At 64.3% G+C, this 57,671-nt stretch carries 41 protein-coding genes and 1 pseudogene (1 of these 42 running past the window's edge); 22 read left to right on the top strand and 20 right to left on the bottom strand.

Features of this window, described 5'->3' with window-relative positions; all coding sequences use genetic code 11:
• Positions 1–446, bottom strand: partial view of a glycerol-3-phosphate dehydrogenase gene (glpD, locus tag DV027_RS10810; RefSeq protein WP_130731809.1) — the beginning only. The gene continues 1,117 nt to the left of window position 1, outside the view; only the first 446 of its 1,563 coding nucleotides appear in the window; its start codon is at positions 444–446; its stop codon lies beyond the left edge, outside the window.
• A gap of 455 nt (positions 447–901) precedes the next feature.
• Between glpD and DV027_RS10805 the strand changes: the two genes are divergently transcribed.
• From DV027_RS10805 to DV027_RS10795, 3 genes are all read left to right on the top strand, one after another.
• Positions 902–1,714 carry an MIP/aquaporin family protein gene (locus tag DV027_RS10805; protein WP_130731808.1) on the top strand — a complete coding sequence of 271 codons (813 nt, stop codon included), beginning with the start codon at positions 902–904 and terminating at the stop codon, positions 1,712–1,714.
• Positions 1,715–1,834: 120 nt separating this feature from the next.
• Entirely contained in the window at positions 1,835–2,281 is a 447-nt protein-coding gene (locus DV027_RS10800) for a hypothetical protein (protein ID WP_130731807.1), read from the top strand.
• A gap of 505 nt (positions 2,282–2,786) precedes the next feature.
• Positions 2,787–5,111: an AAA family ATPase gene (locus DV027_RS10795; RefSeq protein ID WP_165399173.1), complete on the top strand. Its 2,325-nt coding sequence runs from the start codon at positions 2,787–2,789 to the stop codon at positions 5,109–5,111.
• A 71-nt stretch (positions 5,112–5,182) separates the two neighbouring features.
• On the opposite strand, the gene DV027_RS10790 is transcribed toward DV027_RS10795, so the two are convergent.
• Positions 5,183–5,626 carry an Lrp/AsnC family transcriptional regulator gene (locus tag DV027_RS10790; RefSeq protein WP_130731805.1) on the bottom strand — a complete coding sequence of 148 codons (444 nt, stop codon included), beginning with the start codon at positions 5,624–5,626 and terminating at the stop codon, positions 5,183–5,185.
• 137 nt (positions 5,627–5,763) lie between these two features.
• On the opposite strand from DV027_RS10790, the gene alr reads away from it, so the two are divergent.
• Both alr and DV027_RS10780 read left to right on the top strand, forming a co-directional pair.
• On the top strand, positions 5,764–6,948 hold the full coding sequence (alr, locus tag DV027_RS10785; RefSeq protein ID WP_130731804.1) for an alanine racemase: 1,185 nt from the start codon (positions 5,764–5,766) through the stop codon (positions 6,946–6,948).
• A complete protein-coding gene (locus tag DV027_RS10780) occupies positions 6,948–8,204 on the top strand; it encodes a D-amino acid dehydrogenase (RefSeq protein ID WP_130731803.1) in 1,257 nt (418 codons plus the stop codon). The genes alr and DV027_RS10780 overlap by 1 nt, the downstream gene beginning before the upstream one ends.
• Before the next feature lie 4 nt (positions 8,205–8,208).
• Here the strand turns inward: DV027_RS10780 and DV027_RS10775 are convergent, their stop codons facing one another.
• The 3 genes from DV027_RS10775 to DV027_RS10765 form a co-directional block, all read right to left on the bottom strand.
• The gene (locus DV027_RS10775; RefSeq protein WP_130731802.1) at positions 8,209–9,159 is read right to left on the bottom strand and encodes a LysR family transcriptional regulator; all 951 of its coding nucleotides are present in this window, start codon (positions 9,157–9,159) and stop codon (positions 8,209–8,211) included.
• Positions 9,160–9,270: 111 nt separating this feature from the next.
• Positions 9,271–11,346, bottom strand: a complete 2,076-nt coding sequence (locus tag DV027_RS10770) for an FUSC family protein (protein ID WP_130731801.1) — start codon at positions 11,344–11,346, stop codon at positions 9,271–9,273.
• Between the two features lie 326 nt (positions 11,347–11,672).
• Positions 11,673–13,385 carry an oxaloacetate-decarboxylating malate dehydrogenase gene (locus DV027_RS10765; protein ID WP_130731800.1) on the bottom strand — a complete coding sequence of 571 codons (1,713 nt, stop codon included), beginning with the start codon at positions 13,383–13,385 and terminating at the stop codon, positions 11,673–11,675.
• 118 nt (positions 13,386–13,503) lie between these two features.
• On the opposite strand from DV027_RS10765, the gene DV027_RS10760 reads away from it, so the two are divergent.
• A complete protein-coding gene (locus tag DV027_RS10760; RefSeq protein ID WP_130731799.1) occupies positions 13,504–14,409 on the top strand; it encodes a LysR family transcriptional regulator in 906 nt (301 codons plus the stop codon).
• Positions 14,410–14,701: 292 nt separating this feature from the next.
• Here DV027_RS10760 and DV027_RS10755 read toward each other — a convergent pair whose 3' ends face one another.
• Entirely contained in the window at positions 14,702–15,853 is a 1,152-nt protein-coding gene (locus DV027_RS10755) for a sensor histidine kinase (protein ID WP_242621850.1), read from the bottom strand.
• A 500-nt stretch (positions 15,854–16,353) separates the two neighbouring features.
• Between DV027_RS10755 and DV027_RS10750 the strand changes: the two are divergent.
• The 5 genes and pseudogenes from DV027_RS10750 to DV027_RS10730 all read left to right on the top strand — a co-directional run bounded on the left by DV027_RS10750 (position 16,354) and on the right by DV027_RS10730 (position 22,203).
• A pseudogene (locus DV027_RS10750) lies at positions 16,354–18,084 on the top strand (carbohydrate porin).
• Between the two features lie 174 nt (positions 18,085–18,258).
• Positions 18,259–20,667, top strand: coding sequence for a TonB-dependent receptor (locus DV027_RS10745; RefSeq protein ID WP_130731798.1), 2,409 nt, complete (start codon positions 18,259–18,261; stop codon positions 20,665–20,667).
• A 28-nt stretch (positions 20,668–20,695) separates the two neighbouring features.
• The gene (locus DV027_RS10740) at positions 20,696–21,385 is read left to right on the top strand and encodes a Fe2+-dependent dioxygenase (protein ID WP_130731797.1); all 690 of its coding nucleotides are present in this window, start codon (positions 20,696–20,698) and stop codon (positions 21,383–21,385) included.
• 226 nt (positions 21,386–21,611) lie between these two features.
• Positions 21,612–21,818, top strand: a complete 207-nt coding sequence (locus DV027_RS10735; protein WP_061271879.1) for a cold-shock protein — start codon at positions 21,612–21,614, stop codon at positions 21,816–21,818.
• Between the two features lie 79 nt (positions 21,819–21,897).
• A complete protein-coding gene (locus DV027_RS10730) occupies positions 21,898–22,203 on the top strand; it encodes a hypothetical protein (protein ID WP_242621849.1) in 306 nt (101 codons plus the stop codon).
• Positions 22,204–22,328: 125 nt separating this feature from the next.
• Here DV027_RS10730 and DV027_RS10725 read toward each other — a convergent pair whose 3' ends face one another.
• Genes DV027_RS10725 through DV027_RS10715 form a run of 3 tightly spaced genes read right to left on the bottom strand, consistent with a single transcriptional unit; the run spans position 22,329 to position 28,596 of the window.
• Entirely contained in the window at positions 22,329–25,841 is a 3,513-nt protein-coding gene (locus DV027_RS10725) for a YhaN family protein (RefSeq protein ID WP_130731795.1), read from the bottom strand.
• On the bottom strand, positions 25,828–27,087 hold the full coding sequence (locus tag DV027_RS10720) for a metallophosphoesterase family protein (RefSeq protein WP_242621848.1): 1,260 nt from the start codon (positions 27,085–27,087) through the stop codon (positions 25,828–25,830). The genes DV027_RS10725 and DV027_RS10720 overlap by 14 nt, the downstream gene beginning before the upstream one ends.
• 39 nt (positions 27,088–27,126) lie before the next feature.
• Complete coding sequence (locus tag DV027_RS10715; RefSeq protein WP_130731793.1) at positions 27,127–28,596, bottom strand: NAD-dependent succinate-semialdehyde dehydrogenase; 1,470 nt, start codon at positions 28,594–28,596, stop codon at positions 27,127–27,129.
• A gap of 46 nt (positions 28,597–28,642) precedes the next feature.
• Between DV027_RS10715 and DV027_RS10710 the strand changes: the two genes are divergently transcribed.
• The gene (locus DV027_RS10710; RefSeq protein ID WP_130731792.1) at positions 28,643–28,909 is read left to right on the top strand and encodes a hypothetical protein; all 267 of its coding nucleotides are present in this window, start codon (positions 28,643–28,645) and stop codon (positions 28,907–28,909) included.
• A gap of 34 nt (positions 28,910–28,943) precedes the next feature.
• Positions 28,944–29,846 carry a LysR family transcriptional regulator gene (locus DV027_RS10705; protein WP_165399172.1) on the top strand — a complete coding sequence of 301 codons (903 nt, stop codon included), beginning with the start codon at positions 28,944–28,946 and terminating at the stop codon, positions 29,844–29,846.
• A 34-nt stretch (positions 29,847–29,880) separates the two neighbouring features.
• Here the strand turns inward: DV027_RS10705 and DV027_RS10700 are convergent, their stop codons facing one another.
• From DV027_RS10700 to DV027_RS10675, 6 genes are all read right to left on the bottom strand, one after another.
• Positions 29,881–30,384, bottom strand: coding sequence for a hypothetical protein (locus tag DV027_RS10700; RefSeq protein ID WP_130731791.1), 504 nt, complete (start codon positions 30,382–30,384; stop codon positions 29,881–29,883).
• 41 nt (positions 30,385–30,425) lie between these two features.
• On the bottom strand, positions 30,426–31,280 hold the full coding sequence (nadC, locus tag DV027_RS10695) for a carboxylating nicotinate-nucleotide diphosphorylase (RefSeq protein ID WP_130731790.1): 855 nt from the start codon (positions 31,278–31,280) through the stop codon (positions 30,426–30,428).
• Positions 31,281–31,297: 17 nt separating this feature from the next.
• Complete coding sequence (locus DV027_RS10690; protein ID WP_130731789.1) at positions 31,298–32,833, bottom strand: L-aspartate oxidase; 1,536 nt, start codon at positions 32,831–32,833, stop codon at positions 31,298–31,300.
• The gene (gene nadA / locus DV027_RS10685; RefSeq protein ID WP_130731788.1) at positions 32,830–33,810 is read right to left on the bottom strand and encodes a quinolinate synthase NadA; all 981 of its coding nucleotides are present in this window, start codon (positions 33,808–33,810) and stop codon (positions 32,830–32,832) included. The genes DV027_RS10690 and nadA overlap by 4 nt, the downstream gene beginning before the upstream one ends.
• A gap of 139 nt (positions 33,811–33,949) precedes the next feature.
• Positions 33,950–34,840 carry an NUDIX hydrolase gene (locus tag DV027_RS10680; protein ID WP_130731816.1) on the bottom strand — a complete coding sequence of 297 codons (891 nt, stop codon included), beginning with the start codon at positions 34,838–34,840 and terminating at the stop codon, positions 33,950–33,952.
• A 67-nt stretch (positions 34,841–34,907) separates the two neighbouring features.
• Positions 34,908–35,816 (bottom strand): diacylglycerol/lipid kinase family protein, encoded by a 909-nt coding sequence (locus tag DV027_RS10675; protein WP_130731787.1) that lies wholly within the window; start codon positions 35,814–35,816, stop codon positions 34,908–34,910.
• A 310-nt stretch (positions 35,817–36,126) separates the two neighbouring features.
• Here DV027_RS10675 and DV027_RS10670 point away from each other — a divergent pair, with 310 nt between their 5' ends.
• Positions 36,127–37,485 (top strand): amino acid permease, encoded by a 1,359-nt coding sequence (locus DV027_RS10670; protein WP_130731786.1) that lies wholly within the window; start codon positions 36,127–36,129, stop codon positions 37,483–37,485.
• 2 nt (positions 37,486–37,487) lie between these two features.
• Here the strand turns inward: DV027_RS10670 and arsC are convergent, their stop codons facing one another.
• Complete coding sequence (gene arsC, locus DV027_RS10665; protein ID WP_130731815.1) at positions 37,488–37,859, bottom strand: arsenate reductase (glutaredoxin); 372 nt, start codon at positions 37,857–37,859, stop codon at positions 37,488–37,490.
• A gap of 95 nt (positions 37,860–37,954) precedes the next feature.
• Complete coding sequence (locus DV027_RS10660; RefSeq protein WP_130731785.1) at positions 37,955–38,632, bottom strand: hypothetical protein; 678 nt, start codon at positions 38,630–38,632, stop codon at positions 37,955–37,957.
• Between the two features lie 114 nt (positions 38,633–38,746).
• Here DV027_RS10660 and trhO point away from each other — a divergent pair, with 114 nt between their 5' ends.
• From trhO to DV027_RS10645, 3 genes are all read left to right on the top strand, one after another.
• On the top strand, positions 38,747–39,796 hold the full coding sequence (gene trhO, locus DV027_RS10655) for an oxygen-dependent tRNA uridine(34) hydroxylase TrhO (RefSeq protein WP_130731784.1): 1,050 nt from the start codon (positions 38,747–38,749) through the stop codon (positions 39,794–39,796).
• A gap of 317 nt (positions 39,797–40,113) precedes the next feature.
• On the top strand, positions 40,114–40,425 hold the full coding sequence (locus DV027_RS10650; RefSeq protein WP_130731783.1) for a hypothetical protein: 312 nt from the start codon (positions 40,114–40,116) through the stop codon (positions 40,423–40,425).
• A gap of 363 nt (positions 40,426–40,788) precedes the next feature.
• The gene (locus DV027_RS10645) at positions 40,789–42,684 is read left to right on the top strand and encodes an ABC transporter ATP-binding protein (RefSeq protein ID WP_242621847.1); all 1,896 of its coding nucleotides are present in this window, start codon (positions 40,789–40,791) and stop codon (positions 42,682–42,684) included.
• Between the two features lie 18 nt (positions 42,685–42,702).
• Here the strand turns inward: DV027_RS10645 and DV027_RS10640 are convergent, their stop codons facing one another.
• Positions 42,703–43,476 (bottom strand): SDR family oxidoreductase, encoded by a 774-nt coding sequence (locus DV027_RS10640; RefSeq protein WP_130731782.1) that lies wholly within the window; start codon positions 43,474–43,476, stop codon positions 42,703–42,705.
• A 146-nt stretch (positions 43,477–43,622) separates the two neighbouring features.
• Between DV027_RS10640 and DV027_RS10635 the strand changes: the two genes are divergently transcribed.
• Positions 43,623–44,543, top strand: a complete 921-nt coding sequence (locus DV027_RS10635) for a LysR family transcriptional regulator (protein WP_130731781.1) — start codon at positions 43,623–43,625, stop codon at positions 44,541–44,543.
• Between the two features lie 85 nt (positions 44,544–44,628).
• On the opposite strand, the gene nhaA is transcribed toward DV027_RS10635, so the two are convergent.
• Together nhaA and DV027_RS10625 are read right to left on the bottom strand one after the other, a co-directional pair.
• Entirely contained in the window at positions 44,629–45,777 is a 1,149-nt protein-coding gene (nhaA, locus tag DV027_RS10630) for a Na+/H+ antiporter NhaA (protein WP_130731780.1), read from the bottom strand.
• Between the two features lie 161 nt (positions 45,778–45,938).
• Positions 45,939–47,528, bottom strand: a complete 1,590-nt coding sequence (locus DV027_RS10625) for a cation:proton antiporter (protein ID WP_130731779.1) — start codon at positions 47,526–47,528, stop codon at positions 45,939–45,941.
• Positions 47,529–47,813: 285 nt separating this feature from the next.
• On the opposite strand from DV027_RS10625, the gene DV027_RS17565 reads away from it, so the two are divergent.
• The 4 genes from DV027_RS17565 (at position 47,814) to DV027_RS10610 (ending at position 57,529) form a co-directional block, all read left to right on the top strand.
• Complete coding sequence (locus DV027_RS17565) at positions 47,814–47,990, top strand: hypothetical protein (RefSeq protein WP_165399170.1); 177 nt, start codon at positions 47,814–47,816, stop codon at positions 47,988–47,990.
• A 54-nt stretch (positions 47,991–48,044) separates the two neighbouring features.
• Complete coding sequence (locus DV027_RS10620) at positions 48,045–56,603, top strand: glycoside hydrolase family 94 protein (protein WP_130731778.1); 8,559 nt, start codon at positions 48,045–48,047, stop codon at positions 56,601–56,603.
• 154 nt (positions 56,604–56,757) lie between these two features.
• The gene (locus DV027_RS10615) at positions 56,758–57,012 is read left to right on the top strand and encodes a hypothetical protein (protein WP_130731777.1); all 255 of its coding nucleotides are present in this window, start codon (positions 56,758–56,760) and stop codon (positions 57,010–57,012) included.
• 148 nt (positions 57,013–57,160) lie between these two features.
• Positions 57,161–57,529: a hypothetical protein gene (locus tag DV027_RS10610; protein WP_207303476.1), complete on the top strand. Its 369-nt coding sequence runs from the start codon at positions 57,161–57,163 to the stop codon at positions 57,527–57,529.
• Positions 57,530–57,671: the final 142 nt, after the last annotated feature.

The following is a 57,671-nucleotide window of genomic DNA, read 5'->3' as shown; positions in this document are numbered from 1 at the left end:
TTGAGCGGCTGGCCCGCCGATGACGTGCGGAAGTCGAGCGACTTGCACTTGGGCAGCGTCATGTTGGGTGCGAGGTGATCGTACAGGAACAGGCCAAGGCGCAGCATCCATGCCGGGCGCGCCTGCGGCGTGTAGGGCAGCACGAAGCGCATGGGCCAGATGATGTGGGGCGCGATGCGCAGCAGCTTCTCGCGCTCGATCAGCGCCTCGCGCACCAGACGGAATTCATAATATTCCAGATAGCGCAGGCCGCCATGGATCAGCTTGGTGCTGGCCGATGAGGTGTGGCTGGCCAGATCATCCTGCTCGACAAGCAGGACCGATGCGCCGCGCCCGGCGGCATCGCGCGCGATGCCCGTGCCGTTCACACCCCCGCCCACGACCAGCAGGTCGAGCAGGCCACCCGGTGCCGCGGTGGTGCGGAATGTTTCGTCCATGGACGCCATAGTCAATGTTCCTCCTGATACACATGTTCGTAACCGAACATTCTGATCGATTCAAGAGGGCACGCGCACATTTTTGCAGGGGGCATGTTTAAATAATTCCTTCTTTTCCAATGCATGATAGTGCCCGGCATTAGCCATAAATTCGCCATTCCGAGTAATTTATATGCCCTGGCGGTTTTTGTGCATGTGCGAAATCGCGCATCTCGTTCCGCAACCCCATCCCTCACCTTCCATCACCACCACAACATCACCTGCCCCCGAATCCGGAATGTTGGAGAAATTTCATGAAATATAATGAAATATATGGAAAAAGGAGACACGCTTACCCCACCGATCGTGCAGGCCCCTTCCCCGGCGGAGAATGTTCGTTTAAGAACATTCCAGCGCTGCAAACAGGCCACAAGGCCAACAGCCGTTTCCCATCGAATGATAATAAAAGAATAAAGTGGGTTAAAATGCTGAAAAACAGACAATTCCTGGGTGAACTCATATCAGAGTGCATTGCGGTCATGATCATCGTGCTGATCGGTGATTCGGTGGCTGCGATGTACGCGCTGTATGATCCCAGCCCGTACAAGCAGGCCTACTGGGGGGTGGCCATTGTGTGGGGGCTTGGGGTTACAATCGCCATCTACATTACCGGCAGCGTGTCGGGCACGCATGCCAACCCGGCCGTGTCGCTCGCACTGGCGCTGTACCGGGGTTTTTCGTGGCGCAAGGTGCCCGGCTACTGCGCGGCACAGGTGCTGGGCGGGGTGATCGGGGCAACACTGGTCTATACGCTGTACCAGCCCGTGATCGACCATTACAACGCGGCACATGGCCTTACCCGCGCCGCTGGCGGGGCGGCGGGCGTGTTCTTCACCCATCCGGGCGAGGGCATTACGCCGCTGCATGCTTTTGTTGATGAAATCATCCTGACCGGGCTGCTGGTCTTCGGCATCTTCGCCATAACGTGTGAATACAATACGGTGGCGCCCCAGGCCAATTCCGGCGCGCTGATCATCGGGCTGCTTGTGGCCAGCATTGGCGCCTCCTCGGGCTACCTCGAGGCATGGGCCATCAACCCCGCGCGTGACTTCGGGCCGCGACTGTTCTGCTTTGTGACGGGCTGGGGAGAGTCCGCCCTGCCCGGACCGGACCATTTCTGGTGGGTGCCCATTGCCGGGCCGCTGGTTGGCGGCGTGGTGGGCGCCGGGTGCTACCAGTTCCTCATCCGCCCGTTCATTCCGCGCAGCGCCACGCCATCCATCCCGCCCGCACCATAACCGCCTGTTCAACATTCCGGCCATGATCTGGTAAAATGTCCGGGCGCCGCCTTTATGTGATGGAGGCGGCGCCACCGGGGCTTTCCTGGAAAAGCCTGCGGCATCCTTTCAGGCGGGATCATGGACTGGGCGGCACAACAGCATCATTTCAGGTGGGATGGAACACTACGCGATATTTACATCGCCCCCACCACCATGGCTGACTGGCAGCGCGTGCTGGCCCGCCTGCGGCAGGAACCCGCCCTGCTGGAATACCGGCTTGATGGCACCCCCACTCCCCTGCCCGCGACCGTCAGTGACATGTTCGCCGCAGCCAAAAGCCATGCCGTGACCCTTGCATGCCACAAGGGCAAGGTAGTCCATGCCTGCCACTTCTTCAGCCCCGGGCAGATTGAATTCGATCTTGATCCGCGCAACGTGCAGTCAGGCCACGACCTGCTGGACCTGCGGCACTTCATGACCACCCTCGCCCGTGCATGTGGCAGAACGGTTCTCCTGACCCATGAAAACGCGCCCGAGCAGGTCATTGCCCGCGTACTGCCCACCGGGCAGATGCTCTGGCCCTGAGCAGGCACGCCCCGCGAGAACATTCTTACGCTTTGTAACACATTTTACCGTTGCCGTGCGGTTCCCTGCTTAATTTCACACGGGATTTCATATTTTCATAATGTTGATATGTTGTTTTATATAAACAGTGACAATACCAATAATCATCAGGATTTATGCTATAGCGGTGATAAAGAGGGTTGACAAAAGCAATAAAAAACCGTAGTCATTCCCTCATGCACCACCCCCCACCAATATGCAGTTGACTGCACCAGACGGCATACAACGCAACAAGGGGGAGGCGACAATTTCAAACGACATACTCAATTATTTCAAACGAAAATCTGTCATATCCCTTAACAGATCCAGAGTATTTATAGAAAATCTTGATTTCGCCGTAAGCCAGGCTTTAAGGGAAAAGGAAAGATTCAGTCGATACTTTGGTAATAATATTATAGCCTCACTTATTGTTCTGTCCCGCGTTCCCGATTACATGAATATTCTGCCACGCAACCAGGAAACTGGAATGTGTGACCCTGACCTGCAATCCGTACGCAATGCCATCTGTGATTACACGGACCAGTTCATCCGTGAATATCGGGCTGCCAACCCCGCCCCCGATGCAAGACCCGACCTGGCTGCCGGCAGCGATGCACAGCCATGCGCATCTCCCGGCACGGACTGCGATATTGACCTCTCGCGGCTGATTACCGCAATCGTTGACAGGCTGCATGAATGTCGGGTCAATCCTATCCTGCGTGAAAGCAATATGTATGTGCTTGACCACAAGGATGGCGGCATAAAAGCACAGAATACCACGGTCGCATGCCTGTATGCCAGAAACTATACCATGCTCTGCCACGTCATGGATGCACTCCTGACCTATTGTGACAGTAAGGACCGCTACCCTGTTGCGTGCCTGCGTGAACTGCACAAGACCATGCATATGAATGCCGACTATGATCATGATACGTACAAGGTCAACCTTGCCGACTGGGCGCTGGTCATCGAACGTGTCATGATTGGCCTGCACAGGACAAAGGAATACACCGCCTGTATTCAGGATGAAGACAGTGACGACCTTTCCATATTTAAAAATATGGTCAAGGCACTGGTTCTTTATTCACAACTCGGCGTCATGCCCTATGACAATACGGGCGAATATCCGCCTCCCAGGTTCGACATCGATGCAATAGGCATATGGTGCCTCAAGCTTGTCGAGGGTGTTGAACCGCTGGAGGATATGCCTTTTTACCAGGGATACATAGAAAAGTTCTCTTTTATCGACATGATTCATAAAAGAATGGCTTTTTACGATACGATGCTGCTTGAGGGGTATCACCGCGAGACGGAACGACCGGCCTTTATCCGTTCTTCCGAACCGGATTACACCATTCGTGATATCATCAGGGAGACAGCGCTCGCCGCCATCGCCTTTATTGGCCCGGAGGCTGACCGCAATCTCATCGAGCAGATCGATGAACCCTTCCTGCTTAAAATCATCCGCAATATTTTCTACCACCATGACTGCATCACTGCCGCGCACGACACCGGCCATGTGCTTGAAGCCCAATGCCTTGACAATATCTTTCACGAACAGTGCCTGAACAGCGAAAGTCTGGCCAAAGCAGCCCTGGCCCTGTTCAAGACGTTCCACACCCGGTCCGACAGGAGAAATTTATTTGGAGGAATGCATGTAATACCCACTTTCTTTGAGAATTTCATCGAATTCCAGAAAGCACTCGACCACCAGACCCATATCAGCAGAAAGGCCGTTGAAGACATCATGAAAGATCACGACAATAATGATGACCGCTCCCCTTTCCCCGACCTTGACCTGGTGGATAACGATGATTTCCTGAAAAACTACCTCTCCGATGAGTCGGACGAGGCTCTGCCCTCCTTTGGCGCATTCACCAGAACGCAAACAGAGCCCGAAACACTGCCCGCCCCATCACCCGCTGATGAATCATGCGTGACCGTTTTCCCCACACCCGTGCCGTCCGATCTCATCAGGAAGCATACAGGCCGCAAGGGCACCAATAACCGGATTGGGCTGTTTGCCGCACTGAACCAGCCCCTGCCCCTTGCCGAGCCCGGCACACTGGACATGGCGCCACTGGTCGCGCGCTTTCCGCATGCGGCGCATGCCATCAACGAAATGGTGCGGGTGTTCAATAGCAGGCAGCGCTTTGGCAAATTCATCCGCCCCCGGCCCATCATGCTGGCAGGCCCGTCAGGATGCGGCAAGACCAGCCTGGCACGCGGCTTTTTTGAACATATCGGCCTGCCGTTCGATACCAAGAACGTCGCCAGCATGCATGATACGTTTTACCTGACCGGCAACCACAAGGGTTTTTCCGAATCAGGGCCGTCGCAGGTCATCGAGCGCATTGCCCTGACCAAGTGCCCCAACATGGCGTTCATTCTTGATGAGGTGGACAAGGTCTCCAACAACCCCCAGCATGGTTTCCTGCAGGATGCGCTGCTGGCCGTGGCGGACAAGAAAGAGGCGGAACATTTCCGCGATTTCTGGCTGGATCTGGATGCCGACCTGTCCTGGCTTTCCTGGGTGTTCACCGTCAATGACCTTGACAGGGTCAGCCCGGCGCTGCGCTCGCGCTGCACCATCATAGCGCTCGAGGCCCCGAAGCCCGAGCACATGCCCGCCATCGCCGCGAACCTGATGCGCGAAATCGAAGCCGAGCGCGGCCTGTGCCCCGGCTGGTACCATCTCTCCACCCTTGACCTGCGCGCGCTGGCCGAAGTCTTTCAGGGCGACCTGCGCACCTTCAAGCGCTATGTGGAAGCCGTGGCCGACAATCAGGAAGACAACATGGCCCGCGCCTGAGCCACGCCGCCCCGCCCGCCATAGCGGAGCGTGCCAGCACTGCAGTTGCGCTTCATAACGCGCGTGTCGTGCTAGCGCTGCACCACGGTGCGGATGGCGAAATTGCTCTGTATGCGGGCCACGCCCGGCATGCGCGAGAGTTCTTCCTTATGGATGCGCTCGTAATCAGCCGCATCACGCGCCTCGACGCGCACGAGGTAATCGGCGTCGCCCGTCATCAGGTAGCATTCGCGCACATCGGCGCATTCGCGCACGCGCGCCTCAAAGCGGCGCAGGCATTCCTCCGTCTGCCGCTCCAGCGTGATCTGCACGATGACGGTGGTCATGCCATGCACCGAGCGCTCGTCCACCAGGGCGCGATAACCACGTATCACCCCTTCTTTTTCCAGCATCCGCACACGGCGCAGGCAGGCCGAGGGCGACAGCCCCACCCTTTGGGCAAGGTCCGCATTGCTCATGCGGCCATCATGGCGGAGGTGGCGCAGGATGGCATCTGTCAGCCGATCGAAGGGCATGGTGAATTTTCCGCTTATTTTCGTATATAATTGCGCGCAGGCACGCATTAATCGCATGATCATGCACAAAACGACAGGACATTTTGTTACCATACACATACGATCAGTCACGTTCCGCCCGATGGAGTAAGCGCCCCATGCCTGACCTGCCCTTCCCCCAGCCCATGGCTTCAGGCTGGTCCTTTCCCGGTGCTGGCGCCGCGCTGGAAATCGATCTGGATGCCATCGCCGCCAATTACCGCCTGCTCGATGCCCGCACGGGCGCTGCCACCTGTGCCGCCGTGGTCAAGGCCGATGCCTATGGCCTGGGCGCTGACAGGGTTGCCCCCGTGCTGGAACAGGCCGGGGCGCGGGTTTTCTTCGTAGCCCATCTGGAAGAAGGCATCCGCCTGCGCCCGCATGTCTCGCCGGCGGCGCGGATTTTTGTGCTGCACGGCCCCATGCCCGGCACCGAGGCGCTGTTCACCCACCACGCCCTGCTGCCCGTGCTCAACAGCATGGAGCAGGTAGCCCGCTGGCGCGCCCATGCGGCTCTGGCGCACAGAGCGCTGCCCGCCGCCGTGCAGGTTGACACCGGCATGTCGCGCTTTGGCCTGTCGGAGGCGGATGTGGCGACCCTGGCCCAGACCCCTGCCCTGCTTGATGGCATCGACACGAAGCTGGTCATGAGCCACCTCGCCTGCGCCGACACGCCCGAGAACCCGGCCAACGCCATGCAGCGCGACCGGATGCGCGCCATGGCGGCCCGGCTGCCTGCGGCCCCGTGGGCGCTTTCGGCCTCATCGGGCATCTTCCTCGGGCCGGACTACCATTTCAACCTCGTGCGCCCCGGCGCGGCGCTTTATGGCCTCGCCCCCAATGCACAGGCGCCCAACCCGCTGCGCCCCACGGTCAGGCTGCGCGCGCGCATCGTGCAGCGCCGCGCCATTACCGCGGGCGATGGCGTGGGCTACGGCCTGACATGGCGCGCGCCAGGCCCCCGGCGCATTGCAACGCTGGGCATTGGCTATGCCGATGGCTTCCTGCGCAGCGGGGCAAATGGCGGCGGCTGCGCGTGGCTTGGTGACTACAGGCTGCCCATCCTGGGGCGCATCTCCATGGATTCCACCACGGTGGATGTCAATGACGTGCCCGAAAGCGTGCTTGATGCCGCAACGCATGTGGACATGATCGGCCCGCGCCGCAGCGTGGACGACGTGGCCCACGGCGCAGGCACCATCGGCTACGAAGTGCTGACCGCACTGGGTTCGCGTTTCCATCGCACATATCGGCACCCTGTCGCGTGCGATGCTTCTCCCCGCCAGAATAAGGCCTCCGTGTAATGAAAATCATCGTACTGGGTAGTGGTGTCGTTGGCGTGACATCGGCATGGTATCTCGCGCAGGCGGGCCATGAGGTCACGGTTGTGGACCGGCAGCCCCAGGCCGGGCTTGAAACCAGCTTCGCCAACGCGGGGCAGGTCTCGCCGGGCTATTCCTCGCCATGGGCCGGGCCGGGCGTGCCGCTCAAGTCCATCAAGTGGCTGCTGATGAAGTATCGCCCCTTCGTGTTCTGGCCCATGCCCGACCCGCATCTGTGGAAATGGCTGGTGCAGATGCTCGAGAACTGCACCGCAGCCGCTTACGACCGCAACAAGGGCCGCATGGTGCGCATTGCGGAATACAGCCGCGACATGATGATGGACCTGCGCGCCACCACCGCCATCACCTATGATGACCGCCAGCAGGGCACGCTGCAGGTATTCCGCACGCAAAAGCAGCTTGACGGCATTGCGGGCGACATCCGCGTGCTCGAACAGTATAACGTGCCCTATCAGGTGCTCACGCGTGAAGGTTGCGTCGAGGCCGAGCCGGGGCTGGCCGCATCGGCGCATAAATTCGTGGGCGGCCTGCGCCTGCCGGGCGACGAGACGGGCGATGCCTTCCTGTTCACCCAGCGCCTCGCGGCCAAGGCGGCGGAAGCGGGTGTCACCTTCCATTACGATACCCGCATCCGCACCATGACATCCGATGGCGGCCGCATTACCGGCATCGAGACCAGCCGGGGCCGGATGGTGGCGGATTCCTATGTCCTGTCGCTCGGCAGCTATTCGCCCGCCATGGTGCGCCGCCTTGGCCTTGACCTGCCGATCTACCCGGTCAAGGGCTACTCGCTCACCGCCGATATCGTGAACGAACAGCGCGCCCCGGTCTCGACCATCATGGATGAAACCTTCAAGATCGGCATCACCCGCCTTGGCAGCCGCATCCGCATTGGCGGCACGGCGGAGCTCGCAGGCTTCAGCACCAAGCTGCGCGCGCCGCGCCGCGAAACGCTGGAGCATTCGGTGAACGACCTCTTCCCCGGCGGCGGCAACATCCCCGCCGCCAAATTCTGGACCGGCCTGCGCCCCATGACGCCCGATGGCACCCCCATCATCGGCCGCACCAAATACGACAACCTCTTCCTCAACACCGGCCACGGCACGCTGGGCTGGACCATGGCCTGCGGCTCGGGCAAGGTCCTGGCCGATATCATGTCTGGTCGCATGCCTGACATCCCGCATGAGGATCTGGGCATCGTGCGCTACGGGCAGTAACGCCTTACGGGCCTGCCGGGGGCGTAAACCCCTCAGGCAGGCCGTTACCGCGTTCACGCACCACGCGATAGACCGTGTTGCGCAGCCAGCGATGCACCGGGTCGCCATCGCGCCTGGGGTGCCAGGCCTGGAAGGAATGCACCGTGGGCAGGGCGAAGGGAAATTCGAATTCGGCCAGGTGCATCGAGCGGATGGGCAGGTAATCGATGGCGATGCCCGGCAGCGGCAGGATCATGTCGGTCATGCGCAGGGTCTCGACCATGGCGTAATAAGTTGGCACCACCATCACCACGCGGCGGCGCAGGCCGAACTGCTCCTTGAGCACCGTATCGATCGGCCCATGCAGCCTGCCTCGGCGCGACACGCTGATATGCTCGTACCGCGCGATTGAGTCCGGCGTGATCCCTTCGGCAAGAATGGGGTGATCGGCCCGTACGAGGGCACGGAACGCGGTGGGGAAAATGCTCTGGCGGCGTATTTCGGGCCGCATGTCATCCGATGCGCCCAGATACAGGTCGATATGGCCTTCGCGCAGGTCGTTGCTGGGTTCATCATCCGTTTCGGGTACGAAGGTCAGGGTGCAGCCGGGGCAGTCATGGCGCAGGGCGGCAAGAATGGCCGCGCCGAAGGCACCCACGATCAGGTCATTGGCGCGCAGCATGAAATGTGGCGACAGGCTGGCAATATCGGGGGTGTCCTGCTCCTCGAGCAATGAGTCGGCGCCATCGACAATGGCGCGCAGCCGCTCGCGCAGGCCAAGCGCAAAGGTGGTGACCACCATGCGCCGCCCCGATGCCACCAGGATCGGGTCATTGAACACCACGCGCAGCTTGGCGAGGCTGCGGCTCATGGCGGCCTCGCTCATCTGCAGCCTGCGCGCCGCGTGCGACACGCCTTCCTCCTCGATCAGGGCCTGAAGGCTGCGGAGCAGGTCGAGATCATAGCGTTTTCTCATGCTCCGTGCGTCTCCCCCTGGCCAGACCGGACCGGCTGCGTTGCGATTATCCTAAAAAACCGGATTTGACCAATCCGCAGTCCTATTAAAATCAGTAAAAAGTTTTTGGTGTCATTCCACTCCAGCTTCCATCGCGCTCAGGCAGGCCGTGGCCGTGCGGGCAATGCCATCAAGGCAGGCCAGCACCTCAAGCAGCCGGCCATTGCCGGGGTCGGCTTTTTCCAGCCGGGCCAGCCGCCTGCGCGCCGCCCGCACCACGGCCACCCCGCGCGGGCTGATGGGCCGGTAGCGCACCAGCGCGCGCAGCAGGGTGGTGATGATGTCGGTTGCGCTGTCGCGCCGCTGGCGCTTGAGCCCACGCAGCAGCAGGATGTTCAGCCCCACGGAGGAGAACATGAGCATGAGCCGGATGCCGCCACCCGCCGTATGGTCGCCCGCCTGCGCCGCGTGGCGCACCATGCGCCCGATCCGGTCAACACTCGTGCCGATCCACCACTGGGGCGAAGGCGGCAGCGGCACGAGGCACAGCCGCCGCAACTCGCCGCGCATATGCGCGCCAAAACGCAGCCGCTCGGCCCGCGCCCTGAAGGGCAGCACGAGGCGGAACACCAGCACGCTCAGCCCGACGGCCAGCACCGTGTGCAGCGCGTTGTTGAGGAAGGCGATCTCATCCACCCGGCTCTGGTTGCCAGTCATGAGCAGGTTGGGCATGAGCAGCCCGTAGGCCGCCGCCGCCCCTGCCGTGCCCCGGTTACACTTGGCCAGCCCGCCCACGAACAGGAAGAGGCCGAGCACGAAGGCCAGTTCCTCGTAATTACTCAGATACGGGATCAGCCACAGGCTCAGGCACCCCGCTGCCACGGCGGACCACACCGCCCCAGACAGGAAGCGCGTGGTGGCCACCACCGGGTTCTCGCGCGTGGCGAACAGCCCGCACACCAGCGTGGTGATGGCGATGAACCCCATGCCACCGGGCCACGCCGTGCATTCATAGACAAGGGCGGCGAGCATGATGGCCGCGGCTCCCCGCAACCCGTTATGGAACGCTAGGCGGATATCACGATGCCCGCCAAGGTGAAAGCGGAAGCGGTCATGCGGCGGCGGGCTGAAAATGGCATGGGCGTGGTCAAGCGCGGTCTGTAAATCCTCCATGGTGGCGGCCAGCACGCCGTGGGTTACGCGCGCCATCTCATGCGCGCCCCGCGCGGCGCGCTGCTCAAACAGGGCATGCAGATGCGTGACCTGCGCGCACAGATCATCCAGCGCGCCGGCTTCAAGGCGGCAGGCGGCCAGCCGGTCGCACAGATGCAGCAATTGCCCGCGCGTATCGGCCAGCGCCGCGTCATCAGCCAGCATGGCCCGCTCCGTGCCGCCAGACAGGCCGACAAGGCGGGTGACAAGGATTGAAACCTCGGCCAGCACCGCGCGGGCATGATCGCCCGCATGCACCTGCCGCCCCATCTCGATGGCCGGGAACTCCAGCCCCTGATGCACCGATACCAGCATGTCGGAAAACTCACCGGCATGGACCAGCGTGTCACGCTCATGCAGCACGATCTCGCGCAGCAGGCCACCGAGCCGGTGCAGCACGTCTTCCACCTGCCCCACCATGGTGGCCTGCGCGCGCGTGGCCAGGTTGAAGGTGAACAGCACCCCCATCGCCGCCTCGCACACCACGCCCAGCACAATATAGCTGGCACGCGACATGGCGATGAAAAACACGTTATCGGGCTCGGATGCCGCCGCCACCGCAATGATCGAGCACGTATAGCCTGACAGCACGAACGCATAGGAGCGGAAGTTGAGGCAGAACGTGGCCAGAAAGCTGCACAGGCCGATCCACGTCGCAACGGCAGGGAAAAACAGCCATGACTGCTGCGGAAAGGCCCCGATGAACACCACGGCCGCCACCGCGCCGACCAGCGTGCCCACGATGCGCCACCGCGCCTTGGACATGCTCTCCCCACGCCGCACCTGGGCTACCGACCACACGGTGGCCACCGCCCATTGCGGGCTGTCGAGTTCCATCCACAGCGCAATGGCAAGGGCTATGAGCGAGGCCGCCGTATTGCGCAGCGCAAAGCCCACGGCCTGTGGCGTGGGGCAGACCAGCCAGCGCAGCCAGTCCACCCCGAGTGGCCAGCGCAGGCGTGCGGCGGGGCCGGGTATGAAGCGCGCGCCATTCATCCAGCCCTACCCCGGCCGGGCTGCTCGCAGCCCCTCCCAGCGCGGACCGTTTGGGTGCGCATGCACGGCAACCTCAGAACGCGGCTCCCCAACCGGTCGGGGCCGGGGAGCATGGCGCGCGCCCGTGCGGCAACGCCATGGGCTGCATGATCTTTATGAAAAACCTGTCCGCGCACTTGGCCAGGCACGGGCGCATCGTGCCAATGCTTTTGCCAGAATGCCGCACTAAAACGCCGCATTCCTGAAAAAAGGCGGCATGGGGGGGCCTTTCATCATTGGGCATCAAGGCGTTGCCTGCACATATTTCCATCCGAAAATACCGGGATTCAGGCTTTCTCGTACGGACGGTAGCGGGCGGTCCACACCGCGTCGCGCAGGGCGGACTCGACATCGTGGGCCGCAGCCTGCGGGGCCACGCCTTCCTTCTGCCCCTGCGCGATTACGGCGCGGGCCACGGCTGTCGCCACGAGCCGCAGTTCCGATACGGGTGGCAGCAGGGGCGCGGTCGTGGGGTCGGCGGCCTTTGCAGCAGGCGAGAGGGCGGCGAGCGCATGGGCCGCGGCAAGGAACATGCCATCGGTCATGCGCGTGATGCCACCGGCTACCACTGCAAGCCCCACGCCGGGAAAGACATAGGAATTGTTGATCTGGTCAACCGGGCGCATACGCCCGGCATACTCAACAGGCGCGAACGGGCCCCCCGTGCCGATGATGGCGCGCCCCTGCGTCCACGCCAGCAGGTCGGCGGGGGTGGCCTCGATATTGGCGGTGGGATTGGACAGCGCGAAGATGATGGGCCGCGCCGCCTGCTGCGCCATGGGGGCCACGATCTCGCGCGTGAACGCCCCGCCCTGCCCTGATGTGCCGATCAGCATGGTGGGCTGCACATGGGCCATGACCTCGGCGAGCGTAATATTGGCGGCGTCATCCACGCGCCAGTCCAATGCCACATCGGCAGGCTGGGCGAAGGGCTGCTGCCCCTCGGTCACCCCCGGCATGCCCTCGCGCACGAGGCCGTTGATATCGACCATGAAGAAGCGGCGGCTGGCCTCCTGCGCCGTCATGCCGCCTGCCACCATCATCTGCGCCAGCAGGTCGGCAATGCCGCACCCTGCGCCACCCGCGCCGAAAATGACGATCTTCTGGGCATCAAGCGGGGCGCCACCGGCCCTGATGGCCGCGAGCAGCGCCCCGGCGGTCACACCCGCCGTGCCCTGGATGTCATCATTATAGGTACACATGCCATCGCGATAGCGGCGCAGGATGCGCAGCGCGTCGGCACCCGAAAGATCTTCCCAATGCAGGGCGATATTGGGCCAGCGCGTGTTCACGGCCTGAACGAATTCGGCAATGAAGGCATCGTATTCCGCGCCGCGCACGCGGGCGTGCCGCCAGCCGATATATTCGGGGTCGGCCAGCAGGGTCTCGTTATCGGTGCCCACATCGAGCAGGACGGGCAGCGCGCGGGCGGGGTCGAGGCCGCCACAGGCGGTATAGAGCGAGAGCTTGCCAATGGGGATGCCCATGCCATTGGCCCCTTGGTCGCCAATGCCAAGGATGCTGCCGCCATCGCTCGCCACGATCACGCGCACGCCATCAAACTGCGGGTTGGCCAGGATCTCGGCAATGCGGCCACGGTGGTCGGCATAGCTCAGGAACAGGCCGCGCGGGCGGGTCCAGATATGGCTGAACTCACGGCACGCCCGGCCGATGGCGGGGGTGTAGATGATGGGCAGCCAGGCCTCGAGCGCCTCGTCTATGATGGCGTAGAAAAGCGTTTCGTTCCGGTCCTGGATTTCGCGTAGCGCAATATGTCGCGCAAAATTGTCTGGTAGAGCGGCAAGGCGGGCGCGGGCAAGATCGGCCTGCTCGGCCAGGGTGGCGACGGAGGCGGGCAGCAGGCCATGCAGCCCGAACAGGTCACGTTCGCGCCTGTCGAATGCATTTCCCTTGTTCAGCACAGGGCAATCCAGAAGTTCCCTGCCAGACAAAGCCGTTTTGAGGGAAGAGGAAAGCATGGCCCGCGCTGTATCCGACATAATGACCCGATATTGTGATAACGATTGAAAGAGCCGCAGGATACGGATCTGCACATCTTCGTGTAGGGCATGGGCATGCACGCCAACCGTACGCCAAACGCAATCATGGAGCCGGCAGTTGCCTGACGAGATCAGTGACCTGAGATTTTTCTGCATCCTTGCCGCGGCAGGCAGCATTGCGGGCTGCGCGCGCGCCATGGGCCTTTCGCCCGCCGCCATGAGCCGCAGGCTGAGCACCATGGAGGCCCGGCTGGGCACGCGGCTGGTCACGCGCACCTCGCGCCATTTCGCGCTCACGGCGGAAGGGCAGCGCCTGCACGAGCATGCCGTGCGCATCATGCAGGAAGTGGATGAGGCGGAAGCCGAACTGACCGCGCGCGCGGGCATTCCGCGCGGGCTGCTGCGCGTGGGCGTGCCATCGGAGATCGGGCGCAAGATGCTGGCTGGCGTGGTGGCGGCCTTCGTGGAGCAGTACCCCGAGGTGACGGTGCAGCTCACCCTGTCCGATGCCGGGCTGGACGTGATCGATGACGGGCTGGACATTGCCATCCGCCCCGGCATGCCGCCCGATCAGGAGGTGATGACCACCAGCCTGATCAACAGCCGCCGCGTGGTCTGTGCCTCACCCGAATACCGTGACCGCAAGGGCCTGCCCGCCACGCCGCACGACCTGCTCAAGCATGACTGCATCTGCCTGATCCGCCGCCAGCGCATTTTTAACGAATGGGTGTATTTTGATGGCAAGGCCCGCAAGGAAGTGCATGTCACCCCCCGCCTCGCCACATCGAGCAGCGAGGTGGTGCATGACTGGGCGGTGAGCGGGCGCGGCATTGCGCTCAAGGTACTGTGGGACATTGCCGATGACCTGAAATGCGGCAGACTGATCGAATGCCTCAGCACCTACAGGTGGGAGGACGTGACCCTGTGCGCGGTCTACCCCTCGCGCACGCACCTGCCCTCGCGCACGCGGCTATTCCTCGACTTCGTGCGCAAGGAACTGCGGCAGGCCTATTTCGGCACCTAGGCCCGGTCAGGAGGGCGGGATGGGCGCGTAATAGACACACACATATCCGCTCGCCACCACAACCGGGCCTGCCGCCTGTACGCATCATGCGCAGCGCCCCGCCCCATCCCCAGATGGCGCATGCCAGTTTCGTCTCGATCAGCCAGATCATCCTCGTCCGGCGGCGTGAAAGGCACAATTGGCCGTGCTTTCCGGGGCCTGCAGGAACCGGGCGAGATCTGTCGCGGCATCTGTCATGAACAGACTTCCTTACGCGTAAAGACGCGGCTTCAAAAACAGTCAGGACCGATAATTACACGGCATTCGCGCTGCCCGGCAGCCACACCGTGCAGCAGGTGCCCTGCCCCGGCGCGCTGGTGATGTCGAGCCGCCCGCCATGGCGGTCAACGATATGGCGCACGATGGCCAGCCCAAGCCCCGTGCCCTGCTCGCCGCCGGCCCCTGGCGTGGGCGAGACACGGTAGAAACGCTCGGTCAAGCGCGGCAGGTGCTGCGGGGCGATGCCCGGCCCGTTATCACGCACCGAGAGCAGCAGGCCGCCATTATCCTGCCACTGCGCCGCGATTTCGATACGCGGTTCGGCAGGCGGCTGCGGCCTGCCATAACGCAGGGCGTTCTCGCTCAGGTTGACGAGCACCTGCAATATCTGGTCGGCATCACCGCGCAACGTGCCTGCGGGGGCGGGATGCAGCACCAGGGCCGCACGGTCAGCCTCGGGCTTGCCCTGCATCTCCTCATTGAAGCGGGCAAACAGGTCGGTCACCGCAATCATGCCCTGCGGGCGCTGGTGCTCGAGCATCTGCACGCGCGAGAGGTAGAGCAGCCGGTCGATCAGGCGCTGCATGCGGCTGGCCTGCCGGGCCATGATGGCAAGGAATTTGTGCCGTGCCGTGGCATCATTGGCAGCCGGGCCCTGCAGGGTCTCGATAAAGCCGATCAGGGCGGCAAGCGGGGTGCGGAGTTCATGGCTGGCATGGGCCACGAAGTCGCTGCGCGCGCGATCGAGCGCGTCACGTGCCGTGGCGTCAAGCAGCACCACAACGCAGGCGGGCTGTCCGTGCCATATCCCGGCCCTGACAAAGGCCTGCACCACGCGGCGCACCGGCACGTCGGCCTCGATGGTCACCTCCGTCACCCCGCCGGGGCGCAGTTCGGCCACGGCACGCTGGAGCGCGGGGTGGCGCACGAACATGCCCAGGCCCTCGGCAAATTCCACCTGCGCGCGGGCACCGGCATGCAACAGCCGCCCGCCACGGGCCAGCACCAGCAGCGACACGGGCAGGTCATCGACCGGCACCGTATCCTCATCCGCGCCCACGGGGTCGGCCTGCAGGCGCACAGGGTAGCCCGACAGCCGCCCCGCCGCGCCATAACGCCACGCGCCATACCCCCCAAGCAGCGCCCCCGCCGCGAAACCCATCACCACAAGCACAAGCGCAGACACACCGTTCTCCCCCTATCGCGAGCCTGCCCCACGGCACCACAGGCGCGATACCATGAATGGGAGAACAGCGGAAACCAGAATGACAAACGAAATAAAATTACAATTTGTGCGGTGCAAAATTAATATAGTTATTATCAGTTTGACAATTTTATAATTTTAGTCCAATCTTTCCCCAGCATGGAGACTGTTTTGAAAAAACCCGCCCACAGGGCACCCGCAGGACGCATGAAGTTTCTCACGAAAGCGCTGCCACAAAACCGCCCTGAAAAAGACGGGGGCTGAAAACTTTCATTCTCAGCGGCGGTTTATTTTAAACAGTCTCCTAAAAAAACAAGAACAATGGTGCCTCAAATCATGATCCAGTCCCGCCCGCGCAACCGCGCGCCTGTCGTTTTTCCTGCCGCGCACATGGGCCAGCCCCCCGGCTGAGGCCCGCATCCCTTTTTCCCGGCACCCTGCCCCGTCCCGTGATGGACCGGGCCGCAAGAAAATCGACAGACATGACAAGACATATCTCCCCACACGCCAATGGGCGTGCGCGCGCGCCGTTCTCCCCCGGCTGGGGATGGCTGCTGGCCGCAGGCGCCACTGCGCTGGCCCCGGCCCAGCACGCCCATGCCCAGACGGCAGTTGACCCCGGCATGAAGCCGGTGCCCTCCATCATGGCGCCCGGCGCGGTCTCGGCCATGCCCTCGACCGGCATGACGCAGGAGGAACAGATCAGCATGCGCCTCGATGCCGAGCGGCTTGGCCCCCAGCCACAGGCCATCCGCAGGCCACCCAACACGCCCATTCCGCCCAGCGGCGTGCCGGCCTTTCCCTCCGCGGGCCTGGCCACCATGAGCGTGGCCCCGGTCAGCAGCCCCGGTGACAGCAAGGCCTTCCACCAGATCGAACTTGATGCGCTGTCCCACCATGAAGGCCCCTCCGGCCTGCTGCCGGGCTGGATCGACGCCCAGCATGACAGCGACCTCGAGGACCCGTACTACGTGCCCACCGCAGGCAGCGGCCACCTGGTGCCGCTGCTCGACCCGCTGCGCAGACGCCTGCGCGACCACGGCGTGAGCTTTGCCTTTACCTATAAGGGCGAGGCGATGGGCGTGATTGATGGTGGCGTGCAGCGTGGCATGAGCTACGTGCATGAACTGACCGCGCAGGTGAACTTCGACCTTGAGAAAATGGCCGGAATCAAGGGCTGGTCAGTCCATACGCTGGTGATGGAACGCGCAGGCCACGCCGTGAGCCATGACCGGGTGGGCGAATATTACGTCAACCTGCAGGAAGTATATGGCCTCTCTGGCAACGTGGTGGCGCATCTGGTTGATTTCTATGCCGAAAAGAAACTGCTGGACAACCATCTCGACATCAGCTTCGGCCGCATGGCGCTGACCCATGTGTTTGCCACCTCGCCGCTGCTGTGCTCGTTCATGGTCACCTGCTCGGCCCCCGTGGCGCTCAAGCTCGATCCCGGCTTTTCGGTCTACCCCAAGGCCACGTGGGGCAGCCGCCTGCGCCTGCGCCCCACGCGTGACACGGCCATCCAGTTCGGTGCCTATTCGGTCAATGCGCTGAGTGACAACCCCAGCGGCTGGGCCTGGGGCAGCGAGAAGGCGACCGGCGTGATGCTGCCGGTCGAGTTCACGTGGCAGCCCTTCCTGACCCGTAACCGCCTGCCGGGGCACTACATTGTGGGCTACGCGCATGACACCACGCGCTACCCCGACGAGATCGGCATCGGCCTGCCCGCAGCCCTGCGCACGGCGGCGGGCCACCAGCGCTCGGCGCCGATGGACATGTTCTGGTTTGAAGGCGACCAGATGGTCTACCGCCGGGGCGGGCGCAACCAGATGGCCGGTGGCTAACTGATGGCGGGCTACATCCATAACACGCCGCATGTCACGTCCATCTCGGATGAAGCCTATGGTGGCCTGTCCTTCGCGGGTGTCATTCCATCGCGCGTGACCGACCGGCTAGGCATCATGTATTCGTGGTACCATGTCAGCCACCGCAAGGAGGAAGGGCAGATTTTGCGTTACGAGGCCGGTTATTCGCTCGGCGCCTCCGTACGCGCGCCGCAGACGGATTCCCACATCATCGAGGCGTATTACGCCATTGACGCGATGCCCGGCATCCTGGTGCAGCCGGAGTTCGAATACATGATCCGCCCGGGCGAGACCAAGCACATCCCTAATGCGGCCCTCGTGGGGCTGAAGGTCATCGCCAACCTCTAGCCACACGGCCCCTGCCCCGCGCCCCGCACGGCGCGGGGTTTTTCGTGCGTCGTGAATGAGAATGCGAATTTGTTGCAATTATGTGACACACTATGACAAACCCCATGGAGATATATTGCGACTAATTATCAGAATCGATATTGCAGCCTTCTGCAATTAAGAGGCTGTTGCAATATGACCGACAAAATCATCCGCCAGAAACTCAGGCCATTCTCCCTGCTCACCGCATCCATGGCCCTTGCCTGCGCCACCACCAGCGCGCATGCCGCACAGGACACGGTGCCCACAACCGATACGCAGGCCACCACCCCTTCGGGTAATGCCACGGCAAAGGACACCAAAAAGCAGGATGCCTATAACCATGAGGCGGAGCACGGGTTTGACGTCACCCACGTCACGGCCTCGCCCATGAATGTCCTGCATGAATCCATCGGCCTGAGCCGCATGCCGCAGGATGCCATGCACACGCCCCAGAACGTGAACGTGGTGCCGCAGGTGCTCATGCAGCAGCAGAATGTCAAATCGCTCGACGAGGCGCTGAAGAACGTGCCCGGCATCACCGCATCGGTGGGTGAAGGCGAAGGCGGCATGGCGGGCGACCAGTTCCTGATCCGCGGTTTCGCGGCCCAGAACGACATTTATGAAAACGGCCTGCGAGATTTTGGCGTCTATGCGCGCGACAGCTTCTATTATGACCATGTCTCGGTCATCAAGGGCCCGTCATCGGAGGTGTTCGGCAATGGCACCACGGGTGGGGCCATCAACATCGTGACCAAGACGCCGCATCTGGGCAACAGCTACCAGGCCAGTTTCTCGGGGGGAAGCGGGTCATATTACCGTGGCACGCTGGATGTGAACTACCAGATCAACAGCACCACCGCCTTCCGCCTGACCGGCATGGGCAACGAGAACAACGTGGTGGGGCGCGACTACATCTATTCGCATCGCTGGGGCATTGCGCCGTCCATCGCGTTCGGGCTGGGCAAGAAGGTCTCGTTCGTTCTGGAATACTTCCACCAGAACGACAACCGCATCCCTGATTATGGCGTGCCGGTTGTCACCCCCACCGGCGGCATCGGCTACCCGGTGACCGAAAGGGGCGTGAAACGCACCAACTGGTACGGCACCACCTACGACCAGGACAATACCAGCGATGACATGATCACCGGCCGCCTGACCGCCAAGGTCAGCCCCATCCTCACGCTGTATAACGACATGCGTGGCGGCATCTTCCACCGTTATTTCTCGGCCTCGCAGGAGGCATGCTCCAATTTCAGCTCTGGCGCCACGCTGACCAACAACACGATCAACGGCGTGGCCCCCTCCTCCACCTGCCTGTCGGATTACCTGTCCGGCAACGCGGCCAATGCGCAGGTGGCGCGCAATGGTGGCGTGGGCGGCCCCGAGCCCTACCGGCAGAGCGACTGGTCGATCCAGGATGTGTTCTCGGGGATTGCGCATCTGCACACCGGGCATATCCGCCACGAGATCATTGGCGGGTTCGACATCGAGTATGTGACCGATCACCGCCAGAACTACGCCTATGGCTCCAACCGCCCCAGCACCAGCCTGCTCGATCCCTCGCCCTACGTGCCCGGCCTGACACTGGGGAACTGCAGCCAGTACCCCAACCGCCTGGTCAATATCGGCAACGGCGTGGGCCGCAAGTGCTACAAGGACAGTTCGGCACTTGATGTGGGCTTTTTCCTGTCCGACCAGGTGTGGCTGACCAAAAACCTGTCGGTCAAGGCGGGCTTCCGGTGGGATCACTGGAACAGCACCTACAGCGCCACCGGCGGCAGCACGGCCACGCCCGATGTAAGCTACGGCCAGAACGAGACCACCATCAACCCGTCGGTCAGCCTCATGTACACCCCGCGCAGCAACCTGATGGTGTATTTCAACTGGTCGGAATCCACCACGCCCCTCAGCCTGTACGTGACCAACAGCTCCGAGCCGATGACACGCTCCAGCCAGAGCGCCGCCCCCGAGCGCAGCAGGCTGTATGAGGTGGGGGCCAAATACAGCGCCTTCCAGGACCGTATCGGCTTTACGGCGGCCCTGTTCCGGCTCGAGAAGAACAACTCCACCCAGACCGACCCCACAACGGGCGATGTCAGCGCAACCAGCGACCAGGAGCGCAACCAGGGGCTTGAACTCAGCGTATCGGGCACGCTGCTGCGCAACTGGATGTTCTATGGCACCTATGCGCTGTATGACCCCACCATTACCAAGGCGGGCTCCACCTCATCCAAGCAGGGCGGGCAGATCCAGTATGTGCCCCATAACCAGGCCACCGCCTGGACCAGCTACGAGATCGCGCCGCGCAAACCGTGGAACATGACCGTTGGCGGCGGCATCACCTGGCGGCAGGGCGTATGGCTCGACCAGCTCAATACCGCCCGCGCGCCCGCCACGGTGGAGTTCGACGCCATGGTCGCCCACCGCTTCAACAACAACTGGAAAGTGGCCATGAACGCCTATAACCTTGATAACCGGCTCAATTACGGCAGCCTGTTCTCCAACCGCGTCACTCCTTCCGTCGGGCGGTCGTTCCTGTTCAACATCTCGGCGCAGTACTGACCCACCCCCATCAACCAAGGCCACGCCCATGCTGCTGCACATCCCCGCCCTGCTCAACGCCGATGAACTCGCCCACTGCCGCGCCCGCCTGCGCGATGCGCAATGGACCGATGGCCGCGAGACGGCGGGCGTGCAGTCGGCAAAAACCAAGAACAACCTGCAACTGCCCCGCGATTCCGAGGCATGCCGCGAACTTGGCCAGATCGTGCTGCACGCACTCGGGCGCAATGCCCTGTTCAACAGCGCGGTGCTGCCCTACCGGGTCAGCCCGCCGCTGTTCAACCGCTATGAAGGTGGCATGCACTTTGGCGCGCATGTCGATAACGCCATACGCGGCATCCTGGCAGGTGGCATCCACACGCGCATCCGCACCGATGTCTCCTCCACGCTGTTCTTCTCCGATCCCGATGAATATGACGGCGGGGAGCTGACCATCCACGCCAATGGCAACGAGCAGGCCATCAGGCTGCCCGCGGGTGACATGATTCTCTACCCCACCACGGTGCTGCACAGCGTGACACCGGTCACGCGCGGGTGCAGGCTGGCGGCTTTTTTCTGGTCGCAGTCGATGATTGCGGAGGAGAGCCGCAGGCAGATCATGTTCGACCTCGACATGCAGGTCACATCGCTGCGCGAACGGCTGGGGGATGCCGATCCCGCCGTGCTGTCACTGACCAACATCTACCACAACATGATGCGCCAGTGGTGCCTGCTGTGAGCAATTATCCGATGGGGTAGAGGAAATATTTCCGATTTTTTGAATATTTTACGTGCTATTTTCGGATAACCCCTATAGGAAGGTCCTCACGGCTGGACTTTTCAGCTACGGACAAGATTTCAGAGCAGCTACACCAAGCGGCCTTATGGCATCCCCGATAAAACGAAAAGTCTCGATCCCATGCATGTTCGCGTGGGGGTGCCGGTTATTCTAAGGAGGCCAAATTATGGCCGCAGGAACAGTTAAATGGTTCAACGCCCAGAAGGGCTTTGGATTTATCCAGCCTGATGACGGAAGCGCCGATGCTTTCGTGCACATTTCTGCCGTTGAGCAGGCTGGCCAGCAGACCCTGTCCGAAGGGCAGGCCGTGACGTATGACCTCGAGCGGGGCCGTAACGGCAAGTCTTCTGCAGTCAATCTCAAGATTGGCTGATAAACGCGGCAGGAACTCCGGTTCCTGCCGTTTTTATTTCTACCGCTTTTTATACCTGATGCCTGCTTTCCGGCTGATCATGACAGTCCTGCTCTGCCTGCCCGCCTGCGTGGCCCGGGCGCAGATGCCCCAGCCTGGTGGCTGGAACGGAAGCGTGGCCCTGCCTGCCGCCCCCATGGGGCCAGCCTATGCCCCACCCTCACTCAATCACTTCGCACCCCTGCCCCATGCAGCCATGCCGCCTTCGCGCAGCCGCACGACCGGGTTGGATGCCCCTTATGCAGGCGATACGTCACCCACCCCCCAGCCCGACCGCTACGAGCAGGACTGGGCGGCGTTTGAGCAATCAGAACGCGCCATTGCCCGGCAGATGGGCCATAAATAGCAACATGACGCCCTGATGCCTGCCACCCTTCGGGGCAGCATTTTTTGCAAAAGCCTGTGTCAGGCACGGCCTTTTTTTCAAAAAACAGCGCCCAGGCAAGAGGCTGGCTGCGCGCCCTTTGGCGTTCAGTCCTGTATTGCGGCGACCGGACGCGTGCTGGCCAGGGCGGGCAGTTCAAGCAGGTTGATCGCAGCGCCCTCGGCCTGCATGGCACGCGCCATGTCGCGTATGCTGTCGTGATGGGTGAACAGCAGCACCTGCGTGGTGCGGGCGAACTGGGCCAGCACGTTCAGCGTGCTGTGGCTTCGGGCATCATCAAACTGCACCAGCAGGTCATCGGCGATAAATGGCAGCGGCTCGGTAGCGCGGCAATAGGTCTCCACGCTGGCCAGGCGGAAGGCAAGGAAAAGCTGGTCGCGCGTGCCCGCACTCATCTCGCTCACCCCCACCGTGCTGCCATCGGGGCGCACGCCGCGCACCATGGGGTCGTTACTGGCATCAAGTTCCGTCTGTATGCCGCCAAAGGCGCCATCGGTCGCCTGCGCCATGAACATGCCCGCCTGCCGCACCAGCGGGTCCTGCACCTGCGCGCGCACCCGGTCCATGGCGGCGGCAATCAGGTTACGCGCCAGGGTCAGCTCGGCATATTCCTCCACAACACGGTGCAGGCTGGTTATGGCCGCTTCGCGCCGGGCGGCGGCCTGCGGGGCCTCGGTATTATGCTCAAAGGCGGCAAGGGCGCTTTCGGCATGCTGCTCCGTGCGCACGGCATTGTCACGGGCGGCGGCCAGCTCCTCCTGGCGGGCCTGCAATGCTGCGATTTCCGCCTGAAGTTCCGGCCCGTCACGCCCGTCAAGGGCTGCATGAAGCTGCGTGGGAGACTGGCCATCGGTCATGCAGGACAGGGTATGCAGCGCCTGTGCGTGGGCCTCGGCCATGCTGTCGCGCTGTTCCAGCCGGGTGGCAAGCTGGCGCAGCGCATCCGTGCCCTGCGCGTGGGTGCGGGCCTGAAGCGCCTCGATGACGGTGGTGGCGGCCTGCACGCCCGCTTCGCCCTGCGCCACCATATGGTTGGCCTTGTCCAGTTCGGGTTGCAGGGCTTCGCGCTGGTGGCGGGCCTTCTCGGCCTCGCGCCAGTGCTGTTCCAGCTCGTGGGCGGCCAGTGCCGCGTCAGAAGGCAGGCTGAGGGCGAGATGGGGGCGCAGCGCATCCAGCCCGTGCGCCAGTTCGGCTTCATGTGCTGCGGCCTGCGCCGCGGCTTCATCAAGCTCAGCCAGTTGGGTAATGGCGGCAGGTGCCGCCGCCCATTCATCGGCCAGGTCGCGGCCCGTCATGGGCAGGGCATCGGCGTTCAGGCCAATGGCCTGCATGGCGGGTGCCCAGCGGGCGGCCCATTGCTGCCGTTCGGCCTCAAGCGCTTTGGCCTGCTGGCCAAGCTGGGCACGCTGGGGCAGCAGGTCATCATGTTCACGCTGCAGGCGGTCATATTCCTCATGCGCGCTGGCATGCTGGCGCAGGGCGCGGGTCATGCCCTCCACGCAGGCGGCGGGCTGCAGGCCAGCGTCCACGCCCAACGTGCGGGCCAGATGCGCAAGCCCCTCACGCTGCACGGCCAGCCTGATGTGCTCGTGTTCAAGGGCCGCGTGCTCGGTGGCGGCCTGTTCGGCCTCGGCCAGCACGTCAACGCGCTGCTGCACGAAAGCCCCGAGTGCCGCGGGCGTGGCCGCATGGGCCGCGATGGCAGGAAAAGGCGTGATGAATTCCTGCCAGTGCCGGGCAATCTGCCGGGCCGTATCATGCAGGTTGCGCTCATGGCAGGCAATTTTGTCGGTGCACTGGGCCATGTCGTGGCGCAGCGCCTCGATGCGGGCAAGGCGGTCGGCCTGCGCCAGCAACTGGCGTGACAGGCTGTCCGCCTGCGTGATGGCGTTCTCCAGCATCGTGGCATTGTGCTGGCGCGTTGTGGGCGGGGTGGTGGCGTCCGCGCTCAGATAGGCATCGCGGATGGCGTGCCAGGCGCTATCGCGCCTTACGCACGCGGCGTGCAGCATTTCGGGCGTAATGGTGTTGCCCGCATGCTCGAGCCGCTCAAGGGCGGGGCGCAGGCTGGCCAGCCGTTCACGCTCCGTGGCAAGGGCCTGGGTGATACGCTCATTGTGGATGTGCAACCGCTGCTGGCCCTCGGCCGCCACGCGCACGGCCTGCGCATCGGGGCACGGCAGGGCCTGCAGGGCCGCGACCGAGGCCACACCCAGCGCCCTGAGCCGCGCCTCCAGTTTTTCCTGAAGGGCGGCAAGGCCATCCCTGCGCAAATCAAGGCGCCTGATCTCGGCAGGCAGGGCGGCAAAGGCGGTGGCATCCGCATCCACGGGCCGGTCGTGCCCCTGTGCGCGCAGGGTGTCGAGGCGCGCCGCCTTGCGGGCAAGGGCAAGGTCGGTCTGGGCCATCTGCTGCTCCAGCGCCGTGGCCGCGTTGCGCCACTGCATCTGGGCATCGGCCATCTGGCGTATTTCTTCCAGCACCACGCGCTCGGGCATGAACTGGCGCAGATCGGCATCCGGCCCCTTGTTAAGCCACTGGCGCAGGCTGGCAAGGCTGGCATTGATCTGCTGGCGTTTGGCATCGCGTTCGGGCCGGCCCGCGCGCGCGCGGCGGACCGCCTGCCCCAGCGCCATGACCTGTGCCACGCGTGCGCCCTGCGCCATGAGCCGGGCCTGCGCGGGGGGCACGTCTGTCTGGCGTTGCAGGCGCTGCGCCTGCACGCGGGCCGTGGCAAGGCTGGCCTGGGCGGCAGCACCGGCCTCAAGGGCTGCGGTAATCTCGGCCCCCATGCCGGTGGGCAGCGCGGCGAGGTCGGCCAGGGTTGCGCGTTCGGCCTCCAGCCGGGCCAGGGCGTGGAGCTGGGGCAAGGCTTTTGCCAGTTGTTCGAGCCGTGCATGCAGGCGGCGCAGTTCAGCCTGTTCACGGTCGAAATCGGCCCTGTTCTGGCGGGCCTCGTCACGCTGCTGGCAATGGCTGGTATAGGCCTCATGCGTAAGCGAAGCTTCCCTGAGGCTGTCCTGTGCCGCGCGGAAGGCATCGGATGCCTTGTAGAAGGCCCGCTCCGCCGCGCGACGGGGCGCAAACAGGGCCGCGCGCCGTTCATCAATCTCGGCCAGCCGTGTCATGAGGGCACGCAGGCCCCCGCCGGCCTCCACGATCAGCCGCCCGATATCGCCATTGGCCCTGAGCAGGGCCGCGCCCCCGCTGCGCAGCGTTTCGTCATTAAGGCCGAACAGGGCGGTAAAGCGCTCGCGCGTCATGCCGCCAAGGACCGGGGCCAGCACGTCATCGCTGACCGGCTGGCCATCAAGGCCGGCCAGCGTGCGGGTGCGGCCCTTGCGGCGGCGCAGGTCGAGCGTGGCGCCGTTGGCCAGCATGAGGCTGGCCTCCAGCCGGATCTGGTCATTGCCGAACACCGCGCCTGCATCGGACTGGTTGGGAATGCCAAACAGGAAATCGGTCATGGCGGAAAGCGTGGTGCTTTTGCCCGCCTCGTTCGGACCATGGATGACATGCAGGCCGGGAACCGTGCCAAAATCCAGTTCCAGGTCCGCAATGGCGCCATAGCGGATGATGCGCAGGTTACGAATGTGCATCGGGGCTTTCTTCGGGGTTTTCCACCAGTGACAGGGCGAGGTCCACCGCGCGGGCGGGTATGTCGGCTGCAAGCCCCGCACGCAGGGCATCGGTGCGGGTATGGGCGGGCATGCGGTCGATCACGGCGGCGAGGATGGCATCGAGCTCCGCGCGCAGGGCCTCGGGTGTTGCGCTGGCGCGGATATCGGCGGCAATACGCCCGCCGGTGGACGTATCGGCCATGGCCGCGCGCGTGGGCGCGTGGGTCTGGACCTTGAGGCGCTCGAGCCAGATCTCATCGGCAATGCTGGCCAGCACGGTCTCGACTTCAAGCGTCAGTTCACGGGCGTTGCGGATCAGCTCCGCATGCAGCGCTGTCGCGCCAACAAGTTCCAGCCGCAGGGCGATGGGGCGGCCATCCGCCTCGTGCACCACGCCCCCGACCGCGTGGCGGATCAGGCCGGTCATCTCGCCGCGCGTGGTGGCGGCGGACAGGTCAACCCGCACGCTGGCCCAGCGCACCACGTCGAGAACCTGATGGGCCACATCCACCACGGCCCCCGCGCGCACGCTCACCAGCGAGGCCCCCTTCGGCCCGGCCTCGCGCGCGTGGCGGCCCTGCAGGTTGCCCGCATAGACCACATAGGGGTCGCGATGCAGGATCTCGCGGGTGTGCACATGGCCCAGCGCCCAGTACTGGTAGCCATGGTTGACCAGTTGCTCGACCGTGCAGGGCGCGTAAGGCTCATGCCCCTCGCGCCCCTGGCAGGCGGTGTGCAGGATGCCGATATTGAACAGGCCGGGCACGGGGGGCGGGTAATGCCGGGCAATGTTGTCGGTCACGTCGCGGCGGCCGAAGCTGCGGCCATGCACGGCCACGCCAAGGTCATCCATCACCTGTGTTTCGGCCTTGCGGGTATCGAACAGGTGCACGTTGTCGGTTACATGCAGGTGGCGGACAAAGCGGTTCTCGGCATCATGGTTGCCCAGAATCATGAACACGCGGATGCCCGCCCGCCTGAGCCGCGCCATGCCGTTGACGAAGAACAGCCCGCACTGCGCATCACGCAGGTCGCCATCAAACACGTCGCCCGCCAGCACCACGAAACGGCATTCACTGCTGATGGCAAGGTCGATCATGTCCGTAAAGGCGCGGCGCGAGGCATCGCCTATAAGGCGGGCATAGTCATCCGACCGCGCGCCCAGGCCCCGCAGCGGGCTGTCAAGATGCAGGTCGGCGGCATGAAGAAAGCGGAATTCGTTCATGCCGCCATCGTACTCCATTGAAAGCGGATGTAAATGTAATCAGGCATCGGGATCGGTAATGTCGGTGCAGACATATTTCATCTCGAGGTATTCATCCATGCCATAGCGCGACCCCTCGCGCCCCATGCCCGACTGCTTGATGCCGCCAAAGGGAGCCACCTCGTTGGAGATCAGGCCGGTATTATGGCCCACCATGCCGTATTCCAGCGCTTCGGCCACGCGGCAGGCGCGGGCGTGGTCGCGGGTGAAAAAGTAGGCGGCAAGGCCATATTCCGTGTCATTGGCCATGGCGATGGCTTCCGCCTCGGTGTGAAAACGCATGAGCGGGGCCACGGGGCCAAAGGTTTCCTCATGGGCAATGCGCATGGCGGGTGTGACGTCACGCAGCACGGTGGGGCGGTAGAACAGCGCGCCCGCCCTGTCACGCGTGCCGCCGCACAGCACGCCAGCCCCCTTTGTCACGGCATCACGCACATGGGCCTCCACCTTGTCGCGCGCGGCCGCGCTGACCAGCGGGCCGATGGCGGAATCAGGTTCATGGCCCGGCCCCACATGCAGCCTGCCCACCACCCTGGCGAAGCGGGTGGCGAAGTCATCATAGATGCTGTCATGCACCAGAAAGCGGTTGGCGCACACGCAGGTCTGGCCGGCGTTGCGGAATTTGGCGGTGACGGCGCTTTTGATGGCCTGTTCGATATGCGCATCCTCAAACACGATGAAGGGCGCATTGCCACCGAGCTCAAGCGACAGGCGCTTGAGCGTGGGGGCTGACTGCGCCATGAGAATGCGCCCGACCGGCGTCGAGCCGGTAAAGGACAGCTTGCGGATGGCGGGGCTTGCGCACAGCGCCTTGCCCAGCCGCACGCCATCACCGGGCAGGACCTGCACCAGCCCTGCCGGCACGCCGGCCTGATGGGCGAGTTCGGCCAGCGCCAGGGCGGTGAGCGGGGTCAGTTCCGATGGCTTGATGATCATGGCGCACCCCGCCGCAAGGGCGGGAGCGGCCTTGCGGGTGATCATGGCGGCGGGGAAATTCCACGGCGTGATGGCGGCACACACCCCCACGGGCTGGCGGATCACGCTCAGCCGGGTGGCCGGGTTGGTGGGAGGGATCACATCGCCGTAGCCGCGCATGGCCTCGGCCGCGAACCACAGCAGGAAGCTTGCGGCATAGCGGATCTCGCCCGCGGCTTCCGCGCGCGGCTTGCCCTGCTCGGTCACGATCAGCGTGGCGAGGTCATCAAGGTTATCCATGACCAGATCGTGCCACCGCGCAAGGATCACCTGCCGCTGGGCTCCGGTGCGGTTGCGCCATTGCGCCTGCGCCGCCACGGCCGCCTCGATGGCGCGCGCCACATCCGCCGCCCCGCATTCCGCCACCTCGGCCACCTCGGCACCGGTGGCCGGATTGTGCACTGCCCGGCGCGCGCCCTTCAGTGCCGGGGTCCATTCGCCATGGATGAAAGCCTCCTTGCGAAAAAGCGATGTATTGCCGAGATGCACGGTCATGTCAGGCTCCGATCAGGCAGGCGCGGTGGCAGGTTGGATAATGCTCATGCCTTCATCAATGATCGCATCCGATGCCGTCAATGCCGCATGGGGCCACAACCCGGCGCAGGCCGTGGGGGCACCCCCGTTTCGCCCGCAAGGGCGCGGATCGTGGCGGTTGTGCTGCCATGGCAGGCGTGCCATGCGCTTGAAGAATATCCTTGTCTCCCTGCCCCCCGCATGCGTGGGCCATGCCTGGAAACCACCCCGCCTGCGCGCCGGGCGTGGGGAGCATGGGCGCAGGCCAGTGGTGCGCCGCGACATTGTCAGATAAGTATGAGATCGTTTCTGACCAGGATGGATGTGGCGTGTTTCTGCGGCAGTTGACCTATCTCATAGCGCTTGATCGCTACCGGCATTTTTCCCGCGCGGCGGAAAGCTGCGGCGTATCGCAGCCCGCGCTCTCCTCGGCCATACGCCAGCTTGAGACCGAGCTGGGCATTACCATCATCCGCCGCACCCGCCGCTTCAATGGCCTGACCGATGAGGGGCAGCGCGTGCTCGACTGGGCACGCCAGACGCTGGCCGCCCTTGATGGCCTGCGGCAGGAAGCCGCCTTCGCGCAGGCGGTGGCGGGCGGGTCGCTGTCCATCGGCGTGATGCCGCCCGCACTCCAGGCATCGCCCATGCTATTGGAAAATTTTCGCACCGCCATACCCGGCCTGCACCTGCAGGTGCGCCTTGGTTCGTGCGCCGATACCATCCACCGCCTGCGCCAGCAGCAGCTTGACCTCGGGCTGGTCTATCTTGACCAGATCCCCCCCGATGGTCCCTTTGAGGCCCTGCCGCTCTATACCGAACAGCATGTGCTGGTGGCGGCCGAACCGTTCGTGCTGCCCGCGGGCCGACGCGAGTGGCACACGCTGGCCGACCTGCCGCTCTGCCTGCTCAGCACGGAAATGCGCACCCGCCAGATCGTGGATGCGGCCTTTCGCGCGGCGGAGGTGACGCCCCTCATCGTCATGGAAACCAATTCGCTCGAAGTGCTGTATGCCGAGCTGCTGGCCGGGCGCCTTGCCAGCATCCTGCCCGTTGCGGCCCTGCCCACCCATACGGGGCATGGCCGGCTGCAGGTGCGCCCGCTGGGACCATGCGCCGCACCCGAAGTGGGGCTGGCACGGCTGACGCAATCCCTGCCCACCGCATTGAGCGTGCGGGTATGGGAAATCGCGGCGGGCCTGGACATCCGCGACATCTTCGCCCTTGGGTAAGGTGGCGGGCAGGTAACAGCAATAAAGGCCCCGCCTAGCGCCCCCACCCCTGACCGAACTGCTGCATCTGCTGCTGCTGTTGCATCTGCATCTGCTGGCGCTGCTGGCCGAGCTGTTCTTCCTGCTGGCGGAACTGCTGGTCCATCTGCCGGGACTGCTGTTCGCGCTGCTGGCGGATCTGCTCGCGCTGGCGCTCGATCTGTTCGCGGCCGCCGGGCTGGTTGCCCATCTGCCGGGCCTGCTGGTCAAGCTGCATGTCCTGCTGACGGAACTGCTGGTCCATCTGCTGGCGCTGCTGGTCACGCTGCATGCGCATCTGTTCGCGCTGCTGGTCGAGCTGCATCTGCTGCTGGCGGAACTGCTGGTCCATCTGCTGGCGCTGCTGGTCGCGCTGCATGCGCATCTGCGCGTCCTGCTGCTCACGTTGCATGCGCTGCTGCATGTCGGGCTGGGCATGCGCCATGCCTGCGCCCATCAGGCAGCCCGCAAACGCAAATGCTGCAAGGCGATGGGGATACCGGGCGGAAAGACGGGCCATGGTTGTTTCCTTCTGTTACAAACCCCTTCCTTCCTACAGGATCAGGGCCGGTAATCCAGCCCGATATCCATGACGCGCACGGTATGCGTAAGCCAGCCCAGCGAGATCAGGTCCACCCCGGCCTGTGCCACGGCGGTGACCGTATCGGGCGTAATGCCGCCCGAGGCCTCGGTTATGGCGCGGCCATCCACCAGTTTCACGGCTTCGCGCAGCATGTCGGGCGGCATGTTGTCGAGCAGGAACACATCTACGCCGCCGGTTTCCAGCCCCTCGCGCAGCTGTTCCAGCGTGTCCACCTCAAGCTCGATGCGCACCAGATGGCCCGCCGCCGCCCGCGCGCGTTCGACCGCGGGCCTGACGCCACCGGCAAAGGCGAGGTGGTTGTCCTTGATCAGGATTGCATCATCAAGGCCAAAACGGTGGTTGCTGCCGCCGCCGGCCCGCACGGCGTATTTCTGGATGGCGCGCAGGCCGGGCATGGTCTTGCGCGTGCAGGTGATGCGGGCGCGGTAAGGCCGCACAAGATCAGCCACCGCAGCCGTGGCCGTGGCAATGCCGCTGAGATGCGAGAGGAAGTTCAGCCCCACCCGCTCGCCCGACAGGATGCCGCGCGCCGGGCCTTCCACCGTGGCCAGCACGTCACCCGGCCCGACCCTGCCGCCATCGCGCAGCTTTGGGGTAAACGTGATGCGACGGTCCATCAGGGCAAAGGACAGGCGCGCCATGTCCAGCCCCGCGATCACGCCGTCCTGCCGCGCCACGAAGGCGGCGCGGACGGTGGTGTCGCCCTCCCCGATCACGGCATCGGTGGTGAGATCGCCCGCGCGGCCCAGATCCTCGAGCAGGCCCGCGCGCACGAGGGGCTCGAGCATGATATCGGGCAAGGGGTGGAGCATGGGGGTGTTTCTTTCCTTCATTGGGGGGTAGGCACGGGCGCATCGACCTGCGCGCCCAGGCGGGCAAGGTCTGCCAGTGTCAGGCGCGAGGCATGGGGCGTGGATGCCGCGTGCGGATAATCGCTGCGGAAATGGCCGCCCCGGCTTTCGGTGCGCAGCAGGGCGGCGTGCATGATGGCGGCACAGACCAGCCGGGCATCGCTTTCAGGCTGGGCGAGCACCTGCCGCAGCCCCGCCTCAAGCTCCGCCCCGCTGCGGATGACACCGGCATAACGGCTCATGAGCCGCCGCAGGCCAACCGGGGGCGGTGCCCATCGTGGCCCCGTGGCAGGCTTGCTGGCCACGGGCCGGAGCGGGCGGTCATGGCCATCAAGCGCCTGGCCGATCCATGTGCCGAACGATACGGCTTCAAGCAGGGAATTGCTGGCCAGGCGGTTGGCCCCGTGCAGCCCGGTGCAGGCGACCTCGCCCGCGGCCCACAGGCCCGGCACGCCGGTGCGCCCTGCATGGTCGACCACCACGCCACCCATATGGTAATGGGCGGCAGGCCTTACGGGGATGGGCTGCGTGAGCGGATCAATGCCATGCGCCGCGCATAGCGCGGAAATGGCGGGAAAATGCTGCGTAAAGGCAGCCCCGATGGCCGTGCGGGCATCAAGATAGACCGTGTGGCCTGCCATCATGTGCCGCCACACCGCGCGCGATACGGTATCACGCGTGGCGAGTTCCTCGGTAAAGCGGGCGCCGGTTTCATCAATCAGGGTCGCCCCCTCGCCCCGCACCGCCTCGCTGACAAGACACAGGCGCTGGCCATCCGCCCCGGCGGAAAGGGCGGTGGGGTGAAACTGCACGAACTCCATGTTGCCCAGCACGGCGCCCGCGCGCGCGGCAATGGCCAGCCCGCTGCCCGTGGCCCCCGCCGGGTTGGTGGTATCGGCAAACAGGCCGCCCACGCCCCCCGTGGCCAGCACGATGGCGGTGGCGGGCATGGTCACTTCCGTGCCTGCAATGACCGCCCGTAACCCTGCCACCGCGCCATCATGCAGCACCAGATCACGCGCATGGGCGCGCTCGATGACCGTAATGCGCGGGGTGCGCCGCACGCGGGCGATGAGCGCGCGCATGATGGCCGCGCCCGTCGCATCCTCGCCCGCATGCACGATACGGCGGCGCGCATGGGCGGCCTCCAGCCCGCGCTGCAGGCTGCCATCGGGGTTGCGGTCCCATGCCACGCCCAAGTCAGCAAGGCGCCCGACTACGGCGGGGCCATCATCGGTGACCCGCCTGACGGTGTCGGGGTCGCACAGCCCCGCGCCCGCCGCCAGCGTGTCGGCCGCGTGCAGGGCGGGCGTATCATCCGCGCCAACGGCAGCCGCCAGGCCACCCTGCGCCAGCCAGCTTGCGGCATGGGGCGGGCGTATTTCATCCAGCCGGCCCGCGCATAGCAGAACGCACGGCCGCGTGGTGGAGAGCGCGGTCATGACCCCCGCCAGCCCCGCCCCCACGATGAGCGGCTGCCCCACGAGCGGGCGCAGCGGCGGGAGGGCGGTCATATCGCCAGCATGCGCTCGACGGCACGGCGGCCACGGCTGGCCATTTCCGGGTCGAGCGTGACCTCATGCGTCATGTTTTCCAGCGACTGGCGGATATTGGCCAGCGTGATGCGCTTCATGTGCGGGCACATGTTGCACGGGCGGATGAACTCTGTCTGCGGGTAGCGCACGGCTAGGTTGTCGCTCATGGAGCACTCGGTCACGAGCAGGATGCGGCCACCCTTATGGTCGCGCACGTAATCATCCATCATGGCGGTGGAGCCGCTGAAATCCGATACCGCCACGACCTCGGGCGGGCATTCGGGGTGGGCAAGCACCACGAGGCCGGGATGGTCGGCGCGCATGCGCTCGATCTCGCCCGGCGTAAAGCGCTCATGCACCTCGCAGTGGCCGGCCCAGGTGATCATCTTGATGCCGGTCTCGGCCTCGATGTTGCGGGCAAGGTATTCATCGGGGATCATGATGACCCGGTCCGTGCCCAGGCTTTCCACCACGCGCTTCGCATTGCCCGAGGTGCAGCAGATATCGCTCTCGGCCTTCACCTCGGCTGAGGTGTTCACATAGGTCACCACCGGCACGCCGGGATAGCGCTGGCGCAGCAGGCGCACATCCGCCCCCGTGATGGAATCGGCCAGCGAGCAGCCTGCCCTGAGGTCGGGGATCAGCACGGTGCTGTGCGGGTTGAGCATCTTGGCGGTCTCGGCCATGAAGTGCACGCCCGCCATCACGATCACGTCGGCATCCGTATTCTGCGCCTCACGCGCCAGGGCAAGGCTGTCGCCGCGGATGTCGGACACGCAATGGAAGATTTCCGGCGTCTGGTAGTTATGCGCCAGAATGACGGCGTTGCGCTCGCGCTTGAGGGTCTCGATCGCGCGGATGTCCTCGACAAAGGTCTCCCATTCCATTTCGGGGACCAGATGACGCACCCGGTCATACAGCCCGTCCGTTTTGCCACGTGGCGCAATCTGGTTCATGCCTGTTCTCCCTTCCCATTCCCGCATGCCATTTATGCTCATATTGAGTATAAGTCGGGCCGCAGGGACCGGCCCCACACTTCCAGAGCGAAACAGCCCGCTTGTCAATCAGGATTTTCGTGAGGTGCGGGCCGACCGCTCAGGGCTGCACCAGCGGAATCTTGGTACCAACGAATTGCCGCGCCTGCCGCACCTCGCCACAGAAGCGGAACAGGCGGGCCGGGCGGCCGCCGGTACGTTCCTCGATTTCGCCAGTTTCTTCAACCAGTTGCTGCTGCATGATCAGGCGACGGAAATTCTGCTTGTGCACATGCACGCCCGAGAGGCTTTCCATCACGCGCTGGAGCTGGAGCAGGGTGAAGGCCTCGGGCATCAGTTCAAACACGACCGGGCGATAACGTATTCTTGCACGCAGCCGCGCCATGGCCGTTGCCAGAATACGACGGTGGTCATGGTGCATGGACTGCCCCGGCACGGCGCGATCAGGCGGGCAGCCTGCCTCGGCCACCAGCCCTGCCTCATACAGCAGCTCGTAGCGCTGGAGCACCAGCTCGTCATTCCAGGCCACCATGTCGCCAATGGCGAACAGGCTGACACAGCGCTGCCACTGCCGCACGCGCTCGGCGGGGTGGCCCATGCCCGCCACCCAGTGGCACAGCAGGCGCTCGATCAGGGCCAGGCTGGCACGGCCCTCATCGCTCTTGCAGTTCTCCCACGGGAAGTAGTCATACCAGTCGCGCCACCCCGTCTCGCCCGCGTGGCTGCGCGTGAGTGCGAGGTAGGAAATGGCGATCATCCGCCCCTGCGTGGTGGCAAGGATGCGGTCATGGTCGGCAAAGGTGTAGAGCTGCTCGACATGCCCGATGGGGTGGCCGGTCTGGCGCTCCACCCACGCCCTGACGCCTGCCTGCAACGAGCGATGCGTGCTTTCCAGCGGGCCGGAAGGCAGCTGCCGCCCATGGTCGATGGTCATGACCTGGGGAACATCCCCCCGCACGGCCGTCAGGACAGCGATCAGCTCGATCATCATATGGGTTGTCATGGCGGGCAGGAACCTATCACGCTCCGGCCCGGTTTGGGGAGGGATTTTCCTGGCCTCACCGCGCGGGCGGGCAGATGGCGATGCGGATTGGCTGGCCGCTGATGTCCGCGCGGATGGCGGTATGGCCATGCGCGTCACCATCGCTCTGCACGGGCAGGCCGGTGGGAGCGGGAATGGCGACGGTGCTGGCCCGCAGTATCGTCACATCCTTCTGGCGTGGCAACGTGCCACGCAGCAGGGCCAGCCCGTAGCGCAGGGTTGCCCATGGCCCGGCATTGCCAAACAGCACGACGGAGAACGCCTTCTCCGCCTGCATGGAAGCGGGTGCGAGCACATGCGGGCCTGCGTACAGCGCCCCTTTCGAGATGATGACGGACGAGGCTTCATGCGCCACGCCATCCACCTCCACGCGCAGAACGGGGTAGCGGTAGCTCCACAGCGCCCGCAGCACGGACACCACATAGGCCGCGCGCCCCACCGCCTTCTTCAGGCGTGGCGAGACGGTGTGAACCACATGGGCGTCAAACCCCACCCCCGCCATCTGCACGAAAAGCGACCTGCCCTGCGCCGTATGCAGCACGCCCGGCCACACGGTGGCGCAGCTGCCCGCGATGATGCTGCGCGCAAGCAGGTCTTCATCAAACGGCAGGCCGAGTTCGCGCGCCAGCACGTTGGCCGTGCCCACAGGCAGCACCGCCAGCACCACGTCGGAGCCCGCAAGCCCGCGCGCCACTTCGGCCACGGTGCCATCGCCGCCGGTGGCCACGACATGGCTGCACCCGCCCTGGCGCACCGCATTACGCGCCAGCGCGGTGGCATGCCCCCGGGCGCGCGTCTGGACAACCTGCACCGCAACACCCGCGCGGCGCAGGACCCCGGCCAGGCGGGTGGCATGGCCCGAGCGCCGCCGCCCTGCGGTGGGGTTGACGATAATGGTAACGGATCGCGACGCATCCATGGCCATGGTGTCTAGAACACCATGCGCGAAATGACTACCGGGCCACCCAGCGGGCATGCCGCTGGGCAGGACAGTGCAATACCTTGACCTTCTGCTGGAAAACCAGCGTGTTATGACACCATGCCCCGGCCCTGCTCCCCTTTACAGACAGCATGGCTTCCTGTCCTAATGGTGTGGATGAAAGTGAAACGATTACAGCGCCACAGGCCACGCCACGCCTGCCGGACCCTGACTTCTGCCGCCCCGGTTCCGGCGGATTTCTGCCCCCGGGCCTGCTGCCTGTTACCCGCCGCGCACGGGCACGATGGCAGGCACCATGACTGAAAATACGCCTCCCTGCCCTGCCCGGGCCGCCTCCGTGCTCAGGCAGCGCCACATCATCATGATTGCGCTGGGCGGCGCCATCGGGGCCGGGCTGTTCGTGGGCAGCAGTGCTGCCATTGCGGCGGTGGGGCCTGCGGCGCTGCTCGGCTTTGTCGCGGTGGGCATGCTGGTTATGCTCGTCATGCGCATGCTGGGGGAAATGGTGATTGCGTGCCCCGGCAAGGGCTCGTTCGTGGAATATATCCGCACGGCACATGGCAATGGGGCCGCGTTTACCACCGGGTGGCTGTACTGGTTCTTCTGGCTGGTGGCGCTGGGCAGCGAGGCGATTGCAGGCGCGATATTGTTGCATGACTGGATCAGGCTGCCGGTCTGGGTGCTGGCCACGGCGCTGATCGTGGCGCTTAACCTGGTCAACCGCATGGCGGTGCATGTTTTTGGCGAATGCGAGTTCTGGCTCTCGCTCATCAAGGTGGCCAGCATCGTGGCCTTTGTGGTGGCGGGCGGGCTGTACGTGGCGCATGTGTTTGGCCCCGGCGTGCCGGTCATGCACAATATAACGGGTCATGGCGGGATTTTTCCCCATGGCGGGATGGGGGTGCTGTCCATCATCCCCACCCTTCTGTTCACCATGATCGGTTCGGAAATCGCGACCGTGGCCGCCGGTGAATCCGCTGAACCGGCCAAGAACGTGGCGCATGTCACCCGCAGCCTCGGCACGCGCATCATGCTGTTCTACAGCCTGTCCATCGCGCTGATCCTGATGATCGTGCCATGGTGGACCATCGAGCCCGGCCATTCGCCCTTTGTCGCCGCCATGCAGGTCATGGGCATTCCGGGGGCGGCGGCGTGCATGCGGGTGGTGGTGCTGACGGCGGTGCTGTCGTGCATGAACTCCAGCCTCTACATCACCTCGCGCATTCTGGCCGAACTGGCGCGCCATGGCGATGCGCCCGCCCTGCTGCAATGCCGCAACCGCCAGAACACGCCGGTCAATGCCATCATGGCCAATTCACTGGCCGGCGGCGTGGTGGCGTTTTCCTCCATCGTGGCGCCTGACACGGTGTTCTCCTTCCTGCTCAGTTGCAGCGGGGGCGTGATCCTGCTGGTCTATTCGCTTATCGTCACGGCCTATGTGGTCACCCGCCGCGCGGCCACGCCCGCCATGCGGCAGGCGTGTTTCCGGCTGCCGTTCTTTCCCCTCGTCAACATGGCAACGCTGGGGGGCGTGCTGGTCATTTTCGCGGCGATGCTGCTGACCCCCTCACAGCGCATGACCGCACTGGCCAGCCTGGGCACGACAGTGTTCTTCGTGCTGATCCATGCCCTGCGCCGCAAAAGGCAGGCGTGATTTCATGACGTGGCCGGCCGGGCCTGTGGCAGGATCTCGAACAGCATCTCCTTCGGGCGGCACGGGCGGGCCTGCGTGTCGGTCATGACCACGGGGCGGTTGAGCAGGACGGGATGGGCGGCGATGGCATCAAGGATCTGCCCATCGCTCAGCGCGGGATTATCAAGCCCGAGTTCGGCATAGGGCGTGCCGCGCTCGCGCAGCAGGTCGCGCACCGGCACGACCAGCCTGCTGGCCAGCGCATCGAGTTCGGCCCGCGTGGGCGGTGTCTTGAGGTATTCCACCACCACGGGCTCGATCCCGGCGGCCCGGATCAGGGCCAGCACGTTGCGTGACGTGCCACAGGCACGGTTATGGTACAGGGTTACGGTCATGGCATGCCCCACATGGCGCGAGAGGAACAGTAAGCTGGGCCTGGGCCCGGCCATGGTGGTCCACCATTTCCGCGCGGACGTAAAGGGCCTGTTGCTCAGAAGGGAATTTCGTCCGCGCAGATCTCCGTTTTCGGTGCAATGCGGTAGGCATCGATAAAATGCGCATCACGCGGAAAGTGGAACTGCCGCAGCGGGGGCGGCGGCGCGGTTTCTTCTTCCGGCACGTCAACGGGCAGGATCAGGCCTGCTTTCAGGTTCTCCCGTGCCATATCGATCACGGACGGAATTTGCATGCCGTTTACGATATTGGCCGTTGCAATGACATGCGGGCCCTTGAGCACGTAAGTATTATACTGCCTGTCAAAACACACGTCCAAACCGGCATCTAGGCTGCGCACGGCCTCGCAGGTGCCCGCGCGGATATGCGCCATCTCGCGTGAAAAGCCCGCCCATGCCGCCCCGATGGCCTGCATGTAGGCAATATGGTGGGCGATCAGGGTCCGCGCCGGGGCGACATCTGCCCACACCTCAATGCCGAGAGATGGAAAGACGATGCACTCCTCTTTTTCAAACGCGATAAGGCTGGCACCACGCAGGGCCAGCTTCTGGCCTTTATACAGCAGCAGGTCAAAATCCTCAGCCGCACCAGGCGGATAGACCTGATCGACAAACGCGCTGGTATCGGAAAAATCGTTGCCCGAGACCATTTCCAGCAGGAAATGCTCCCAGTCATCGCGCCGGTAAAAGATATTCCCTGTCAGGTCGTACGTCATGCTTCCTGATCCTGATGCAACACGGGGCCTGCCTGCCACGCATCCTTACACCCTTGGGGCGCATGGTGCATTCAGGGTGTAGTTCGACTATATACCATGCTTCCGTGTATCCGCATGCGTGCATGTGGCCGTTTCCAGCGCAGGGTTGCCAGTGTGACAGATCCATCCCTTTCTTCCGCCCCTTCTCCGCTACAGGCGGAACTGCCCATCCGCGTCGCGGCGCTTTATCATTTCACCCCGTTTGCGGATGTTGCCGCCGTGCGCGAGCAACTGCTGGCAGCCTGCCATGAGCTGGGCATACGCGGCATATTGCTGGTGGCGCATGAAGGGATCAATGGCACCATTGCCGGAACGGATGCGGCCATTGAAGGCATACTGGCCATCATCCGCGCCCTGCCCGGCTGTGCCGGGCTTGAGGTCAAGTTCTCACGCGCGCCCGCGCTGCCGTTTCACCGCATGAAGGTGCGCATCAAGCGCGAGATCGTGACCATGGGCATTGAAGGCCTCGACCCACGGCGCGACGTGGGCCACTACGTGCCGCCCGAGGACTGGAACGCCCTGATTTCAGACCCCGACACCATCGTGATCGACACCCGCAATGATTATGAAGTGGCGATTGGCACGTTTCGCGGCGCGATTGATCCGGGCACGAAAACCTTCCGCGAATTTCCGCAATGGTTCCGCGAACGCAGGGCCGCGCTGGAGCATGAAGGCCGCACGCCCAAAATCGCGATGTTCTGCACCGGCGGCATCCGCTGCGAGAAAGCCACCGCCTTTGTCCGCGCCGAAGGGGTGGAGGATGTGTTTCACCTGCAGGGCGGCATCCTGAAATACCTTGAAACCGTGCCCGAGGCCCGGAGCCTGTGGGAGGGCGAATGCTTTGTGTTTGACCAGCGCGTGAGCGTAGGCCACGGGCTGGCGCCGGGCACGTTCGACATATGCCACGCCTGCCGCACGCCGCTCAGTGCTGCCGACCGCCAGTCGCCTGACTATGAGGAAGGCGTGAGCTGCCCGCATTGCAGCGCGGAACGCACCGAAGCCCAGCGCCAGCGCTACGCCGAACGCGAACGCCAGATCCAGCTGGCCGAAAGCCGCGGCGTACACCACATGGGCCTGCCCCTGCCGGTTGGCGCAAAAACGCCGAAAGAAGCCGGTTCAAAATAATGGCCTGCCGCAAAAGACAAGGCCAGATAGCCTAAGGGGCCGATGCACGGGGCACAGGCAACACTTTCAAAAGAGTTTTTAAAAACAGATCATTGACCAAAACAGGAAAGGCTTTCGGGTGCCGCCTTTTTTCAAGAAGGCGGCACCTTCCGAAGTTTTTTGAAAAAATCTGCACCAGAAATTTTATGATTTCAGGGAATTATTGATTCCTGTACTTTAAAATTGCCTTTCGAGCATCAAAATAACACTACATCCTGAATTTTTTCAGAACAGGACTGCAGGCAATCTAACGCATACAGAAAAATAGAAGAGAGATTATGTTTAACTATTTTGATGATAAATTTAAAAAAGATTCCCGTTCCTGCAATAAAGGAAATAATGCTTATCCATACCCTGCCGACATGGCGGAAGGTCTATGCCACCTGTTTAAAAATTATGGTGGAGACTCGTTTAACGGTGGTTTGTACAGAATTGTAAAACCTGAAGACATCAAGACATGGTCAGAACGTGTTTGCCAGGCATTCCCCGATTACGAAAAAACAACGGTATGCTTTGGATATGATTGGCTTGGCAGTAGGTTTCTTCGCAGAATGGCAGAAAGCAACGGGTTTATCATTGAAATACAATGAATGCGTTTCCTATAAAATACCCCCATTCCTGAGCGGAAAGGATGAGATCGATAATTTATACGTAGAAGGTATTGATGTTTCCTGGAATATTCTTGAACAAATGCTAAACAAGATACGTAGTTAAAAAATAGGAACCATTGAGCACCCGCGCGTAAGTTGCATGTCCATGTCCCGCATTGCGTGGCGTTCACCGGGCTGGTGTTTTACGGGGTGCCCGATCATCCTGTCATGAGAATGGTTGTGGTAAAGCTTTTTTCACGAAGGCCGCAAGGCGCATCGCTTTTAAAAAAACAGACGGTGTGCGAAAACTTTTTTATCCAATAAGTTGGTTTCAAACAGCCTTTTATCGGGAGCACAGACTGATTGAACGCTGAGACCGAACCGTCACACATCCCTGCCCCCCGGCCCGGAACGCGCCAGCCCTGGTCCACGCGGCTCAGGCGGCGCTTTGGCGTGTATGCCCATGTGCCGCGCATGTTCCGCCAGATCTGGCGGTGCAGCCCGGCGCTGACAGTGGCCTGCATCAGCCTGCGGCTGGTGCAGGCCATCCAGCCGCCGCTGGCGCTGTATCTGGGCAAGCTCATTGTTGATGAGGTCATCCGCCTTGGCGGCCATGCCATGCCCACCGGTTCACTGGCCCATTGGGCGCTGCATGGCCCGGCCACGCGGCTGGAACTCTGGATCGCGCTGGAATTCGCGCTCATCATCCTGTCCGACCTGACTTCACGCGCCATCTCGCTGGTCGACGGGCTGCTCAATGAGCGCTACATCAATTCTGTCAGCCTGGCGCTGATGGAACATTCGGCAACGCTCGACCTGCAGCAGTTCGAATCAAGCGCATTGCAGGACCTGCTTGAACGCGCGCGCCGCCAGGCCTCGGGGCGCAACAACCTGCTGGTGCAACTGTTCAATATTGCCCAGACCACGGTCACGGCGCTGATGCTGGCGGCAGGGGTCATGGCGTTTGCACCTTGGCTGGTGATGGTCCTGCTCATCGCCCTGCTGCCTGCGGCTGCGGGGGAAGCGCATTTCAACGCCGAGGGCTACCGCCTGATCCGCGCCAAGACCGCCGAGCGGCGCGAGATGGAATATCTGCGCCATGTCGGCTCCAGCGCGGAACACGCCAAGGAGCTCAAGCTGTTTGGCCTTGGCGGCTTTCTGGTCGGGCGCTTCAGCGCGGCTGCGGCAACCGTGCTGGAACAGAACCGCAAACTGGCGCTGCGGCGGTTTGCGTGGAGCGGGGCATTCGCCGCCATCGGCTCGGTCGCGTATTATGGCGTGTATATCGTGATTGTGTGGGATACGGTGCGCGGGCATTTCTCGGTGGGTGACCTGACCTTTCTGTCAGGCTCGTTCCTGCGGCTGCACGGGCTGCTGTCGAGCCTGCTGCTGGGCGTGACGCAAACCGCAAGCCAGGCGCAGTACCTGGATGATTTCTTCACCTTCCTCGACCTGCGCCCGGCCATTCTCTCCCCACCCGTGGCCAAGCCCTTCCCCTCGCCCATCCGCCACGCCGTTCGCTTTGACAATGTGGGCTTCCGCTATCCTGGCACGGACAGGTGGGCCCTGCGCGGCCTCGACCTGTATATCGGCGCGGGCGAGACGGTGGCGCTGGTGGGCGAGAACGGCGCGGGCAAGACCACCATCGTCAAACTGCTTACCCGGCTTTACGAGCCCGACGAGGGGCGGATCACGGTTGATGGTGTTGACCTGCGCGACATGGACCTTGCCGACCTGCGCGCCCATATCGGCGTGATCTTTCAGGATTTCATCCGCTACAGCCTCACCGCATCGGAAAACATTGCCGTGGGCCGGATCGAGGCGCTTGATGACACCGCACGCATCACCGCCGCCGCCCATGAGGGGCTGGCCGATGACGTGCTGGCCAAGCTGCCCATGGGCCTTGACCAGCCCTTGGGCAAGCGGGTGGCCAGGGGGCGCGAACTGTCAGGCGGCGAGTGGCAGAAAATTGCCATATCACGCGCCTATATGCGTGATGCCGACCTGCTGATCCTTGATGAACCGACCTCCGCCCTCGATGCCCGCGCCGAGACCGATGTGTTCGAGCGCCTGCGTGCGCTGCGCCAGGGCAAGGCGGCGCTGGTCATTTCGCACCGTTTCTCCACCGTGCGCACGGCGGACCGCATCGTGGTGCTCGAACACGGGCGCGTGCTGGAGGCGGGCACGCATGCACAGCTCCTGGCCCAGGGCGGGCGCTATGCGGAACTGTTTGAATTACAGGCGGCGGGGTACCAGTAGGCCCCCGCCGCCCGCGGCCTACTTGGTGGTGTAACCGCCATTGACCAGAATGGTCTGGCCGGTCATCCACCACCCTTCCGATACGATGAAACGGATATAGGGGGCTATATCCTCGATCTCGGTCAGGCCGGTCCGGCTGAAGGGCGAAAGCGCTGCGGCGGACTTGTGGTAGGCCACGGCCTCGGGCGCTTCCTGCCCGTAGAAGAAAGGCGTATCCATCGGACCTGGCCCGATCGCGTTGACCGAAATGCCACGCGCGCCATATTCCTTCGATGCCGCGCGGGTAAAGTGCTCGACCGCCGCTTTCGAGCCCGCATAGGTGGAATAGAACGGCGTGTACGCCCCGAGCAGCGAGGTCACGAGGGTGAGCAGCTTGCCGTTATCGTTGAGGTGGATGCCCGCTTCCTTGATGAAGAAATACGCAACTCGCGTGTTGACCGCGAACATGGCATCGAACTCGGCCTCTGTCGTCTCGGCAATCGGCTTCTTGAGCACCTGGCCCACGGTGTTGATGGCAATGTCGGGGCGGCCGATGGCGGCCACCGTATCGGCAAACAGCTTGGCCACCGCACCGTTTGCGGTCAGGTCGGCCTGAAAGGCCACGGCATGCACGCCAGCAGCCTTCAGCGCGGCCAGTGTTTTCTCGGCCTCGGGTTTCGTGGCGGCGCTGTGGTAGTGAATGGCAATGGCCTTTGCGCCATGGGCCGCAAGGTCATGCGCCACGAGCGCGCCAAGGTTCTTGGCCCCACCGGTAATGAGAACCGTCTTACCCTTGATCGTGTGATCGACCATATCGAGCCTCCGTTCATGCGTGACAAGCGCGGTTGGCGCTTTTTCTTCCCGCACAGTATCAGCTAGGATCAGGCCATAAAGTTCCCATTCCTGACAACACCTGTCAGGATTGACGAACAAACACCCAATGCATGCCGGGGGTTCGCGTGGATCGTATCGACCTGTTCCGTATTTTCACCCGCGTGGTGGAGACCAGCAGTTTCACCCGCGCTGCCGATACGCTCAACATGCCGCGCTCCTCGGTCTCGGCCGCCATACAGGAACTCGAGAACCGGCTGGGCACAAGGCTGCTGGCCCGCACAACCCGCTCCGTCACCCCCACGCCTGATGGCACCGCGTTCTATGAGCATTGCGTGCGGCTGGTTACGGATGTGGAGGAAGCCGAAACCCTGTTTCAAAAAGACCGCACCGCGCCGCGTGGCCTGCTGCGGGTGAACCTGCCCGGGCGCATCGGGCGGCTGATCGTGGCGCCTGCCCTACCCGCCTTTTTGCGCGACTACCCCGATATCGACATCGAGCTTGGCGTCAGCGACCGCACCGTGAACCTGATCGAGGATGGCATCGACTGCGTGCTGCGTGTCGGCCCGCTGGCGGATTCAGCGCTGATTGCACGGCAGTTGGGCGAACTGCCGCTGGTCAACGTGGCCAGCCCCGCCTACCTGGCGCGCAGCGGCACGCCCCGCACGCCTGCCGACCTGCCGCAGCACGAGGCCGTGCGCTATGCCTCCCCCGCCACCGGCCGGGTGGAGGCATGGGAATGGATGGCGGGCGACACGATGCACAGTTTGCAGATGCCGGGCCGGGTTACGGTCAACAGCGCCGAAGCCCTCGTGGCCTGCGCCCTGGCCGGGCTGGGACTGATACAGGTGCCCGCCTATGACGTGCGCCACCATATTGCGGCGGGCGAACTCATTGACGTCATGCCCGACTGGCGGCCCGAACCCATGCCCATGGCGCTCCTCTACCCGCATCGCCGCCATCTGTCGCGCCGGGTGCAGGTGTTTGCCGACTGGCTTGCAACGCTACTTGCGGCGACAATGGAAGGACGCCCCGGCGAGGCGAATTGATAAAGTAAAAGTTTTGGGGTGCCGCCTTTTTTCAAAAAGGCGTCGTTCTTTTAAAACTCTCCTAAAAAAGCTTCACCAGAAACTTCTATGGCCTGCCCCCGAAACGCAGCCACAGCCAGCCCGACAGCGCAGCAATAAGGGAGCCTGTGAATATGCCCAGCTTCGCCGTCTCCACCAGGGCGGGGTCCGTAAAGGCAAGGCTGGCAATGAACAGGCTGATGGTAAAGCCAATGCCACACAAGAGCGAAAGCCCGAACAGCATGTGCAGCGAGCTCGCCTCCGGCAGGCTTGCCACCCCCAGCCTCGCTGCCAGCATGCTCGCGCCAAAAACGCCCACGGGCTTGCCCACCACCAGCCCCAGCATGACCCCAAGCGGCACGGGCGCCAGCAACATGCCCACATGCGCCCCCGCAAGCGACACGCCTGCATTGAGGAAGCCAAACAGCGGCAGCACCCCCCATGTCACAACCGCGTTCAGGCCCGGTCGTGCCAGCGGGGCGGGCAGGCACGCCCCGATCGCCACGCCTGCCAGCGTTGGCTGCACGCCCGCGCGCACACACAAGCCCCATAACAGCATGCCGCCCAACCCGTAAACGCACGGATTGACCACCCCGCCACGCCGGACCGCAACCAGCCCCGCCAGCACCATGCACGCGCAGCCCAAGGCTGGCCAGCAGGGCGCGGAGCCGTAAAAGATCGCAATGACCCCGATGCCCAGCAGGTCATCAAAAACCGCCAGCGCCATGAGCCACACCCGCGCCGCAGGGGCAACACGCGCGCCAAGCAGCAGGATGATGGGCAGGGTAAAGGCGGCATCGGTTGCAATCGGTATGGCCCATCCCCGCGCCGCCTCCACCGCGCCACGGGTTGTGAACACGTAAATGAGGGCCGGAACCACCATGCCGCCCAGCGCGCCAATCAGCGGCAGGGCGACCTTGCGGGGTGATGAAAGATGGCCATCGCTGATTTCCTGCCTGATTTCGAGGATGATGGTCAGGAAAAACAACGCCATCAGCCCATCGGATACCCAAGCGGTCAAGGTGCGTGGCCCCTGTGCGCCCAGGACAGCAAGGCTGAGCGGCCAGTGCGCCACCGCCCCGTAAGCCCCGGCCCATGGCGAATTGGCCAGCCCGAACCCCAGTACGGAAGCCAGCAGTAACACGCAGGCGCCCCCTGTGGGAGAACGCCATAAAGCCTGCAGGCGCCGCGGCAGGAAAGCTGTCGAAATACTCATTCGGCTGTCATTGCACCCGAACGCAGCCGCATTGCAATAACAGCACGCACGCGGGGCAAAAAGCGTAACCACAAAACAGATAACCCGGAATACAAAGGTTTTTGGTGAAGCTTTTTTCAAAAAGCTTCGAAAACTGCTGGGGCTGATTAAAAAGAGCCCTCTCAGATCAGCGCACCTTCCGCCGTCATCTGCTGCAGGTCGAGTTCATGTTCAAGCTGGTGCAGCACGGCGTCATGGATCTCGCCGCTACGGTGCAGGCGCAGCAATTCGGCGCGGCCTGCCTTTATGGTGGCCAGCAGGGCGCGGTAATGGGCATCCTGCCGCCCCTGCAGCGCCTCCTGTTCATGGCTGAAACGCTCGGCCAGCTCCGCGCGGTAGGCATATTGCTCAAGCAGGCGATCATGCACCAGCTGTCCATCCGCATCATAGGCCAGATGCTGCATGATGCGCTCCTGCACGCGGGCGATCTGGGCGCGCGCCTGCGATACCGAAAGGTAGTGCCGCTGCCCTGCCACCTGCCCGCGCGCGCCCTCCGTCATGCGGATCAGCCAGCCAATGGTTGTGCCCTGCCCCAGCACGGTGGCCAGAATGACCACGAAGGTCGCGATCTGCATGATGTCGCGCTCGGGCATGCCCTCGGGCAGCGCCAGCACGATGGCCAGGCTGACCACGCCACGCATGCCGCACCACCCCATGACCGCAACATAGGTCATGAACCCCCGCACGCCCGGCCGCCGTGATGGCGGCACGCAGGCGATACGCAGCCCCTCGGTCAGGGCCATCCACACAAAGCGCGAGATCATGACCGCCAGCACAATGCCCATGACGGGAGCAAACACATCCTGCGCCACCCAGCCCGTGCCCCTGTGGCGCAGCACGATGGCGTGCAGCGCCATGCCGATCAGCACGAAAACGAGGGATTCGAGCAGGAACACCAGCACCTCCCACACCGCCGCCCAGCGCAGGCGTTCATCGGCACTGAACACGTCATGCTGCCGCCACCCCAGCACCAGCCCTGCCACGACCGTGGTAATGACCCCCGACGCCCCAAGCCACTCCCCGCCGATATAGGCCACCCAGGGCAGCAGCAGCGTCATGGTAATGCTCAGGATCCGGTCGCGCACCCGGCGCAGCAGCCTGATCCACAACCACCCCAGCCCGCCGCCCAGCACCAGGCCGCCCATGGCCAGCCACGCGAAGGTGACGGTGGCATGGACAAGGCTGAACGAGCCGGTCAGCACCGCAACGGTGGCAAAGCGGTAGATGACGAGGCTCGCCGCATCATCCAGCAGGCTTTCGCCTTCCAGCAGCGTGGTGATGCGCTCGGGCAGGACCACGTGCTTGAGCACGGCCTTGGCCGCCACCGCATCGGGGGGGGCGACAATGGCGCCCAGCACGAAACACCCCGCCCACGGCATGGAAGGAATAAGCCAGTGCGCGGCCAGCCCCACGGCAAACGTGGTGAACGCAACCCCGCCCACCGCAAGCTGCAGGATGCCAAACAGGTGCACGCGAAACGCATGCCAGACGGAAAAATACGCCCCCGCCAGCAAAAGCGGCGGCAGGAACACGATCAGCACGAGGTCAGGATCGATTTCAAGCACCGGCAGGCCGGGGGCGAGTGCTATGGCAATGCCGCCCAGCACAAGGGCCGCAGCCGGTGGCAGGCGCATCTTGCGCGCGGCAAGTTCCAGCCCGACGATGAGCACGATCAGCATGAGGATATACTCAAAGCGCGCTACATTGGACATGAACGTCATACCTGTCTCAGCCGGGCCTGTGCCTTTAACGCGCAAGCCATGCCATCGGTATCTGACAAAATATTCATGGTCATGAGTGGAAATAATTCATGTCTTTTTGGTGTCGCGCCACACCATCAGACCAATCATGGCCGCTTGAATGAAATAAAATACCGGCACTGCCATGAAACGGTGCCCCCTACCGCCCGTTCATGCCATGCAGGCCGCCCTTGCGCGCGGCACCCCTGCACCACCCTTTACATGTAGCCACCCGCTCCAGACAAAGGAGGACAGCCGATGGATGCATTCCGCACCCGCCCGGCACAAGGCCCGGACAAGCCCGTGGTCAAGCCCCCATCCCGCACACTGGCGCCCGCACGGCCCGATACGCCACCGGCGCAGGCCCGGCCCTGCCTGTCGCACCGTCTCGCCACCCCGGCGCAACAGCCAAGGAAAAGCCTTTTCCGCAAATGAAATCACGCGAGCGCGTGGCGGTCCTGCGCCACGCGCTCCGCGCTGGAGCATGACATGAACGCCACCACACGCCGCCCCTCTCGACCCGGTGGTGCGTCGCGCTCCTGGCTGGCGCGCCTGCCCCGATGGACCGCCCAGCCGGAATGGCAGGAGGATGCCGCACCGCTCAGAAGCGAGATTTTTGGCCCCGAACGGCTCGAAGCCCATGCCAGAAGCCTGGCCGCGGCCCAGACCATAACCTCTGGGCCGCGCGGATACGGCCAGCCCCTGTCACGCAGGCTGGCGCAAAACAGCGCCTTCCTGCGCGCGGCGGATGCCCGCATTGCCGAGGCCATTCAGGCCGGCCGACAACTCACCCCCGCAGCCCAGTGGCTGGCCGATAACTATGCCCTGATCGACATGCAGATCCGCGAGACGGACCTTGACCTGCCGCCGGGCTATTACGCGCGCCTGCCCAAGCTGGCGGACGGCCCGTTTGCAGGCCTGCCACGGGTGTTTGGCGTGACATGGGCGCTCGTGGCGCACACCGACAGCAATATCCAGCCCGCCATGCTCTACAGTTACCTGCTGGCCTACCAGAGTGTAACGCCGCTGAACATTGGCGAACTCTGGGCCGTATCCATCACGCTGCGCATCGTGCTGATCGAGAACCTGCGCCGGGTCACGGGCGCCATCATGGCCAACAATGCCAGCAGGCGCGAAGCCGACGCTCTGGCCGACCGGCTTGCCGCCTGCCGCAAGGATACGCCCGCCGCCCTGTCCGCCCTGCTCGCCTCGGTGGCGCCGCACATGCTCACCCATGCGTTTACCGCCCAGCTTGCCCACCGCTCGCGCGGGCTGGACCCGGAAAAAGACCCCGCCCTGATCTGGCTGGCGCAACGCCTGGCCGACCGGGGCACCACCATGGATGACGCGGTGCGCGACGACCTGCTTGAACAGGGCGCGTTCAATGCCACCATCCGCAACATCATCACCAGCCTGCGCCTGATCGCGGGGTTTGACTGGACCGAGGCTTTCGAGCGGGTCTGCCTCGTCAACCGGGTGCTTGCAGCCTATGACAGCTTCACCAGGGCCGATTTTGCCAGCCGCGACCTGTACCGCAAGGCCATTGAGGAACTGGCCCGTGGCAGCGGGCTGAGCGAAATCGCCATAGCCGAACGCGCGGTGGCAATGGCCCGGCAGGCACAGGCCGCAACGCCTGATGACCCCCGCCGCGCCGATCCCGGCTATTACCTGCTCATGGCCGGACGGGCGCGGCTGGAAGAGGCCACCGGGTTCCGCCCCCCCGCAAAACTCACGCTGGTGCGGGCATTCTGCGCGCGCGGCATTATGGCCTACAGCGCTGTCGTCACTGCGCTGACGCTGCTGTTCCTCGCCCTGCCGCTGTGGCTGTGCAATGCCGCCATGGGGGGCGCTTCGTGGCTGCTGGCGGCCCTTGCCTTCGTGCCCGCATCAGAGGCGGCGGTGGCGTGCGTGAACCGCCTGGCGCTTGGGGTCATACAGGCCACCGCCCTGCCGGGGCTTGAGTTCAGGGAGGGGATACCGCCCACGCAACGCAGCATGGTGGTGGTGCCCGCCCTGCTCACCACGCCCGCTACCGTAGCCGCCCTGCTGGCCCGCATCGAGGTGCATTACCTTGCCACGCGTGATGACGAAATACACTTCGCCCTCCTGACCGACTGGCCCGACACCCCCGGCCCGGAGGCGCCCGATGACCAGCCCTTGCTGGCTGCCGTGCTGGCAGGGGTGGAAAAACTCAACCACAAATATGGCCCCGCCCGTGGTGGCACGCGCTTTTTCGTGCTGCACCGCAGGCGGGTGTGGGTGGAGAGCGAACAGGTCTGGATGGGCTGGGAGCGCAAGCGCGGCAAGCTGCATGAACTCAACCGCCTGCTGCGTGGCGCAACCGACACCACCTTCATGCCAGCGGCACACCCCCTGCCACAGGCCATAAAATACATCATCACGCTCGATGCCGACACGCGCCTGCCGCTTGAAACCGTGCGCCGCCTGATCGGCAAGATCGCGCACCCGCTCAATGCCCCGCGCTTCGACCCCGTATCGGGCCGGGTGCATGAAGGCTATGCCATCCTCCAGCCACGGCTCACGCCTGCCCTGCCGGTGGGCCACCACAGCACGCTGTTCCAGCGCATCTATGCCAGCGCCAGCGGCATAGACGCCTATTCCGCCGCCGTGTCCGACCTGTACCAGGACATGTTTGGCGAGGGTTCATACGCAGGCAAGGGCATCTACGACATCGATGCCTTCGAGGCGGCGCTTGAACGGCGCGTGCCGGACTCCACGATGCTCAGCCATGACCTGTTCGAGGGCATCTTCGCCCGCGCGGGGCTGGTATCCGACATCGAGGTGGTGGAAGACTTTCCCACCGACTACCTTGTCGCCGCCCAGCGCCTGCATCGCTGGACACGCGGTGACTGGCAGCTCCTGCCCTGGGTCCTGTCAGGCCCGGGCCGCACGCCACGCAGCCACGTTTCCAGCATTGCGCGGTGGAAGATGCTCGACAACCTGCGCCGCACGCTCAGCATGCCGCTCGCACTTGCGGCACTGGTGGGCGCGTGGTTCCTGCCCTTTCACGTGGCCCTTGCCTGGACCGCCTTCGTGCTGCTGGTCATTGCCCTGCCCGCCTTCCTGCCCGTGCTGGCCGATTTCGTGCCCCGACGGGAATGGATCACGCTGCGCAGCTATTTCAGCGTGCTCGCCGCCGCCAGCGCCGAGGCAGGGGTGATGACCTTCCTCAACATCACCTTCCTCGCGCATCAGGCCAGCCTCATGGTCGATGCGATCGGGCGCACACTGGTGCGCGTGTTCATGACAGGGCGGCACATGCTGCAATGGGTGCCAGCCGACCAGCTGGGCGGGCGCATGCGCCCCGGCCTTGCGGGGTATTACGGGCATATGCTGTCCGGGCCGGTGCTCGCGGCCAGCATTACGTCAGGCATCAGCCTGTGGGCGCCATGGAGCCTGTTCCTGTGCGTGCCGGTGGCAGTCTTGTGGGGGCTTTCGCCCGCCATTGCCATGTGGGCCAGCCGCACGCCGGTCATCGCCGCGCGCTCGCGCCCCTCGCGCACCGATATCCGCGCCCTGCGCATGACCGCACGGCGCACATGGCGCTTTTTTGAGACCTATGTCACCCCGGCCGACAACATGCTGCCGCCGGACAATTTTCAGGAAGACCCGGTCCCACTCCTGGCACGCCGCACCTCGCCCACCAATATCGGCCTCTACCTCCTGTGCACCATCAGCGCGCGTGATTTTGGCTGGACCGGGCTGGCCGATACCGTGGCCCGGCTGGAGGCAACCTTCGCCACCCTTGCGCGCATGCCGCGCTACCGGGGGCATTTTTACAACTGGTATGCAACCGATGACCTCCGCCCGCTCGAGCCTGCCTATGTCTCGAGCGTGGATAGCGGCAACATGGCCGGCCACCTCATTGCGCTGGCCAGCGCATGCCAGCGCTGGGCCGAACACGGGCCCGAAACCGACCCGTGGCGCGCGGGTCTGGCCGATGCGCTCAACATCGCCATGGCGGACCTCACCTTCAGCAATGGCGCGCGCCGCAATCATAGTGCTCCCGAGCGGCAGTTGCTGCGCCTGCTCACGGGGCTGAAAAACGCGGTCCTGTCCGACACCGCCGCCCGGTCGGCAGCCGAATTCGCCCGCCTGCGCCGTCAGGCGGCAGCGGCGGTCGATCATGCCGCCGTGCTGTACAGCAACCTGCCTGATACGGCACCTGACACCACAACGGACCTGCTGTTCTGGATTGCGGCCCCCCTGCGCGCGCTGGAGAGCCACCAGCGCGACCTTGACACGGACCTCCACGCAACCCTTGCCCCCCGCCTTGCGGCCCTGGCGCAGGCGGCGCGGCGCATGGCGCAGGAAATGGATTTCAGATTCCTGTGCGATCCGGCGCGCAAGCTGCTCTCGATCGGCTACCTCGTGGCGGAGGACACGCAGGACGGGAACTGCTATGACCTCCTGGCCTCGGAGGCGCGGCTGGCGGTGTTTTTCGCCATCGCCAAGGGCGACATGCCCGCCCAGGACTGGTTCCGCCTTGGCCGCCCCATCACCCCGGTGGGCAACGGGGCGGCGCTGGTGTCGTGGTCGGGGTCGATGTTTGAATATCTCATGCCCTCTCTGGTCATGCGCGCGCCCATGGGCAGCCTGCTCGAGCAGACCAATACGCTGATCGTGCAGCGCCAGATCGCCTACGGGCAGGCGCGCGGCCTGCCGTGGGGCATATCGGAATCCGCCTATAACGTGCGCGACCTGGAATATACCTACCAGTATTCCAACTTCGGCGTGCCGGGTCTGGGGCTCAAGCGCGGGCTGGGGCTGGACCGGGTCGTGGCCCCCTACGCCACGGCGCTCGCCGCCATGATCGACCCGCAAAAGGCGGTGGCCAATCTGTACGTGCTGGAAAAAACCGGTGCGCTGGGCCGGTACGGCTTTTATGAATCCCTCGACTACACGCCCGGCCGCGTGCCTGACCGCAGCCCTGTCGCGATCATACGGGCCTATATGGCGCACCATCAGGGCATGACGATCCTTGCGGTGGCCGATACGCTCATGGGGGGCATCATGCGCACGCGCTTTCATGATGATCCGCTCATGGCCTCGGCCGAACTGCTGTTGCATGAACGCGCGCCGCGCAGGGGCGCCGTGGCCCGCTCCCTGCCGCTTGAAGATGACAGCCAGGCCCCCGCCCCACCCGTCACAACGCCAGCAGGCCGTTACCTTGACCGGGCCGACACGGTGCAGCCGGTCACGCATCTGCTTTCCAACGGGCGGTACACGGTCATGCTTACTGCGGCGGGGTCGGGCTACAGCCGCTGGCTGGGCCAGGCCATCACGCGCTGGCGCGAGGACATGACATGTGATGAATACGGCCAGTACATCTACCTGCGCGACCGGAACACGGGCCGGGTGTGGTCCGCCACCATGCAGCCCTGCGCCGCGCGGCCCGATGAATACGGCGTGGCCTTTCATGAAGATCGCGCCGAGTTCGCCCGCCGTGACGGCAACCTGACCACGACGCTGGAAATATTCGTCTCCGCCGAGGATGACGCCGAAGCCCGCCAGATTTCGCTCTACAACGCCGGCAGCGAGGCGATGGAAATCGAGGTCACCAGCTACAGCGAACTGGCCCTGCTGGGGCAGGACGCCGATCTGGCACACCCGGCCTTCACCAAGCTGTTCGTGCAGACCGAATACCTACCCGAGGCCCGCGCGCTGGTCGCCACCCGCCGCAGGCGCGCGCCCGACGAGGCCGGGATATGGGTGGCGCAGATGGCGGTGTGTGACTACCCGATCGAGGTGGAAACCGACCGCGCCCGCTTTATCGGCCGCCGCCATGATGTGCATGACCCCGCGGCCCTGAACGCGCGCGCGCGCCTGTCGGGTGCTGTCGGCACGGTGCTGGACCCGGCCTTCGCCATCCGCGCCACGCTCTCCATCCGCCCGGGCGCCGTGGCGCGCCTCACGTTGTGGACCATGGCCGCCCCCACCCGCGCCGCCCTGCTGGACATGATCGACACCCATCAGGATGCAACCGCGTTCGAGCGCGTGCGCACCCTGGCCTGGACGCAGGCGCAGGTGCAGCTGCGCCATCTCGACATCAGCCCCGCCACGGCGGACCTGTTCCAGCGCCTTGCCGGCCACATCCTTTACGCAGGCCCGGCCCTGCGGGCCGACGCCACGAGCATTGCCCGGGGGGCCGGGCCGCAGCCGCTGCTCTGGGCACAGGGCATTTCAGGCGACCTGCCGCTGCTCGTGCTGCGCATAAGGGCGGCGGATGACACGGCTGTGGTGCGCCTTGTGCTTGTGGCGCAGGAATATCTGCGCCTCAAGCAGGTGGCGGTTGATCTTGTCATCCTCAACGAACATCCGTCCTCCTACATGCAGGACCTGCAGGTGGCGCTCGACCAGATGGTGCATGCCACGCCGCGCACGCCCAGCACGGCGGGTTCGGTGCGTGTGCTGCGCGCCGATCTCGTCACCCCCGTGGTGCTGGACCTGATCGTGTCGATTGCGCGCGTGGTGCTGGTGGCAGGCCAGGGGCTGGCCGAACAGCTTGACCTGGCCGAAGGCCCGATGACACGCCTCCGCCCCCCGGTGCCCCCCGTGCCGCGCCACCCTGCCACGGCCTTTGCCGCGCCAGCGGTGCCCGAACTGGAATTCTTCAACGGGCATGGCGGATTTGCGCAGGACGGGCGCGAATACGTGATCGTGCTTGGCCCCGGCCAGAGCACGCCCGCGCCATGGGTCAACATCATCACCAACGAGACATTCGGCTTTCAGGTCACGGGGGAAGGCAGCGGCCATACCTGGTCGGGCAACAGCCGCGAGCACCAGCTTACCCCGTGGTCGAACGACCCGGTCAGCGACCACGCCGGCGAGATCATCTACCTGCGCGACGAGAACAGCGGCACGCTGTGGTGCCCGAGTGCCGCGACACGGCGCGACGCGGCGGCAACCTACGTTACCCGCCACGGGCACGGCTATACACGGCAGGACCGCGTGGCCCACGGCATTGCCAGCACGCTCTTGCAGTACGTGCCGCCTACTGACGCGGTCAAGATCACGCGCATACAGCTGCGCAACCTCTCCGCCCAGCCGCGCACCCTGTCGGTCACGGCCTATGTGGAATGGGTGCTTGGCCCCGCGCGCAGCAGGGCAGCCCCTTTCATCCTGACCGAACGCGACGGCGAGACGGGCGCGCTGTTCGCGCGCAACCGCTGGCAGGCGGAGTATGCAGGCCGGGTCGCGTTTGCCGATATGGGCGGCTACCTGAGTGCAAGTTCCGGGGATCGCACCGCCTTTCTCGGGCGCAATGGCAGCGTGGAAAACCCTGCCGCCTTCACCCGCCCCAACGGCGTGCAGGGCCGCACCGGCGCGGGGCTGGACCCGTGTGGCGTGGTCCAGACCATGGCCACCGTACCGCCGGGCGGCCGTGTCGAGATCGTCTTTTTGCTCGGCGAAGGCGAAAACGAGGCCGATGCCCGCCGCCTCATCACCCACTACCGCGCGGCCAACCTTGACCGCGTGCTTGAAGCCGCAACCAGCCAGTGGGAGCAGGTAACGGGCTCCGTGCAGGTCAGCACGCCCGACCGCGCGCTCGACATCATGCTCAATGGCTGGCTGCTGTACCAGACCCTGGCCAGCCGGGTCTGGGCGCGGGCGGGCTTCTACCAGGCCAGCGGGGCCTATGGCTTTCGCGACCAGTTGCAAGATGGCATGGCGCTGGCGCTGTGCCGCCCCGCAGCCGTGCGCGCCCACCTGCTGCGCGCGGCCAGCCGCCAGTTTGTGGAGGGCGACGTGCAGCACTGGTGGCTGCCGCTGACCGGCGCGGGCGTGCGCACCCATATCTCCGATGACCGGGCATGGCTGGCCTATACGGTGGCGCATTATGTCAGCACAACGGGCGATAGCGGCGTGCTTGACGAGGTCGTCCCCTTCCTCGAAGCGCCACCCCTGCCGCTGGAGGAACATGACCGCTTCATGATCCCGGAAGTCTCGCCACAGGCAGGCACGCTGTTCGAGCACTGCGCCCGCGCGCTCGATCAGGCGCTGGCCACGGGCGCGCACGGCCTGCCGCTGATGGGCACGGGCGACTGGAACGACGGCATGAACCGCGTGGGCGAGCATGGCCGGGGCGAGAGCGTGTGGCTGGGGTGGTTCCTGCACGTGGCCCTGGGCACCTTCATTCCTCTTGCGCGCAGCCGGGGCGAGGATGCCCGCGCCCAGGCGTGGGAAGCCCACAGGCAGGCCCTCGCCACCGCACTCGAGGCCACATGGGATGGCGACTGGTACCTGCGCGCCTATTTTGATGACGGCACGCCACTGGGCACGCACACCAGCGCGGAATGCCAGATCGATGCCATATCCCAGTCATGGTCGGTGCTGTCCGGCGTGGGTGCGCCTGACCGGGTGGCCCATGCCATGCGCTCGGTGCGCAAGCTGCTGGTGCGCGCCGATGAAGGGCTGGTGCTGGTGCTCGCCCCGCCCTTTGACACCATCGGCCCCGATCCGGGCTACATTCGCGGCTATCCGCCCGGCATACGTGAAAATGGCGGCCAGTACACCCATGCCGCGCTGTGGACCGTCATGGCCTTCGCAGCCCAGGGCGATGGGGCGCAGGCGCATGCCCTGCTGCACATGATCAACCCCATCAACCACAGCCGGACCGCCGAGGCCGCTGGGCGTTACCGGCTGGAGCCCTATGTTGTCGCAGCCGACATCTACTCACGCCCGCCGCATGTGGGGCGTGGTGGCTGGTCGTGGTACACCGGCTCGGCCGGATGGATGCAGCGCGTGGGCGTGGAAACCCTGCTTGGCCTGCGCGTGCTGGGCACGACGCTGGTCGTTGAGCCGTGCATTCCGCCCGGCTGGCCCGGATTCACGGCGCGGCTGCGCTGGCGCACCGCCACCTACGCCATAACGGTCAGCAACCCCGGGCATGTCAGCACGGGCGTGCGCCAGGTCGTGCTCGATGGCGTGGCCCTGGCCGCCACCGACCCGATCCCGATGGTCGATGATGGCGCAACCCATGTCGTGGCCGTGACACTCGGCCCCCCGCCACAGGCAGCGACGTGACGGAGGGCGCCGGTTTCAGGCGCAGCGGCATCACTTATTAATTTACCAATGCCCGTGCAAAAGGCCCGAACCATCCCGCGCGTGTGCCGTTGACTGACTGACAGCAGGACAGAACGCGTTTTTTACTGCTGCCTTTCCATAAAGGACAGGGATCATGTCTTACCTTACGCACCAGCGCGCGCGCGGCGGCGATGCCCCTTCAGCCCCCGTGGATGAAGGCCACGCCACCCCGAAGGCTGAAGGACACGGCAAGCCCCGCAAGGGCGAGGACGAGCCTGAATCCAGCCTCGACAATGACGAACGGGTCGAGGCCACCAGCCACAAGGGCCAGCAGCGCTGCGCCGAAGGCTGCGACGAACACGCCCGCCCCGAAGGCCAGAACGGCACGACACCCGCCCGGAAGCCCTGACGGCGCGACGAGCCATCCGCTCAGTATTCATGCCCGTATCCAGACCATGCAGAAGTATTCACTCGACAGGCAGATGCATGATGCAACTCCTGCCGGGCGTGATGGCTTCAATGCATGGCGCATTCCCAAAATGAAAGAAGACACAACCATGAAAAAGATCCTGCATTCCACCCTGCTTGCAGCTGTCGTGGCAAGTGTACCCGCCCTCGCCGTGGCCCAGTCATCGGCCATGCCCAACGAGCAGCCGGCGCCCACGGCCGATTCAGCGGCCTCGCAGGTGGGGCGCAACCCGCCTTCGGCCACCTCCACGAACGGCCAACGCGTCGAACCGTCGGACAAGCTGTGGAACAACCCGCGCACCGTGGGCGAACAGCCCGGCACGCAGCCGCCGAACAATAATGATGCCTCCGGCAGCGCCACCCCGCATGGCCACAGCCATACCCACCCCGGGTCGGAGGGGCGCAGCAGCCGTGGCGGGAACAAGACTCCCTCCCCCGCCGATAGCAGCGAACAGTAAGCCACGCAGCCGCACGGAGCCCGCGCCCCTATTACGCGGCTCCGTGCCTTATGTGAGAACAGGCATGTACATTCCCCTTTCTCTTAAATACAGCTCCGAGGCCACGAGACTCGGATTAAACTCGTAGTCTTTCCTTTGCTTG

Source organism: Komagataeibacter xylinus, assembly GCF_004302915.1.
GTDB classification, from domain to species: Bacteria; Pseudomonadota; Alphaproteobacteria; order Acetobacterales; family Acetobacteraceae; genus Komagataeibacter; species Komagataeibacter xylinus_C.
Note: the sequence above shows the minus strand (reverse complement) of the source record. Positions and strands in the feature narration are given on the sequence as shown.

Coding starts and splice junctions, on each gene's coding strand:
- DV027_RS10805 (WP_130731808.1), top strand. CDS start 902: ATGCTGAAAAACAGACAATTCCTGGGTGAACTCATATCAGAGTGCATT.
- DV027_RS10800 (WP_130731807.1), top strand. CDS start 1,835: ATGGACTGGGCGGCACAACAGCATCATTTCAGGTGGGATGGAACACTA.
- DV027_RS10795 (WP_165399173.1), top strand. CDS start 2,787: ATGTGTGACCCTGACCTGCAATCCGTACGCAATGCCATCTGTGATTAC.
- DV027_RS10790 (WP_130731805.1), bottom strand. CDS start 5,626: ATGCCCTTCGATCGGCTGACAGATGCCATCCTGCGCCACCTCCGCCAT.
- alr (WP_130731804.1), top strand. CDS start 5,764: ATGCCTGACCTGCCCTTCCCCCAGCCCATGGCTTCAGGCTGGTCCTTT.
- DV027_RS10780 (WP_130731803.1), top strand. CDS start 6,948: ATGAAAATCATCGTACTGGGTAGTGGTGTCGTTGGCGTGACATCGGCA.
- DV027_RS10775 (WP_130731802.1), bottom strand. CDS start 9,159: ATGAGAAAACGCTATGATCTCGACCTGCTCCGCAGCCTTCAGGCCCTG.
- DV027_RS10770 (WP_130731801.1), bottom strand. CDS start 11,346: ATGAATGGCGCGCGCTTCATACCCGGCCCCGCCGCACGCCTGCGCTGG.
- DV027_RS10765 (WP_130731800.1), bottom strand. CDS start 13,385: ATGTCGGATACAGCGCGGGCCATGCTTTCCTCTTCCCTCAAAACGGCT.
- DV027_RS10745 (WP_130731798.1), top strand. CDS start 18,259: ATGACCGACAAAATCATCCGCCAGAAACTCAGGCCATTCTCCCTGCTC.
- DV027_RS10740 (WP_130731797.1), top strand. CDS start 20,696: ATGCTGCTGCACATCCCCGCCCTGCTCAACGCCGATGAACTCGCCCAC.
- DV027_RS10735 (WP_061271879.1), top strand. CDS start 21,612: ATGGCCGCAGGAACAGTTAAATGGTTCAACGCCCAGAAGGGCTTTGGA.
- DV027_RS10730 (WP_242621849.1), top strand. CDS start 21,898: ATGACAGTCCTGCTCTGCCTGCCCGCCTGCGTGGCCCGGGCGCAGATG.
- DV027_RS10725 (WP_130731795.1), bottom strand. CDS start 25,841: ATGCACATTCGTAACCTGCGCATCATCCGCTATGGCGCCATTGCGGAC.
- DV027_RS10720 (WP_242621848.1), bottom strand. CDS start 27,087: ATGAACGAATTCCGCTTTCTTCATGCCGCCGACCTGCATCTTGACAGC.
- DV027_RS10715 (WP_130731793.1), bottom strand. CDS start 28,596: ATGACCGTGCATCTCGGCAATACATCGCTTTTTCGCAAGGAGGCTTTC.
- DV027_RS10710 (WP_130731792.1), top strand. CDS start 28,643: ATGCCTTCATCAATGATCGCATCCGATGCCGTCAATGCCGCATGGGGC.
- DV027_RS10700 (WP_130731791.1), bottom strand. CDS start 30,384: ATGGCCCGTCTTTCCGCCCGGTATCCCCATCGCCTTGCAGCATTTGCG.
- nadC (WP_130731790.1), bottom strand. CDS start 31,280: ATGCTCCACCCCTTGCCCGATATCATGCTCGAGCCCCTCGTGCGCGCG.
- DV027_RS10690 (WP_130731789.1), bottom strand. CDS start 32,833: ATGACCGCCCTCCCGCCGCTGCGCCCGCTCGTGGGGCAGCCGCTCATC.
- nadA (WP_130731788.1), bottom strand. CDS start 33,810: ATGAACCAGATTGCGCCACGTGGCAAAACGGACGGGCTGTATGACCGG.
- DV027_RS10680 (WP_130731816.1), bottom strand. CDS start 34,840: ATGATGATCGAGCTGATCGCTGTCCTGACGGCCGTGCGGGGGGATGTT.
- DV027_RS10675 (WP_130731787.1), bottom strand. CDS start 35,816: ATGGCCATGGATGCGTCGCGATCCGTTACCATTATCGTCAACCCCACC.
- DV027_RS10670 (WP_130731786.1), top strand. CDS start 36,127: ATGACTGAAAATACGCCTCCCTGCCCTGCCCGGGCCGCCTCCGTGCTC.
- arsC (WP_130731815.1), bottom strand. CDS start 37,859: ATGACCGTAACCCTGTACCATAACCGTGCCTGTGGCACGTCACGCAAC.
- DV027_RS10660 (WP_130731785.1), bottom strand. CDS start 38,632: ATGACGTACGACCTGACAGGGAATATCTTTTACCGGCGCGATGACTGG.
- trhO (WP_130731784.1), top strand. CDS start 38,747: ATGCGTGCATGTGGCCGTTTCCAGCGCAGGGTTGCCAGTGTGACAGAT.
- DV027_RS10650 (WP_130731783.1), top strand. CDS start 40,114: ATGTTTAACTATTTTGATGATAAATTTAAAAAAGATTCCCGTTCCTGC.
- DV027_RS10640 (WP_130731782.1), bottom strand. CDS start 43,476: ATGGTCGATCACACGATCAAGGGTAAGACGGTTCTCATTACCGGTGGG.
- nhaA (WP_130731780.1), bottom strand. CDS start 45,777: ATGAGTATTTCGACAGCTTTCCTGCCGCGGCGCCTGCAGGCTTTATGG.
- DV027_RS10625 (WP_130731779.1), bottom strand. CDS start 47,528: ATGTCCAATGTAGCGCGCTTTGAGTATATCCTCATGCTGATCGTGCTC.
- DV027_RS17565 (WP_165399170.1), top strand. CDS start 47,814: ATGGATGCATTCCGCACCCGCCCGGCACAAGGCCCGGACAAGCCCGTG.
- DV027_RS10620 (WP_130731778.1), top strand. CDS start 48,045: ATGAACGCCACCACACGCCGCCCCTCTCGACCCGGTGGTGCGTCGCGC.
- DV027_RS10615 (WP_130731777.1), top strand. CDS start 56,758: ATGTCTTACCTTACGCACCAGCGCGCGCGCGGCGGCGATGCCCCTTCA.
- DV027_RS10610 (WP_207303476.1), top strand. CDS start 57,161: ATGAAAAAGATCCTGCATTCCACCCTGCTTGCAGCTGTCGTGGCAAGT.